Origin of the sequence: Pseudoalteromonas sp. SW0106-04 (genome assembly GCF_001293805.1) — a bacterium.
GTDB classification, from domain to species: domain Bacteria; phylum Pseudomonadota; class Gammaproteobacteria; order Enterobacterales; family Alteromonadaceae; genus Pseudoalteromonas; species Pseudoalteromonas ruthenica.
In genome coordinates this window covers 173014-219576 of the sequence record NZ_BCAI01000006.1, presented here as the reverse complement: position 1 = coordinate 219576, position 46563 = coordinate 173014, and the positions used below count along the sequence as shown (strand labels likewise).

Genomic DNA, 46563 nt, shown 5'->3' with positions numbered 1-46563 from the left:
GTTTGATGTAGATGTATTTGAGTTCAATTTAATGCATGAGTGTATGTACTCTCCAAATGAGCTATTAGAGTTGCGAGAAATGCTCCCTGCTGGCTATTAGTAGGGAGTAACAAATGGACAAAACATATTTAAAGGATGCTTACATACTCTCGGTCTATGACTATAAAGACTTTGAAAAATCATTTCTTGGAGAGTTTTTGTCAGGGGTTGTTATTGACGATGAAACATTCAGATTTCGGCCATTTGAGCAAATGGTAACTTCAAAGATTGTTAGCAAATCTGCTGATGAGGATAAGTTAGAAATATACACACATAGTGAGAGTTGTTATGTGATTGATGCTGACCATAAGTTAATTGATATTTCGTTTGTTGAACTGGTTGTTATGAGGGCGGGAGCTTATTCGGTAGATCGAGTTTTAGAAATGAGAGAGCAACTTAAGTCTCAAAATAAAAGCCATTGAATAACGAAGATAAGAAGTCTGATGAGATTATTATTTGTCACTTACCTCTTTGAAAAAGTTGACGTTAGTCAAATATTCATAAATGTTTACATGACATCAATTTACTTATTCGAAAATTTGTATTAGCATTGACATGTATATTTTTATGAGAATTTTATGTCTAAAGCATTTTCAAAAGTCTTAGTAATGACGCTTATGCTGGTTGCCTTTGTAGGGCAAGCATTTGCGTATTCTGCTATGCCTTGCGAAATGTCATCAGGTTCTCACGAATCACACATGAACATGAACATGAATCATGGTGATATGAATAAAAGCAGTAATGGTCAATCAGAAGATTGTTGTGACGTTGAATGTATTTGTCCTGCAAATGCTTGCTCATCTACGACAGTCCTAAATTCCAGTATTGATTCGACAGATATTCAAATATTCAGTGAATCTGTAGCTGCTCTGCAATCTAAACAACCTCATTCAATTTCCACTTCCCTTTATCGTCCACCAATTTTTGCCTAATACAGGATTAGTGCGTCCAAATTTCTCGCACATGTAATTAATTTTTCTGTTAGTCAATATAGCGTCGTAGCGCTATAGATATTTTCCAGCGATGTCTGGGGGCAAAAATGATCAATAAGTATTTAAAAATAGCAGTAGTAATGCTGCTTTCACCTGCGTTTGCAAACGCCAACGAACATAACCATGCACACAATAACGACGTAACACCTTTGGAGTTAATCGTTTATAAAACCCCTACTTGTGGGTGTTGTAAAAAATGGATAACTCATATTGAAGACAAAGGGATCGTTGCGCATTCCAAAGATTTCCGAAACATCGGCAACATCAAAACTAAGTATGGTATCAAACCTAATTACCGTTCATGCCACACGGCAGTGAGTAGAAATGGATTTGCCTTTGAAGGTCATATACCTGCTAAATTTATTCAGCAGTTCTTATCAGAAGAACATCCCAATGCGATTGGGCTTTCAGTTCCAGCAATGCCAGTTGGCTCTCCCGGTATGGAAGTCGATGACCGCTTTATGCCATACAACGTGTTAATTCTATTTAAAGATGGAACGAGCAAAGTCTATGCAAAAGTTAAGACATACGAGGAGCAATTCTAATGAAATTGAACTCTTCAAACCTTACTTCACTTTCAACTGCATTAATACTCGGCTTATCTGTATTCTCAGCTCAAGCTGAGAAAGTAGTGTCGCTTGAACAAGCTATCACCTTAGCTCAGCAAAATGATCCTTGGCTTCATGGTAGCCGATTGAAACAAAGTGCAGTTGAAAATAGAAGTATTGCTTCAGGTACTTTGCCTGATCCGAAAGTATCGCTAGGGATAATGAATTTACCAACAGATACTTGGGATTTAGATCAGGAAGGAATGACTCAGCTAAAGGTTGGCGTCTCTCAAATGTTTCCGAGAGGCGACAGTCTAGAGATCAAGAAAGACCAGTTACAAATTGAGTCCACGAAATTTCCACTGTTACGAGAGGATCGTAAAGCTAAGTTGAAAAGCCAAGTGTCACAACTTTGGTTAGATGCTTACTTAGCCCAACAAACTATTAAATTGATTGAAGATGATTGGTCTCTCTTTGAGCAGATGGCGGAAGTGGCTAAAGCTAGCTATTCAAACGTTGTTGGTAAAACTAGACAGCAAGATGTTATTCGTGCTCAGTTGGAAATCGTGCAGTTAGATGACAGATTAACTTCGCAAAAGCAGAAACTAGAAACGACAATCGCTCGTCTCAATGAGTGGCTTCATATTTACGATGCGGATCGTTTGAATGAATCATTCAACTTTGACGCGCAACCATTAGAGTTTAGCGTCTCAAAAGAATTGCCTTCGATTCAATTGAATAATCCAACAGTCCTAAAAGCATCTAATTACTCAAGAAATCTATTGGCTCAGGAGCTTTCGAATCACCCAGCCATACTTGCGATTGATATAAAACGCAAAGCTTCAGAAAAAGGAATTGAGTTAGCCAAACAGCAATATGAGCCGCAATGGGGTGTTAATGCTAGTTATGCCTATCGCGACAATATGCCCTCTGGTGATAGCCGAGCTGATTTATTTTCTGTTGGGGTAACGTTTGATTTACCCTTGTTTACCGAGAACAGACAAGATAAGCAAGTTGCAGCTTCTATTGCAGATTCAGAGACTATTAAAACCGAGAAACTATTACTGACAAAGCAAATGATCAGTGTTTTAGAAAAAGAACTAAGACAGCTTAAACGCTTATCAGATAGACAATCTATCTATCAAGAACAACTCCTTAAACAAACTCATGACCAAGCAGAAGCGTCATTGACAGCCTACACAAATGATGATGGCGATTTTGCCGAAGTTGTTCGAGCAAGAATTGCCGAATTAAATACCAGAATATCAGCTTTAAGAATTGATGTTGACGCACTTAAAACAGTTGCTCGTATCAACTATTTCTTTGCGCATTCTCAATCTAACTCAAATGCTGAACATAAGTCGATGCAAACTTCACACAAAACTAATCAGCACTTATCCAGTCAGCAATTTGGAGAAAAATAATGTCAACGAATACAAAAACAATTATTGCCATCATCATTGGGGCAGCACTTGGTGCTGGAGCATTGAGTTTATATCAAGGTACTGGCTCAAACAGTAATAGTAATGAAGCAACATCAGGAGAAAAAAAGCCTCTGTATTGGGTTGCACCGATGGATTCTAATTACCGCCGGGACAAGCCCGGTAAGTCGCCTATGGGGATGGATCTAATTCCAGTGTATGAGGAAGGATCATCTGGTGATGACTTTGGCCCCGGAGCAGTAAAAATTGCGCCTCATGTAGTGAATAACCTTGGGGTTCGCACTGCACCTGTTGAACTGAAAAATATGCATACTGAAATCTCAACGGTAGGTTATGTTCAATATGATGAAGATAAGCTAATTCATATCCACCCACGGGTTGATGGCTGGATTGATAAACTTTACATCAAAGCAGCAGGTAACCCTGTAGAGAAAGGGCAGCCTCTTTATACACTATATTCTCCTCAGTTAGTTAATGCTCAGGAAGAGCTGTTAATAGCGTTAAAGCGCAACAATAGTTCTTTAATTTCAGCAGCCAAAGATCGCCTAAAAGCGTTACAGCTTTCAGCAGACTTTGTTCAAAAGCTAGAAAAGACACGAAAGGTTCAGCAAACAATTACCTTTTATTCACCACAAGCAGGTGTTGTCGATGGTTTGAAGGTTAGAGAAGGTTTTTATGTAAAGCCGGGAAACACCTTATTAAGCATTGGCCAGCTAGATCAAGTTTGGGTTGAAGCAGAAGTGTTTGAACGTGACGCAGCCTTAATTAAAAAAGGACTTCCTGTATCAATGACACTGGATTATTTACCCGGTGAGGACTGGGCTGGTGTCGTTGATTATGTTTATCCAACATTGAACAGTAAAACACGCACACTCCGAGTGAGATTGAAATTTGATAACACAGACTATCAATTAAAACCAAATATGTTTGCACAAGTCTCTATTCACGCTAATCAAGCTGATAGCACCATCCTCGTGCCTAAAGAAGCCGTTATTAGAACAGGTAAACAGGACAGAGTAGTACTTGCGTTAGGTGATGGGCAATTTAAATCTATTGAAGTGACTATTGGCCGGGTTGATATCGACAGCATCGAAATATTAGACGGCTTAAATGAAGATGACGTTGTGGTGACATCTGCCCAATTCTTGATTGATTCTGAATCAAGTAAAAGCTCTGACTTTAAACGAATGACTCATGATGAAGTGCCTAACTCTGTTTGGATGCAAGGGGATGTTAATAGTGTTATGGCAGGGCACCGCATGGTTAATATTTCACATGGCCCTGCTGAAGCTTGGGATTGGCCTGAAATGGTTATGGATTTTACTGTGGCTGAAAAAGTCGATATTGACTCATTAAAGTCAGGTCAATCTTTGCACTTTGAAGTGAGCAAAACCGAAGACGGTGGATATGAAATTACTGGAATTCATATCATGAGTGAGCCTGAAGTATCATCAGCAACAGTATCTGGTTTGATTAATGCGATTGATATTGATACACGGATTCTAAATATTAGCAGAGGCCCAATAGAGAAATGGGATAGACCTGCTGCGACGATGGATTTTATCGTCGCGGACAATATAGAAATGGTTGATTTCAATGTCGGTGATAATGTCACTTTCACTTTTGAGGTTAGAGATGACTTAGTTATCACTGACATTTCTCTTGAATCAGATGAACAACACGGCAAGGAAAATAAAGCTGCTGTTGATCATTCTAATCATTAAGTGGGAGAAAAATAATGATTGAATCAATTATTAGATGGTCTATCGGCAATCGTTTCTTTGTTTTGTTGATTACCTTAATTATCGCGTTTGGTGGTTTGTATTCATTACAAAAAACACCAGTAGATGCACTCCCCGATCTTTCTGATGTGCAGGTGATAATTAAGACGAGCTATCCGGGACAGGCACCACAAGTAGTGCAGGATCAAGTGACATTTCCTCTTACTACAGCGATGTTATCAGTGCCGGGGGCGCAAACTGTTCGTGGTTACTCATTTTTTGGTGATTCCTACGTCTACATTATTTTTGATGACGATACTGATTTGTATTGGGCTAGAAGCAGAGTACTTGAATACTTAAGCCAAGTAGCATCAAGCCTGCCTGATTCGGCAAAACCTCAATTAGGACCTGATGCAACAGGTGTGGGTTGGGTATACATTTACGCTTTAACAGATAAGTCTGGAAACCATGATCTAAGCCAATTAAGAAGCATTCAAGACTGGTTCTTAAAGTATGAACTACAAACTGTTCCGGGCGTGTCCGAAGTTGCCGCCGTTGGTGGTATGGTTAAGCAGTATCAAGTGCAAGTAGATCCTGATAAATTGAGAGCTTACGATATTCCTCTAAGTTTAATACAAATAGCCTTACAAAAAGGGAACAAAGAAACTGGCGCATCCGTTGTGGAAATGGCTGAAGCTGAATATATGGTTACCGCAACGGGGTATATTCAATCAGTTAGTGATATAGAGAAAATCCCACTTGGTATTAACGAACAAGGCACGCCATTGCGTATTGGTGATGTTGCTACCGTTAATTTAGGGCCTCAAATGCGCCGTGGTATCGCAGAGCTTAATGGTGAAGGCGAAGTTGTTGGTGGTGTTGTCGTTATGCGCTTTGGTGAAAACGCTCAACAAACCATAAACGGGGTAAAAGAAAAACTTGAATCGCTTAAATCTTCTCTACCAGAGGGGGTGGAGATTGTCCCTGTTTATGACAGATCGAAGTTAATAGATCGTGCTGTTGATAATCTTTGGAGCAAGTTGCTAGAGGAGCTTGCAGTCGTTGCTATTGTCTGTGTGGCTTTCCTATTTCATCTTCGCTCATCTATTGTGGCAGTTGTTACTCTGCCATTAGGTATCTTGGTGTCGTTCATTATCATGTATATGCAAGGCATCAATGCCAACATTATGTCTTTAGGCGGTATCGCTATTGCGATTGGTGCGATGACTGATGGTGCAATAGTGATGATTGAAAATATGCACAAGCATATGGAGAAAACACCACTAACAGATGAAAATCGCTGGCAAATTGTTGCTAAGGCTGCGAGTGAAGTAGGCCCTGCACTATTTTTTAGCTTACTGATCATTACAGTCTCATTCTTACCTGTATTTATCTTGGAAGCGCAAGAAGGAAGAATGTTCTCTCCGCTCGCCTATACAAAAACCTATGCAATGGCGGCATCAGCAGGTTTGGCGATCACATTGGTGCCTGTTTTGATGGGCTACTTTATTCGAGGCAAAGTTGTTTCTGAAAAGAAAAACCCGTTAAACCGATTATTGATTGCTATCTACATGCCTGTTTTAAAGCAAGTCATGAAGTTTCCAAAATCGACAATAGTAGCAGCAATATTAGTGACTATCGTTGGCTTTTGGCCTGTCGATAAAATTGGTAGTGAATTCATTCCGCCATTGGATGAAGGCGATCTCATGTATATGCCTACTACCTATCCCGGTATTTCAATTGGTAAAGCAAGGGAGTTATTGCAGCAAACAGACAAGCTTATTCGCACTGTGCCAGAAGTTGAAACTGTATTTGGTAAAGTAGGAAGAGCTGAAACTGCAACCGATCCTGCACCTTTAACCATGATTGAAACCTTTATTCAATTGAAGCCACGAGAGCAGTGGCGAGAGGGTGTGACTACTGAATCGTTAAAAGCTGAGTTTGATAAATTGGTTAAGTTTCCGGGCTTAACGAATGCTTGGGTTATGCCAATCAAGACCCGAATCGACATGTTAGCAACAGGCATAAAAACGCCTGTGGGTATTAAAGTCGCCGGACCAGAGCTTGATGTGATTCAGGAAATCGGCCAACAAATAGAGCAAATTTTACCCGAAGTTACAGGCACAGCATCAGTTTACTCAGAGCGAGTTGCAGGTGGACGATATATCAAGGTTGATATTTCACGCGATAAGGCAAGTCGCTTTGGGTTAAACATCGAAGATGTTCAACAAGTGGTTTCTACAGCTATTGGTGGTATGAACGTTACCCAAACGGTAGAAGGTCAAGAGCGTTACCCTGTTAACTTACGCTATCCGCAAGACTATCGAGACTCTCCTGAGCAGCTATCACGATTACCTGTTGTAACACCAAGTGGTCAACGCATTGCACTAGGTGATGTCGCAGATATTCGAGTTGAGAACGGTCCGCCGGGAATTAAGAGTGAAAATGCTCGTTTAAATGGCTGGACGTTTATCGATATAGACGGTGTTGACGTAGGTACTTATGTTGAAAGTGCAAAAATACACTTGGCTAATAATCTAAAACTACCAGCAGGTTATTCAATTACTTGGGCTGGGCAATACGAATATATGGAAAGAGCGAAAGAAAAGCTCACCTATGTATTGCCTTTAACACTCGCCATTATTGTTATTCTACTTTACTTAAACTTCAGAGCGTTTAGTGAGGTGGCTATCATTATCGTTACCTTGCCGATGGCGATGATTGGTGGCTTATGGTTGATGTATCTGGAAGGGTTTAACTTCTCTGTGGCTGTTGGCGTGGGCTTTATTGCTCTAGCTGGGGTAGCGGTTGAGATTGGTGTGATAATGTTGGTCTATCTCAATCAGGCACTTGCTGAGCTTAAGGAAAAAGCTGAAGAGCGAGCTGAACCTATCTCTGATGATGCATATCAAGATGCATTATTGCACAGTGCAGGCTTACGAGTTCGTCCAGTAATGATGACAGTTGCAACAATCATTATCGGCTTGATGCCCATTTTATATGGTACAGGAACAGGTTCGGAGATTATGAGTCGTATTGCTGCACCTATGGTAGGCGGAATGACAAGTGCTGTGCTACTCACTCTTATTGTGCTCCCAGTAATTTACTCAATCGTTAAAAAGCCAGAATTAAACGCCTTTAACAAGGAGCTTTCTAAGGCGGAGCTAAAAAGTAATGCTTAGCACGGCTAGAAAATATCACAAATGGCTAATGGCATTTGTCGGAATACAATTCCTCTTCTGGTCTATTACAGGCGTGTATATGGTGACTATGGATATTCACTATATACACGGCGAAACCTTGGCTAAGAGTGAGGAAGCCAAAATAGATTTAGCAAGTATGGATTACTCCATTGTAAAGCTAGCTGCGGATTATCCTAAAGCTAGCCAAGTTACACTTACTCAAAGTATGGGCCGTCCTTTGTATTCTTTTATTAATGGAGAAAATGGAAAAGTAGCAATAGATGCTAAAACTGGAGCTGTTCAGGCCCTTGTAGATGAAACCAAGGCTAAAGAAATCGCACAATACCATTATGCGCTGAATCATCAAATCGACAGCATAAGGTTGATTAAGTCAGCGACAAACTTGCCTGCTGAGTTGTCCCCAAGGCATTTACCTGTTTGGAGAGTGACGTTTGAGCAATTCTCCACACCGACATTTTATATAAGTCAACAAACAGGATCACTTGTTGCCAAGCGTCATGATTACTGGCGATTGTTTGATTGGATGTGGCGGTTCCACATTATGGATTACTATGATGGAGAAAACGTATCAAACTGGTTTTTGTTCTTGGTCGCAACTCTAGGTCTAATGGGAGCAATTACTGGCGCAGTATTGACTTATTACCGAGTGCTTTCCCCAAATAAAAAGGGAGTCATTTGATGCGACTATTTAAGTTAAATACAACGATACACAAGTGGCTTTCTTTATTTGTTGGTTTACAACTGCTTATTTGGTTGGGAACGGGCCTTTACTTCAATTTGATGGATCACAGTAAAGCCAGTGGTAATGAACTTAGAGTTCATTCTCATCATGAAGGTAGCATTACAGGCTTTGACCTATTCCCTATTAAAGACATTACTAGTAATGCTCCGCAGGAAGTAAACCTTATATGGGTTTTACATCAGCCTTACTATCATTTTGTGTTCGATAAGGGGCAGCATAGCTATCAAGAACGCCACTCAAAGCTATTTGATGCTGTAACAGGAAAGCCATTTAATTTGTCTGAAGAACAAGTACTAACTTTGGCAAAAAACTCCTACTCAGGACAGGGTAAGTTAACTACTCCAGTGTTATCTCAACCTCCGTTTTCTGATCACGTAAGGCAGCAAAATCCTATGTGGCAAGTTGCCGTTGAGGATGAGAACAATACAACTATTTATTTAGATAGTATTACAGGTCAAGTACTTCGCCATGCCAATGATGATTTCAGATTGAAAGATCTGATGATGAAGCTTCACTTTATGGACTATGGCAATTCTGGAGGATTTAACCATTGGTTGATCATTGCATTTGCTTTTGCAACGCTATTCCTTTCAATTACTGGTGTTACTTGGCTGATACAACAGTATCGAAGTGGTTTACTGAAGCTAGGTTGGGGCACTAACAGGCAAAAAGTGGCAGTGACGTTTTCCAATGAAAATACTATTACTGACATCTCAGCAGTTGGTCGCTCAACTGTACTAGAAGGGCTAGCTAGTTCACATGTATACCTTCCTTCAGGTTGCGGTGGTGGCGGTACTTGTGGCAAATGCGTGTTCTTAAGTTCAACTAAATTACCTATCACACTATCTGAACAGGAACATTTATCTCAGGAGCAACTTAAGGAAGGTTATCGGCTTGGATGTCAGCATAGGTTCTCTGAAATTAGTTCGATTGAAGTTAATACTGATCGCAATATTGAAAATCATGAGCTAGTTGTGGTTGCGACTAATTTCATTACTCCTTTTATCAAGGAAGTGAAATTTAAGCTGAAATCAGGCAAACAGTTGGCATTTAAAGCTGGTGCATATATGCAATTTGATGTGCCAGCAGGGATGAATAGCTTACGTCCAGATGATATGCCAGAGTGCTATGAAAAATACTGGGATAGCTACTATCATGGAAAATTTTCTCATAACGGTGTAACTCGCCACTACTCATTAGTTAACTTTGACGAGGAGTCTGATGAGTTAATGTTTAATATCCGTTGGCAGACCGCAAAGAATGGTTTTAAAGCAGGAATAGGTTCAAGTTATTTAGGTTCACTCCAAGTAGGTGAAACGATAACTGCAAAAGGCCCTTTTTCTGATTTTTATGCCACTTCAAATAAAAAAGTTAGTCGCGTGTTTATTGGTGCGGGTTCAGGACTTGCACCACTGAGGTCTATTATTTTTGAACAGTTGAAAAAGCATAAAGATAAAAGTGGTTTGACTCTTATCTATGGTGCGCGAACTGAAGATGACTTGCTATACCATAATGAATTGAAGTCACTGAGTGAGAAGCATAAAAACTTCTCTTATATTCCTACTCTTTCTAATCCTTCAGAAGAATGGCAAGGGCACTCAGGCTATGTTCAAAAAGTACTTCTGCCGTATATGAACCAAAAATCAGAACTGCTTTTGGCTGAGTTTTACTTGTGCGGTCCAGAAGCAATGATGAGTGAAGTGGAAAAAATAATTACAGATGCTGGGATTCCAAGTAATCAAATTTTCAAAGATAAATTTAGTCGTTAATCCATTAAATAAATAGAGGTATATATGAAAACATTAATTAAATTTTTAACCGTAATCAGTGTCGTTTTTAGTAGTGCGGTATTTGCGCATGTGCATCTTGAAAAAAGTGTGCCTGCTGATAATGCAATGCTAATGAATCCTCCAGAAGAGTTAACTTTGGTGTTCACCAAAGAGGTACGGGTTGTAAAAGTTTCATTGGCCAATAAACAAGGCGAAGAATTTAAATTTGGATTCGAGCCTTCTAAAGTCGCTACTAGCAAATTTACATGGAAACTACCTAAATTAGCTCCTGCAAACTATGCTGTGGATGTAACCTTCTTAGGTAACGATGGTCATAAAATGAAACATAGCTTCGGCTTTATGGTTCATTAGTAAGGCTGTGTGATTGATATGGAAATGTATATCTGGAATACAGTCATTGTACTGTCAAAAATTGTATTTTACGTCGGCTTTGCCTGTATTGCCGGCTATACATTTTTCAGACAAATTTTTGAGCATAATGAATCTCATAGTAATGCTGTAACAGCGAATTTAAAGTGGACAAGAACTTATATAGTTATGGCTTTGATCGCTAATATTACTTGGTTCTTTGCCAGTACTGGTGCAATGGCAGAAGAGGGAATTCAGGGGGCGATAGACGCTGATATATTGGCTATTATGTGGGACTCCTCTGTCGGCACTGGAGCTTTGCTTCGAGCGCTTGGGCTAGTTACCGCAATAATCGCTTTAGCTTTAAGGTTCAAACTCGCTGTGAACTCGTACTTAAAACAAAGCGCTTTAATGTTGAGTTTATTAATCCTTGCATACTCATTCACGTTACTGGGTCATATTTCTGAGTTAGGCACAATTGAAAAAGGCTTGCTTATTTTGCATGTGCTCGTTATGGCATGGTGGTTTGGGGCGTTATTGCCACTAAAACAGGCTTGCCATCAGCTAAGTTATGCAGAACTTCATTTGCTGATGGAAAGCTTTGGCAAACAAGCAAGTTTTACATTGAGCCTATTGTTGGTAGCAGGCCTCTGGCTCGTGATTCAATTGGTCGGAAGTCTTGATGCACTAATAAGCTCAAGTTACGGACAAACACTGTTGTTTAAATTGGCCCTTGTAGTGTCTATTTTGGCACTTGCTGCTAAACATAAACTAATACTCGTTCCACAACTTAAAAATAGTCAAGGCAGAGAGGCTTTATCTAAATCTATCTCGATAGAAATGGTAGTAGCTTTTGCCATTTTATCTGTAACGGCTGGGCTTACTAGTGTTGTTGGCCCTGCAAATTAAAACCTAAAAGAGAGAATGAAAATGAAAACAATAAATATATTACTCGTTTTATTAATGACGTTTAGTTTCGCAGCAAACGCTCATGGTGATAAGAACAAAGACAAAGGTTTGTTTAAAGGTATAGATACCCCTGCCGCAAAAGTTGTTTTGGCATTTCATCAAGCACTTGAAACTGGCAATCAAAAACAGGCTAGAGCGCAGTTAGCGGATGATGTCACCATTTTCGAGGGAGGCCGCGTTGAAAGGAGCGCTGATGAATATGCTCATCATCATATGTTGTCGGATATGAAGTATTTAGCAGCGATGAAGAGCGACACACTTGAACATCAAGTGACGATACTTGGAAATACAGCTATCTCTGCGTCGCGTAGTCAAACTACAGGTACTCATAAAGGTGTTGAACGCGATTATCAAGGCATGGAAACGATGGTGCTGGAAAAACAAAATGGTGAATGGAAGATTAAGCACATTCATTGGTCACACTAATTTATTGGTCAAACCTCGGAGAGTAAAATGAGAATTAAAGATCCATTACATCAAATTTCTACGCCACGTAGACGCTTTGTACAAGGTGTAATTGCTGGCGGTGTATTAGCTGCTTTTCCAAGTGTTCTTCATGCAGCTTCATCTTTGATTGCTGGAACTTCAACAGGTACTGCGCCCGAACTAAGTGGAGAAGTAATAGATTTAGTGATAGATGAGTCACCCGTAAACTTCACAGGTGTTGTAAGAATGGCTACAACAATCAATGGCTCAATACCAGCTCCTACCTTGCGCCTCAGAGAAGGTGATGACGTTACTATCAGGGTAACTAATAAATTATCAGTGCCGAGTTCAATTCATTGGCATGGGATCATTCTTCCGTATCAAATGGATGGCGTACCGGGTATTAGCTTTAAAGGTATAATGCCGGGTGAAACCTTTGTTTATAAATTTAAGCTGCAACAAAGCGGCACATATTGGTATCACTCACACAGTGGCTTTCAAGAAATGACAGGTATGTACGGCGCATTAATTATTGAGCCAAGAGAAAAGGATATTATTAGTGCTGACAATGAGCATGTCATCCAATTGTCTGATTGGACTGATGATGACCCAATGGATTTGTTTCGCAAGTTAAAAGTACAGAGCGATGTATTTAACTTTAATCAACCTACTGTTCCAGAGTTTTTTGATGACATTTCAAATAGCAGCGTTTCAAATGCGCTACAACGCCGGGAAATGTGGAATAAAATGAGAATGAACCCTACAGATCTTGCAGACTTATCAGCATCTGCAATGACTTTTTTAATGAATGGTTGTGCGCCTTTGACAAATTGGCGTGGAATGTTTAAAGCTGGCGAAAAGGTTAGGCTTAGATTTATTAACGGCTCTAGCAATACGTTTTTTGATGTAAGAATACCTGAGCTGAAGTTAACAGTTGTACAAGCTGATGGACAAAATGTTGAACCTGTGACAGTAGATGAATTTAGATTTGGTCCCGGTGAAACTTATGATGTACTTGTCGAGCCAAAAAATGATGCATATACGATTTTTGCACAAAGCATGGATCGCTCAGGTTATGCTAAAGGTACTTTATCAATGGCACCTAACGTTGATGCACCAGTACCTTCTTTAGACCCCGTTGAGTGGTTAACGATGACAGATATGATGGGCAATATGACCCATGATAGTGTGCATTCTACAATGGCTGATACGGCAGGTATGTCGGGCATGAATTCTAATAAAATGGATCATAGTGCAATGGGTCATGGAGCGATGGCAATGGATCATAGTAAACATGGAATGACTAAAAACCCATTAGCTGTTGCTAGCACTAAAGTGCGTCATGCAAAAACAGAGTATGGAGCTTCTGTTGATATGCGTGTTGATATGCCTAGAACAAACCTTGATGATCCCGGTATAGGTTTACGTAAAAATGGACGCCGTGTTTTAACACTTGCAGATTTACATTCTCTTGAGGGAATTACAAACCAGCAAGAGCCAGAGGCTGAAATTGAATTACATTTAACTGGAAACATGGAGCGTTATAGCTGGTCATTTGATGGTTTGGAATTTGGAAAAAGCACGCCAGTTCACATGAAGCATAATCAACGTTTAAGAGTTATTTTACAAAACGATACAATGATGACACATCCAATGCACCTGCATGGTATGTGGAGCGATTTGGAGAATGAAAAAGGTGATGTACAGGTTCGTCGCCATACTATCCCTGTACAACCAGCGCAAAGAATTAGTTTTTTAACAACACCTCATGACGTAGGTCGCTGGGCATGGCATTGCCATTTATTATTCCACATGGATGCAGGTATGTTTAGAGAGGTAGTTGTATCATGAGAAAATTAATACTAACCAATACGTTAAAACTATTATTAATAGGTTTGCCCCTTATAAGTGTATCTGTATCTGCAAAAGATGAGATGACTGAGATGGGTGATTCTAAAATGCAAGCACAAGGTGGAGATGCACCTAAAGATGCTAGAGACCCTCATGCTTATGCCGCAGGTACAACATTGACTGAAGGTCCTTATGCACTCAATAGCGACAAACGACTGACTTTGGCAGATGAGCATTCATTTTACGCGCTACTAGGGGATCGTCTTGAATATAATGAGCAAACAAACGCAGGTGTTTTTGACTTTCAGGCATGGTATGGCACTACTTTTGATAGATTAGTCATCAAAACTGAGGGAGATTTTAGCGAAGGTAATTTAGAGGAGAACCAAACAGATTTTCTATGGGGCCACGCAATATCTGCTTATTGGGATACACAAGTCGGTATTCGACTTGATTACAATAACGAAGGTGAAAACCGCAAATGGCTAGCTTTTGGTTTACAAGGTCTAGCCCCTTACTGGTTTGAAATTGATATGACTGCGTATTTAGGAGAGCAAGGTAATAGTGCATTTTCGATCGAAGCTGAGTATGAGCTATTACTTACTCAAAAGTTAATTGTTCAACCACGAGCAGAGTTGACGCTTTACGGTAAGGATGACGTCCAAAATAACCTTGGTAGTGGCTTATCTAGCAGTGCTATTGGTTTTCGGGTTCGTTATGAGTTTACCCGCCAGTTTGCTCCCTATGTTGGCGTTGAGTGGACAAATAAATTTGGTAATACAGCCGAATTTGCGAAGTTAAATGGGCAAAGTACTCGTGATACTGCTTTTGTTGCAGGTATCAAGTTCTGGCTCTGATGTGAAGAAATACTATATTGACTTGATGAGAGCTACCGCAACTATATTGATGGTAGCTTTTGTTTTTTGGGATTTAAACCATTTTAGTTATGTTAGGAAAGGCCTAGCTAATAGTTTTTTTGGAAAGAACTAAGAGCAGTAATAGTAAGCTACTTCTTGTTTTCAGTCTGTGCCAGTCTGGTGTATACCTATCAAGGTGGAATATCAGCTAAGAAGTAAAGTTGGCGAATGGTAAAGGTTAAAGAGTCAAGCCAAAAAACATCGCCATTGAAAGACGTACAATAGACTATTTTATCACTTTTGATGAACGGGAATTGGGTGTGCTCGGGATAGAACCGATTGTTGCAAAGTACTGCGCTTAAAGCTGAACAATTGGAAAAATGATCCCTTACTCAATACCTAGTTATGAGCGTAGGGTTTTTATTTTTTTTATGGTGCTCATGCTTGGCTTCAATCTCATGAGTATAAATCAGACACCCCTTTTATACTTGTTAAGTTTAAGCTGTTTAAAAAAGTAAAAAGTTTAGGTTTTAGTTCAAAGGTTGATCAAGATCATAAAATTATTTTTATAAAGTGGCTAATATTGTAGGAGCTAAAGAAGGAATGATAATGTTTGGACTTTTCAGGTGGTTTAAAATAGTGATAATAACTGTGTTGCTTACGCAGCATAGTTTTGCTACAGCTAAGCCAATGAATTGTGAAGAACATCAAAATGGATCTTCCGACACGCATATTATGCAACGAAGCAAAAATATTCACCATCAATCAATGAATGACAATAGTCACTATCACACTGTAAACTCGCAAGACTCTAAACACCGTCATGGTGATGAAGTCTGTGAAAAATGTAAAGCTAGTGATTGTGTTTGTTGTGAGGGGGGATTTTGTTCAAGCTTTCATTTAAATCCCTATCTTGTGCAAGCGCAAGAGGAAGGTATTTGCAATATTTACTCTGAGCTATTTCTACAGCGTACACCTCTACCAAAATCTGGTATCCATCTCTTACTTTATCGTCCACCAATTATTGGCTAATCACGGGATCAGTGCGTCTTTTTTTCGCCACTCCCATCAAAAATAGAATGACTTATTCATTGATTTAAATAATCAATTGTTTTGAACGATTAGTACGATATTTTGAAGGCACTATGAAAATTCTCAAACTATTGCCATTTACAGTACTTAATGCTGTCGATTTTGGCCGAGATTTCTCTTTTACCAAAAAATTATTTTTTAGCTTATTCACTAGAATTAGTACTTGACCTGTGTCTTAGACACAGGTCTAAGCTGTAGGTGAGAGTACAAACTTAGGTGAAAAACTAAGGAGTAAATATGAAAGTAGCAGAACTGTCAAAAAGCCTTGGAACGACTGCTGATACGGTGCGCTATTACACGCGATTGGGACTGTTAAAACCTGCTAAGTCAGTGAACGGCTACAAGTCATACTCGAATAAAGAAGTATCGAGACTTAAGTTCATTTTAAGTGCCAGAAATCTTGGTTTTTCCGTTGCTGATATCAAGCAAATTCTTAATGAATCTGAAGATGGTACAAGTGCGTGCCCATTAGTCAGAAGCCTCATCAAAGAGCGGCTTGAAGAAACAGAAAAACAGTTTCAAGCAATGTTGGCACTTCGAGGGAAAATGTCTTCAGCGCTTTCTCAATGGGAAGAAATGGAAGACAAAGCACCGACTGCAAACATGGTTTGTCATCTCATCGAAAACTTTGAGCAAATTAAAAAGGCATAGGAGGAAAAATGGTAACTACTAATACAAATATAGAAACCGAATCAGGCTGTTGCTGTCAGGCAAAAACTCAATCCTCTTCGTGTAAAAGTAAGGAGAATACGTTGGAAAAAACATCACAAAGCCAACAGCTCATCATTGAAGGCGCTGGGTGTGCTAGCTGTGTAGGCAAAATTGAAGGGGCGTTAAAGGCAACTCATGGAGTCGTCAGTGCAGAAATGAATTTTGCTGATAGGACTGTAACAGTTTCTGGGACAGCTAAGACAGAAGAATTGATCAAAGCTGTTGAGTCAGTGGGGTATAACGCGAAGCCAATTGATGATAGCTCAGCAACAGATGCGCTTGACGAGAAAGAGGCGGCGGATTGGGCATATTACAAAAAGCTAATGCGCGATACGTTTATTGCCCTTTCACTCGGCGTTCCTTTGATGATCTACAGCATTGTAGTTGGAGAAATGACAGTTGAAACAAACCTTGAACGCATGTCTTGGCTGGTTGTCGGTATTTTAACTTTTGGTGTTATGTATTTTTCAGGTAAGCATTTTTATGTTGGCGCTTGGAAAAGCTTTAAAAACCACTCCGCTAATATGGACACACTAATAGCTTTGGGAACAGGTACAGCTTGGGTGTACTCAATGGTTGTTGTGTTTGCACCTGACGCCGTTCCATTGATGGCACGACATGTCTATTTTGAAGCTACCGCCATGATCATTGGCTTAATTGATTTAGGTCTAGCATTAGAAATAAAAGCCAGAGGTAAAACCTCTGAGGCCATTAAACGTCTTATCGGCTTGCAGGCCAAAACGGCAACTGTAGTTCGTGATAATAAAGAGGTTCAGATAGGTATCGAACAGGTTTTGCTTCATGATGTTGTGAAAGTAAAGCCGGGTGAAAAAATTCCCGTAGATGGCGTTGTATTGGAAGGACACACCTCTATTGATGAGTCCATGCTGACAGGCGAACCTATGCCTGTTGAAAAAGCCGAAGAAGATGAGGTTGTCGCTGGTACTTTGAACAAATCAGGCATGATTTTATTTAGAGCGACACGCGTTGGTAAAGACACGGCGCTTGCACAGATCATCAATATGGTGAAACGAGCGCAAAATTCAAAACCGCCGATTGGCCGCTTGGCCGATGTTATTTCCGCCTATTTCGTTCCTGTAGTCATGATCATCTCGGTGTTAAGTGCGTTAGCATGGCTTAACTTTGGCCCTGAGCCAGCAATTGCTTTTGCTATCGTATCAGCAACTACTGTGCTTATTATTGCCTGCCCGTGTGCTTTAGGCTTGGCAACGCCTATGTCTGTCATGGTGGGAGTAGGAAAAGCAGCAGAAGCCGGAGTACTTATTCGCAACGGTGAGGCACTGCAAACCGCCTCTAAAATCACTGCCATGATTTTAGATAAAACGGGCACTATTACTGAAGGGGCACCTAAGGTAACCGATATTGTTTTAGCAAAAGCTACTGACGAAAAAGACGTACTACAGCTTGCAGCAAGTTTAGAAAGCGGCTCAGAGCACCCTTTAGCGCAAGCGATTGTTGAAAGTGCTTTAGATAAGGATATTGAGTTACTAAAAATTGAATCGTTTAATGCTATTACGGGTTTTGGTGTAGAAGCAAACTGTAACAATAAAGTCCTGCTTTTTGGTAACGATAAACTAATGAAGTTAAAAGGCATAGACCTCACAGGCTTTGTTGGAAAAGCCCAGTCTTTAGCCAAAGAAGCCAAAACACCTATGTACTTTGCTGTAGATGGTGAACTTGCCGCAATCATTGCTGTCGCAGATCCCATTAAGTCAGACTCAATCTCTGCTATCAAACGGCTTCAGGCTAATGGTATACGCGTCATCATGTTAACGGGTGATAACAAGGAAACCGCTGCCGCCGTAGCTAAAAAAGCGGGTATTAGTGAGTTTCTTGCTGAAGTGCTGCCAGAAGATAAAGCCAACAAGGTGAAAGATCTACAAGAAGGCGGCGAAATTGTTGGTATGACAGGAGATGGCATCAACGATGCTCCTGCGCTAGCGTTAGCCGATGTTGGCTTCGCCATAGGCACAGGGACTGATGTAGCTATCGAAAGTGCTGACATTACCCTAATGCGTGGTTCACTTCATGGCCTTGCCGATGCCATAGCGGTAAGCAAAGCTACTTTACGAAATATCAAACAAAACTTGTTTGGCGCGTTTGTCTATAACGTAGCCGGGATTCCTTTTGCTGCGGGGGTTCTATATCCCTTCTTTGGCATTCTGCTTAGCCCTGTAATTGCAGGTGCTGCAATGGCGTTTTCGTCATTGACTGTAGTGTCAAATGCAAATCGACTTCGCTTTTTTAAAGCAAAAGAGCATTAAGGAGAATCACAATGATGGTTATTAACTTATTAGGCTTAATGTTAATCGCGCTGATTGTTTGGTGGTTTTGGCTATATAAACCCAATAAAACAATCGTTCAAGGTAATGAAGTACTCATTGAAGTGAGGGATGGCGTGTATTCCCCATCCTCAATTCAGGTGTCTGCTAGCCAACCTGTCACTCTGAAGTTTATGCGCAAAGATCAATCCCCCTGCGCTGAAACAATGCTTATTCCTTCATTGGATATAAGCGAACAGCTTAAATTAAATGAAATTACTCAAATTACCCTATTGAACTTATCACCGGGAGAGCATGAGTTTCACTGTCAGATGCAAATGTATCGCGGTGTCTTAAAAGTCGTTTAGGAGGGCAATATGAAAAATCAACACCCTAATTTTTGGTCAACACCTACAGGCTGGGCTGCACTGGCACTTATTGCCGCAGTGACCTACTTCTTAGTGCTTGAGCATGGTCAACATACGCTGCAATTTCTTCCCTACTTGATTTTATTGCTATGCCCCTTGATGCACGTATTTATGCATGGCAGTCATGGTAAACATGGTCACGATCATTCACATGCGCCTGATGAAAAAAAGGAAGAGAGCTTTCAAGAACTCACGGATAAAAATGCAGCCTATCGCGATGGCTACATACAAGGCTTAGAAAAGGCACGTAAGGAATCACATAAAAAGGAGAGCAGTGATGAATGAAACATATGATTATGGCTTATGGTCAATGGTGATACTGAACTCAGCAATTTTTATCTTTTTTGCCTTTAGTTTTGTCAAACCAAAAACATCAACTGATTGGAGAAGTCTAAGCGCGTTCTCTGCCTTTATTGTTGCCCTATTTACTGAAATGTATGGCTTTCCTTTAACTATCTATTTTCTGTCGGGGTGGCTGACGGAGACCTATCCAGAAGTAAATTTCTTTGCGCATGAAAATGGGCATTTATTACATACTTTCTTTGGATTTCAAGGTGATGCCCATTGGGACCCATTTCATATAGTGAGTATGGTGTTTATTGTTGCAGGTTTCTTTATGTTGTCTTCAGCATGGAATGTATTGCATCACGCGCAAAAACATCATCAATTGGCTACAACTGGATGGTATGCAAGATGTCGCCACCCACAGTATGTAGCTTTCATTCTAATCATGTTCGGCTTTTTATTGCAGTGGCCGACAATCCCAACACTTGCGATGTTTCCGATCTTAGTCGTTGTTTACGTCAAGCTAGCGAAACGCGAAGAAGCACAGGCGATTGCTGAATTTGGTTCGGAGTACCACAGGTATATGGAATCGACACCAAGTTGGATCCCAAGTTTTAATAAAAGTGTAGAAGGTAAAAATCATGAAAACGTTAACTAAATCAATTTTATTTATTGGTTCACTACTGATAACCACTAGCTCATTTGCCCAAAACAATGAGCATAAACATGAAGGTGCGAACAAAGCTGGTATGCATCAAGGCATGACAATACCACATGAGAACATGGGAGAAATGCATAAAAAGATGATGGAAATGAAAAAGGAAGTCCATGCCATTAAAACTGAAAAAGATCCTGACAAGCAACAGCAGATGATGGTTGAACATCACCGTTCAATGATGAAGATGATGCAATCCATGCACAAAAACATGGAAGAAATGCCAATGCATCAACAAATCAAGATGACTGAACATCATTTAGAAATGATGGAGAACATGATGCCGCAGATGAACCGGAAAATGGAAGAAATGAAAGATAGCAATCAACAGCATTCACACAAACATTAGGAGAAAAATTATGAGCGATTTAGATCATAGAGTTGGCGTTAGAGAGCAAAATTTAGTTGTTCGAAATCTAAAGCTTAGCAATGTCACAGAAGAAAGCTGTGACGAGTTAGTAAAAGAAATAGATCAGCTTTTTGGTATAGATGAAGTTAGTTACAACATCAAAGAAGGTGAAATACACCTTGCCTATGATGCCGCAAACGTAAGCCTTGATGGGATTGAGGAGGTAATCCGTAAGTATGGCGCAGATGTTCATGATGATTGGTGGACACATACTAAAGAAAGTTACTATAAATTTGTTGATCAGAACATCAAAGATAACTCTGTTCATAAGCCTTGGAGTTGTCATCAAGCACCTTCGGGGGCTGGCCGGAAAAACAAATGAATTCATAAAAAAGTGTATAGATAATTAGTTAGTCAAATGAGGTAACAGTGATGAAAACACCCTATATAAAAGCTCTTTTATTGCTTACATTCGGTTTATATTTAGTGGGTTGTTCCAATACCACTTTTTATCATAAATACATGATGAGAGGTCAGGTAGTAGAAAGTTCTGATAATCGAACTCTAATCTGTATTGGTGCTAAGCATGGCGCAGAGGTTGGGCAAAAATACAGTGTTATTAGATTCCATGAAAGAATAGTATTGAGTGAAGGTGAAGATCCCTACACTATCGAAAAGGTAGGAACGGTACAAATTACTAAAATTGTGAATGATCATTTCGCAACTGTAAAGCTAGTGTCTGGTGACATTGCAGCGAAAGATATGGTGGAACTTGAAAACTAATAAAGTGGTGGCGAAAGCCACCACAAGAGCATAACAATAAAACTTAATGAAAAAGCTTTAGTGTTATTTTGTACAACCTTTGAGATTGTTTGCTCAGTTCTGGTTATCTTGATGCCAGTACGACAGAAAAAATGTTACATATGGATTAGAAAGGTGTGGGCTGGCATCCTAGGTCTAATCTTAACAGTTAAGGGGCCGCCGAATAGAGCTATACCTTTACATCAGCAGCATAATCAATGCTCCCGCGATCATAAATAAGTTTTCAGATAGCGATACAAATCCAAGTGGCACACTGCTATCGCCGCCTACACAGGCACACTTTAACTGGCGTTTGTCAATGTAAACGGCTTTGAAAACTGAAATTGCTCCAACTGTGCCGATAAACAATGAAAATGGTGCCACTGCGAGAGGCTGTAGTTGGGCAACCATACCAATACCTGCATATGCTTCAATGAAGGGATAAATATAACCATATCTTATCCATCTCATCGCTAGTAAATCATAAGTAATAAACGAATTTGTGAAACTGTATAGGTCTTTCAGTTTTTGCACCGCTAAGAGCGTCATTGAAAAAGCTATAAATAGCATCAGTGTTCTGATGGAGATAAATGAGCCGGAAGCAAAATGTTGAGATGCGACAGCAAGAAGTGCAGCTATCGAGAAAATGGCTACAACTGGCGTGTAGGTTGTGCCGAGAGTGTAAAAATATCTGTGTAAGTGGCATTCTTAACCTGTTGAAAGGAAATGCAGAATGCCAATATCAGACAAACTTATCGATCAGCTTTTAGAAGGCTGTGATTCCCCCGAAGACATCCTCGGCGAAGCCGGATTACTTAAACAGCTCACCAAAAAGGTTGCCGAGCGAGCGTTGAACGCCGAGATGGAACAACATCTTGGTTACGCTAAAAATGCATCGGAAGGCAGGAATTCCGGCAACTCCAGAAACGGTAAATCCAGTAAAAAGGTGCGCTCCGTTCACGGCGAAATCGATCTGGATATCCCTCGTGACCGCAGCGGTAGTTTCGAACCCAAGCTTATTAAAAAGGGCGAGAAGCAGCTCAACGGTTTCGATGACCGGATTATCTCGTTGTATGCACGGGGCATGACAACCCGTGATATCCAGGCGCACTTCGAGGAATCTTATGGTGTGGAAGTATCACCAACCTTTATCTCTCAAGTTACCAATGAAGTGATGGATGAAGTAAAGCAGTGGCAGCAACGCCCACTGGACGCGCTTTATCCCGTCGTTTACCTTGATTGTTTGGTGGTACGTAGCCGCGATTCTGGTGCGGTACAGAACAAATCGGTTTACCTGGCGCTCGGTATCAACACTGATGGTGAAAAGGAGCTGTTAGGCTTGTGGATGGCTCAAACCGAAGGCGCTAAGTTCTGGTTGTCTGTGATGAACGAACTTAAGAACCGTGGAGTGCAGGATATCTTCATTGCTTGCTGCGATGGCCTGAAAGGCTTCCCTGAAGCCATCGAAGCGGTTTACCCGAAAACACAAGTGCAACTGTGTATCGTGCATCAAATTCGTCATTCTCTGCGCTATGTGAACTGGAAACAACGTAAGGTCATTGCCGCTGACCTGAAACGAATTTACGGTGCAGCCACACTGGCCGAAGCGGAACTGGCTTTGGCTGAGTTCGCTGAAAAATGGGATGACCAACATCCAACAATTAGCCTGTCCTGGCGCAATAACTGGGAACGCCTGAGCGTCTTCTTCGACTATCCGCCAGAAATCCGTAAGGTCATTTACACCACTAATGCTATCGAATCTCTAAATGCCAGCCTGCGAAAAATAACCAAGACCAGACGGTCGTTCCCGACTGACGACTCAGTGATGAAAATACTGTATCTGGCGCTTCACCAGATATCGAAGAAATGGACAATGCCAATTAGAGACTGGAAAGCGGCCATGAGTCAGTTTATGATTATGTACAGTGACCGTGTATCACTATGATTAACAGCCACTTACACAGAAGTTCTTACAGTCTCTATCTAGGTGAAAAGACAACCCTTTTCCAGCGTTGACTGATGTTTTTATTATTTTAGTTTTTGTTGTATTTAGCATTATCATTTTCGATCACCTCTGAACGACAGTATGTTTGTAAAAGCTTTTTGGTTCAAGTTTCTTTAGGGTATGATAGTATGGTAACAGTTCGAGGGTGTTGCTTGATGAGAGTCAGAATTTAACAGCCTCACAGTTGAAAACGATCATCACGCGCTGCGGGGCGGGCACTAAATTGATTTGTTCGGGGAATCTGGCGCAAATAGACAGTAACTATCTGACCCCAGTGACATCGGGTTTGACCTATATCGTTGAGCGCTTTAAGCATTTCGAGGGCAGTGCCACCGTAAATCTAAACGGTGTGGTGCGCAGTCGCCTTGCTTCATTTGCTGAAGAAAATCTCTAAGCATACAAGCTAATTCACTGTGTATGTGGCTAGGGTCTGTTGATCTTTGCTGTTCTATTTTTGTTCTGTTTGAGCGTGCTTTTATCGCGGCGCTCGATGTGTGGTCTAGTAATCTAAGCGAATATCGAGCAACAATGAGAAAAGTGCGCTCAAAAGAATCGTTCGGCAGCGCTTGATTGGCTTTTCTACTGTGTTATCGGCTGGCTCACATAGAATAACTATGCCACGCAGCCTCTGCCTTGTATAAAACCCAATCAAACTGCTGCAAAAACGAACTTGAAAGGTCAACAGACCCTAATTTCTGCCATATATTCAGTGAATTGTTAGGTATTTATGTCTAAACTGGGTAAATACGTTAAATAGCGGATTATACGTGATTAAAATCATACTTTATCATTGGTTTTGTGAGCGGTTTAGACAAACTAGGGCAAATAAATGAGGCCAGCGCGCATTCTTGTTGTCGATGATGACGAGTTAAGTAGAGTGATTTTGGAAAAAACACTGAGCCCCAAGCACAACGTAATTTGTGTAGAAAGTGCTGAGGCCATGTTTGAGTGGTTAGCGACTAACAGTGTTGATCTGATCTTGCTGGACATCGTCATGCCCGGTATGGATGGTTACGAAGCGCTGCGTAAGCTTAAGCATGATGAGCGCACACAGCCTATTCCTGTCATTATCATTTCCGCCAATGATTCTCTCGTTGATGAAGCTAAAGGCCTTGAGCTCGGAGCCATGGACTACATAACCAAACCCTTTGGTAGTGCCATAGTGCGCGCGCGCGTTAAAAACCAGCTGACTATCAAGCAAAAGAACGACCTGTTAGAGATGCTGGTCAGTATCGATGGCTTAACCGAAATCCCCAATCGCCGCTATTTTGATGAACAGCTCTCGCGGGAGTGGCGGCGTAGTGTCCGCGCTGGGCTGCCGTTGTCTGTGGTGCTCATCGATATTGACTTTTTTAAACGCTACAACGATCACTATGGCCACCAACGCGGTGATGAGTGTTTGAAGAAAGTGGCTTCAACCTTGGTGGCCAATTGTCAACGCGGTAGTGACTTCGTCGCTCGCTATGGCGGTGAAGAATTTGCTGCTGTGCTGCCAGGGAGTGAAGAGGGGACAGCCATGGCGTTGGCACAAAAGCTAAAACGCGTTATAGAAGAGCTTAACGTGGCGCATATAGACTCGCCTGTTGCTGACCATGTCACTCTCAGTATAGGGGTGTCCACCTATCCAGGTTTTGGTGACGCGCAATCGGAATCACAGCTTATTGAGCGCGCTGACAAGGGTCTTTATAAAGCGAAGCAACAAGGGCGTAACACCATTGTATTTTTCGCATAAAAAAGAGCCACCCCTGTGGGTGGCTGAACGTTTATAGCTTATTGATAAGCGCTTGGTAGGCGCTGTCACCTACACTGACTAAGGCGCCGTCAGCAAAAACCAAAGGAGTGCATTCGTCCTTTGAGATTTTGCCATCAGACTTTTTACTTTGCGTGGCGTAAAATAACACTTGGTAGTTGTCTTGTTGATGACGGAACGATTCACTGAAATCTGGCGTTCCCAAAGAATTTTTCACCAGCGCAAACCCCGTACCTAGCTGCAAGTCAGCAATATATGTGCGGTTGTCTTTTTGTTGCTGCTGCCAATCACTGCCAGCCCAACGAGCATCAGCATCGCCATCATTCACTGAAACAACACAGCCTCCCAGTAAAGGAAGGGCGACTAAAGCGGCAATAAGTGTTTTTTTCATTGTTATATCCGTTATTAAGTATTGTTAACACCTAGGTAAGATAACAAATTTAATGCCAATATTTATTTGTCTTTATTATCATTAGGTTATTAAATTATCAAGGTGTCTCTTAGGCCTAGAAACCCATAGTTTAGTGAATCTAACTAACCTGGTTGCGGATTTCACCATTGGCAAACCCAATAATATTTTTCGCCAATTGTTCAATGAGGCGGTCGCGGGCTTGGCGAGAGGCCCAAGCAATGTGTGGCGTTAACAATAAGTTATGGCCTTGATAGGCAATTAATGGATTATCTGCGGTGGCAGGCTCACGTGTAAGCACATCTAACGCCGCACCGGCTATATCACCTTGCTCTAGGGCCGCAACGAGCGCTTGTTCATCAATAATAGGGCCACGAGCTGTATTGATGAGCACTGCACTTGGTTTCATTAAAGCGAATGCGTCGGCGTTAAATAGGTGCTGAGTCTGTGGCGTTAAAGGGCTATGAATAGAGACCACATCAGCGTTTTGCAGTGCTTGTGCAAAGCTAACCCGTCCTTCTCGTACTGGCTGTCCTTTACGCTCCGCAACAATGACCTTCATAGCGAAGGCTTCTGCGACGCGCGCCACCGCCTGACCTAACTCGCCATAGCCGATGATAGCAAGGGTTTTATCGGCAAGCTCCTCAATGGCATAATCCAAGCGACAAAACATATCACTTTGTTGCCAAGCACCGTGATGGCAGTCATTAATGTAGCGATGAATGTTACCTAATAAGGCGTTGAGTAGGGCGAAGGTGTGTTGTACCACTGAGGCGGTAGAGTAGCCAGCAACATTACATACTGTGATGCCTTGCTTGGCAGCGGCTTGTAAGTCGATATTGTTGGTGCCGGTAGCAGCAACGCAAATCAATTTAAGCTTGGGTAGCGATTGCATGTGTTCAGCATTTATCACTACTTTGTTGCTAACAATAACCTCGGCATCTTGGCAACGAGTAACAACGGACTGTGGCTCAGTTAGCTCATGAGAATGGAAGTCTCCGAGTTGCTCCAGTGGGGCTAAGCTATTGTCACCTAAAGTTTTTGCATCAAGTAGTACTATGTTCATAACTCTCTTCTCTCGTTTCGCCAGTTAGACAAAGTAGGCGTTAAAATACGGTGGTTTAGCACTAGTCTTTCATGGTGACTTGGCGGACGCAAAAAAAATATTGACCTTGGAGTTAACACTAAGGTCTAAAATCAGTGACAGTTAAATAACTGCGAGAAAAACTAATGCGAATTTCAGAGTTAGCAAAAAAGGTGGACATGAGTCCCGATACGCTTCGTTACTACGAACAGCAAGGGCTATTACAGCCGCCTAATCGCACTGCAGCAGGATACCGGGATTATACGCACGCCCATTTAGCACAATTAAACTTTATTCGTCGCGCTAAAGACGTCGGCTTTAGTTTGCAAGAAATCTCTGAGTTATTGAAGATTAACTTTGAGAAACAGCAGCATAGCTGTCATGAAGTGAAGCAACTTACGCTGCGTAAAAAGGCACTTGTGGCAGAGCGTATCGCTGAGTTGCAACGCTTTTATGCCTCTCTTTCACAATTAGCCGAGCAGTGTTGTGGCACAGAATTACCGGCAGAGCATTGTTCAATTTTGACCGCATTGGAGGACGTTGATGGACTTACTCACTAATTTTTGGCAACTGTTTGTGCTATCTGCACCTTGGCTGATGCTGGGGCTGTTTTTAGCTGGGCTCATCAATGTATACCTTCCTGCTAACTTTTTGCAACGCCACCTTGGTAAAGAAGGCTTTTGGACAACTGTGAAAGCGGCTTTTATTGGCGCTCCCATGCCATTATGTTCTTGTGGCGTGATCCCTGCTGCCGTTGGGCTCAGACGGGCAGGCGCTTCGAAAAGTGCGACTACGTCCTTTTTAGTCTCCACGCCTGAAACTGGTGTCGACTCAGTGTCCGTATCCTACGTCTTACTGGGCCCTTTTATGGCTATTATTCGTCCTATTGCTGCAATTACCAGTGCCATTACCGCAGGTGTGCTAGTAGGTAAAGAGCCTAAGCCCGAGGCAACCCCAACACAGACATCGTCGCCGAGTTGCTGCGCCGAAAGAACGCCACAGCCGAGCACTTCATGTTGCACCAATAAGCAACAAGCGCCAGCATCCCAAGCTCCCACGCAGGCACAACAGGCTGATAATACAGCGCCGGCCTCATGCTGCAGTAGCCGCTCAAAAGCTACAAAAGAGCCCCGTTTCATGGCTAAGTTTAAGCAAGCGGTGCACTTTAGTACCACGAAACTGTTAAACGATACCGCCATGTGGTTAATGATTGGTCTGTTTTTCGCGGCGTTAGTGCAAACTTATGTGCCCGCTTCTTACTTAAGCCAGTGGGGCAGCGGATTATTGGCGATGACGGTGATGGTGCTTATCAGTATTCCAATGTACATTTGTGCCACGGCATCTACGCCAGTTGCTGCTGGACTGCTCATTGCTGGAGTATCGCCAGGCGCGGTATTGGTATTTATGCTAGCAGGACCTGCGACTAACATTGCCACGCTCGGTGTTGTTGGTAAGGAGTTAGGCAAGCGCGCGATTGTTGCCTATCTCAGTGCTGTCATTGGTGTAGCTTTAGCATTTGGGTATTTAACGGATTGGCTGGTGGCACGGTTCGACTTTGCAGTGAGCCCTTTAGTTGGGCATCAGCACGAGCTTATGGCACCGTGGTTATCGCAAAGCTTAGCCGTGATTTTACTGCTGTTGTTATTACGCTTGGTATGGCTGAAATTGCGCGCCTGGCAAGCACCTGCGCAGCACCATGATAATGCATAAAGGGTTGTATCCCTTACTGGTAAGAGTTGATAAACTTAGCGAATACGTAAATGGCGCGATACAATAAGCGCCGTTTTTTTGCCTGTGGTAATAAGGTGTAATCGTGGATAAGTATGCAGACATAAGACCCTATAATGACGACGAAGTAGCAGATGCTGTTGCCCGGTTGGTAGCAGATAATGACTTTGTTGATTTGATAGCGAAGCATAATTTGCCCGGTTGGCTTGCCGGTATGCGCTTTCTATCTCGCCCGTTGGTGCGTGCGAGCCTGAAACGTAAGTGGGGCCAAGTAAACTCAGTGCGCCAGGTTCAGCTTGAAGTTGTGCATTATCTTGAGCGCATCATCCACAACACCACCTCAGAGGTCACCTATTCAGGGCTAGACAAGCTCGATAAAAACCAAGCATATCTATTTATCTCCAATCACCGTGATATTGTGCTTGATCCCGCGTTGGTGAATTTTGGCTTGCACCAACATGATATGAGTACCGTGCGTATTGCCATTGGAGATAATCTGCTACAGATCCCATACATCACTGAGCTGATGCGCTTAAACAAAAGTTTTATTGTAAAACGCTCGGCAAAAGCACCCAAAGAAATGCTTAAAGCGTTATCACAGCTCTCAGCCTATATTTATGACTCGTTGCAGGGTGGCCACAGTATTTGGATAGCCCAGCGCGAAGGGCGTACCAAAGACGGTTTTGATCAAACCGATCCGGCGTTATTAAAAATGTTGCAATTGAATGGGCGCAAGCAAAAGAAAGAGTTTGCTGAGTATGTACGTGAGCTAAAAATTGTGCCGGTGTCCATTTCTTATCAGTATGAACCGTGTGCGATATCCAAAGCGAAGGAGCTCTATCATAAAAAGCACCACGGCGAGTATATAAAATCTGCCGGTGAGGATATCAGCAGTATAGTGGAGGGCTTTACGACCAATAAAGGCCATGTCCACCTCGCTTTTGGTCAACCGGTGCAAAGTGGCTGTGATACTCCAGAGGATCTTGCAAAAACCATCGATAAGCAGATTGTTGAATCTTTTTATTTGCACCCAGGCAATTACATTGCCGCTAAGCACGGTGATGCGGTAGTTGATTCCGAGTCCGTCGATGTCAAAGAGTTTGATGAGCGTATGCGTGCGATTCCCGAAGAGCTACGGGATCTCGTTACGGCCTTGTATGCGCGCCCAGTACTGCGCAAGGAAGAAATGGATACCTAGGCTGGTAATTCAGAGTCTTTGGCATTAACGTTATACCTAGGGTTGGTTTTTAAAACACACCAAGGGTAATAAAGGCTAGGGTAGTCAATGCGCTCAGCGTTATGCGCTGCAAGCAGCATTGGGCCGTGGCCTAATCACACTGGGTAGAGCGTACATGCAGCAGCTGGAAATCTTTTCTATTGATAGCCCCTGCAAAGGGGTATGCCAGGTCAATAACCGTGGTTATTGCCTAGGCTGCTTTCGTTCTCGTGATGAGCGTTTTATGTGGAACCAACTCAGTGATGAGCAAAAACGTCACGTTAACCTACTTTGTCATCAGCGCTATAAGCGAGCAATGCAGCGTAAGCAACAACAGGGTGACATCAACACACCTGATGCGGGGCAGGGAGAGCTTGATTTATAAGCCGTGCTTTTGTTTCAGGTAGTCAACAACGCCATTTTGTTTAAGGGTGTTTAACACCTCAAGTAACTCAGGGATCAACGCCTCATGGCGTTTATGCACGTAGTGGTAGCTGTAGTAATCGTTAAGATGCTGGCGATGATAGCTGGGGTTGCTATGGCTGTCGAAAGCCTGTTTGAGGTGAAAGTCTAAGATGGCAATGCCATCAACTTGTCGTTGGGCTAAGAGATTTAATTGCGCCGACACGCTTTTTAGGCCGAGCCGCCGGCCTTGGTAATTTTGGCTGTCGAGGTATTGTTCCGCTACCGGGTAACCGCTGCGCAGCACCACGCTATTAAGATCGTTCAGCTGGCACTCGGCGCAGCGCGTAAGCATGATCAACTCAAACTTAAACAATGGAAAATCAACACGAACCAAATTAGCGTAACGAGATTCAATTGCAGCAATGCGCCCTAATTGCCCGTCTAAAGTTCCCTCATCGGCAGCGCGTAATGCTTGTGGCTGGTCAAACTCTATCAACTCAAGCTGATATCCAAGCTGATCATAGGCTAAATCCATAAGTTCAATAACATAGCGAGCTTGTGGCGTATCAACAGGCTTGTTAAAGGTCATGTTAGACGATGCATAGGCGCTAACAGATGCACTCAGCAGCCATAGCGAAGTAACATAGAGGATGGTGCGTTGTAACAAGGTTGAGTTAAGCATGCTATACCATAGTTTATGCGTGGCACTTCCTTGTTTCACAATTGGGCTTACTCCGTTACCCATGTAAAATACGTGTTAAATTTCGCCACTATTCTAGGGAAGTTAGATAGGTTTTTCTAGCACTTGTCGCAACTAATCAACAAACTATCTACTTTTGCCCTAGGTCGGATTTGGTATAGTATAGTCAGGATATGAACACCAACCTGAGTGTAACTGCGATGAGTTTCAATTTGTGCCTACTGCCTCGCGAAGAAAAGTACCGTATTCAGCTAGACTACGAGGCCTCATTTTGGGCTTACCAAATAGTGCGTGGTAAAAATGCCCGCGACAAAGTTTATGAGGCGATTAATATTCGTCCTGTCTCTGAGCAAAACTATCTCAAGCAACAGTTTGAACATTATTTGGCATTGATGAGTGCATCGCGATGAGCGACGTTGATGTGCAGCGCCTTGCTGACATCGCCACCCCATTAGTTAACAAGTTTTATCAGGCTTATGGGGCTCGAGGTCGTGCCTCTAAGGCAGACCAGGTCTGGGTAGCCAGGGCCGATAGTGGCATCATTGGTGCAGCTCGCTTATTGCACTTATCGGAAAACGTGCTACTCGTTGGCGTGTTTATTGCCCCACCGTGGCGGCAAAACGGGGTTGCTCGGGAGTTAATCAGTACTGTGTGCCAACACCAAAAGCAGCCCGTTTTTAGTTTTATTTACGCCCATTTAGCCGCTTTTTACCTCAGCTTAGGGTTTCAGCCAGAACCCGATTTGCCCGGCGAATTACAACAGCGATTTAATGCCTATCAGCGCCAAGGACGGAATATCTTGGCATATTGCCTGAATCGAGGAAACCATGCTTAGAGCTTTGCTAGTGTGTTGCTGCTTCTTAGCGTGTGCAGTGAGTGCCAAAGTACAACGACTGTCGCCAAATGAAGGGCTGTCGCAAAGCTATGTCAGTAATATGTTGATCGATAAATACGGCTATTTGTGGTTGGGCACCGAAAGCGGTCTGAATCGCTATGATGGTTATCAGGTCATTGCTGTGGCCGGAGACAATGGCGAGCTTGATGAGGCGATGATCGACGCACTCTATCAAGACCAACAAGGTCATATTTGGATAGCCTCATTACTCGCTGGCTTACATCGCTTTGACCCTGATACCGGGCGTACTGAGCAAGTACTGGGGCCGCCACAGAGCGACGACGTTACGTTCGCTAAAGCGGTATTTACTATGCTGGCTATTGGTCCCAATGAGCTTTGGCTTGGTCGTGGTGAGGATGTGGCGAGCCTGAATATAGAGACCGGCGAAGTTACCTCATTGTTCACGCTGGAGAGTAAAGATGAGCGCTCTTTAGTAAGGCAGATGTTTAAATTCGGCGAGCAGGTCTATGTCGGTACTAGCTCGGGTGCCTATATCTATGATTTGCAGACTAAGAAAGTCCGTTCTTTGGCACACCTTCCCGCAGGCATCAGTGGTATTCACCGTAATAATGTGAAGTCTTTCGCGGTGATAGACGCTGAACATTTGTTGGTTGGCACGGTAAAGGGTCTGTATCAGCTTGATATTAACGCCGATGGCTCGCTCGCCGCTGATGCACATTCACCTGCTAGCGAAATGTTAATAGCTGACTTGAACATATGGCAAATGCAGGTGTTAGGCGAAGACACCGTACTGTTGGCCACTGATAAAGGCTTATTTGAATTTAATATTTCCACCCGAGCTCTGCGTAAACGTCGCCAACTTATCGACAGCGAGTACAGTTTGTCAGACGCCAGTATTATCGCTATGCAAGAGACGCCGCAAGGGGATTTGTGGGTGGGAACCAAAAGTGATGGCGCCTTCTTTTTACCGAAAAAGCATTTTCAATTTGATAATCTAACAGCACAGAATTTACGTGGCGAGGGCCTGTCGCACCACAATATTTGGGCATCCACTGTGGTCGATAATACCCTTTATTTGGGGACTCACAATGGCCTTACTATTGTCGATACACAGCACAATAGCAGCCAAATTTTGTACAAAAACTATTTGAGCGATCAGCTTGATAATGCCTTTAGTATTTACAGGCTCATTCCTTTTGCTGATCAGTTACTGTTAAATACTACACGAGGCTTATTCTATTTCGATATTGATAGTACTGAGCTACATCGTGTTATTGCTACCAACAATGATCAGCAACAGTATTTGCAAGGCTGGTTACATGGCCTATACAAAACCCCAGATAACCGCGTATATGGAGTGAACCAAGACCAAGGATTCTTCTATTTCGACTTAGATACGAAAGTGCTCACGCCGCTGCACGGCGACCTTGATGAGTTTGACCCCTTCCTAGCGCTCGGCTTCAACAAACCACTGCCTGATAAGCCGAACCAACCCTTATTTTACAGTGGTGGTCAGTTGTTACGCCTTGATAGCGAGCAGCAAAAATTACAGCTGCTCTACGAAGTACCTCAGTCCCATGAAAACTTGGCGGTGAATCTCAACAGCTATGTCGTCGACCATCAAAATGTTTTGTGGCTATCGTTTTCTAACTTTGGACTAGTGGCGCTGGATGCGCGCACATTCGAGCTGATTAAACGCATCGATTTACAGAAACTAGGACTGGGGACCTTAATGTATGATTTGGTGCTGGATGAGCATGGCATGATTTGGATGAGTAGCCACAAAGGTATTTGGCGTTTTAATCCATTGACTGAGCACTTTCAGCAATATACCACCGAAGAAGGGTTGGCCACGAATGAGTTTAATGGCGGCTCTTTTAGCCGTTTTGATGATGGTCGAGTGGTGTATGGTTCCGTTAAAGGTGCAACACTTTTTTACCCACAGCAGAACCAGCCGCAGCGAGCGTTACTTAAGCGCGTCAATATTACTTCCGCGCAGCTCGCCTATCGGGAGTTAGATAAACAACTTAGCCCGTTAGAGCAAGTGCATCTAGAGCATGATGATATCGGTTTAGAGGTGTCTTTTGCGGCAATGATATATAACTATCAAGACCGTATTATTTTTCAATATCAGCTTGGCGACAGTCCCAAAGCACATACCAAAGATAATAACCGGGTGGTATTTTCAAAGCTTAACCCAGGTTTACATACTCTCAAGGTGTGGGCACAGGACCCATTCACAGGCGAATTTACTGATCCCGCACAGCTGCAAATCAAGGTTGATTACCCACCTTGGAGCTCACCTTTTTACCTGACTTTATATGTACTGCTGGGGGCGACCCTGGTGGGCTTGTGGCTGTACCGCCGTAATCAGATTCAGCGCATGATTATTGCTGCCCACAATGAGAGTAAAGAATCAGAAGCTCGGCTAAAACTAGCTTTGGACGGCAGTCACTCTGGGGTATGGGATTGGCGACAAGAGGGTAGCCAAATATACCAACCGCGCCTGCGCGAAGAGCTTGGTTATGACTACGATAGTTGCCACTTAGATGACTATTTAGCGCTTATTCATCCTGATGAGCGGCAAAAGTTCCGTATTGAGTGGTTAGAGTTCTTGTCCACAGATAAGGGTTACTTCAACTGTGTGTATCGCCTGCGTCACAGCAACGGTTTATGGCGCTGGTATAAGGACTTTGGCAAAGTCATGGCGTGGCAAGACGATTTGCCTATGCAAGTTGCGGGTACCTATACCAATATGACCCGAGAGTTGGTATTTGAAGAAAATGCGCGGCTATTTGGTGCGGCGTTTGAGCAAACCAGTGATTGGGTGATTATTCTTGATCATAAATTGCGTATCCGAGCCACTAACCAAGCGTTACGGGAGCATTTTAACTATTCGCCAAGTACACGCTCAAGTCGGCACCTCACTCTTGGGTTGAGTAAAAATACCCGTATTAACTACTTACGTATCTTGAATGACCTCAATGTGGGTGAGCATTATCAGAGTGAGGAAGTTGTCATTATTAAAAGCGGTGAGCAGGTACCGGTACTATTGAAAATGAGTGCGGTGGCAGATGCTGAGCACCACCTCACCAGCTATATCATTATCCTTACCGATATCAGCGCGCCTAAAAACGCTCTCGCCAGTAAGCGTGAGCATGCCCATTACGATAGTTTAACGGGCTTGCCTAATCGGGCTCTTTTTATGGACCGAGTGGAACATGCGCTGGAGCAATCAGCGCGGCAACAAAACCAGTGTGCATTAGTGCTGATTAATATTGCCAATCTTAATAAAATCAATAGTGCGCGTGGCTTCGAAAGTGGTGATCAGCTGTTACTTAGCCTCGCTTATAGGCTACAGCGTACGGTACGTTCGCAAGACAGTCTAGGGCGTGTGAGTGGCGATGAATTTGCCTTGCTGTTGGAGAATATGGACGATGTCGAACATATCGTCACTGTGTGTAAAAAAGTACGCGATGTATTAACTCAGCCGTTCAAACAGCGGGTCATGGAACCGCTGGTTGAGGTTAGCCTTGGGATCGCGCTTTTTCCACAAGACGCGCAACGCAGTGACGAGTTATTAAAGTGTGCTGATTTGGCGATGTATCAGGCAAAGCGTCTAACCGGGAGCCATTGTCAGTTCTTTAAGCCGGAAATGAACGCTTATGTGCAACGGCGCATAGACACCGAAAAAGCAGTGGCATCTGCTTACGAGCAATGTGAGTTCGTCAATCAGTATCAAGCTATTTTTGCAGCGCAGAGTCAGCAAGTTATCGGCTTTGAGGTGTTATTACGCTGGCAAAAGCAGCAGCAATTGCTTGCTCCTGACGAATTTTTAGTTCATGTGCGCAAGCCCGAACTATGGTCTAAGTTATTTTTACAAACCCTGGAGCGAGCGATACTGGAGAGCCAGCTTTGGTTGCGCCAACGTCACGATCTGATTATAAACATGAACCTGTCCGGGCGCGAGTTTAGCCAGCCTGGGTGTACCGGCGATATCACTCACCTGCTGCGCAGTTTTAACTTTCCTCTCGCGCAGCTGATGTTGGAAATACATGTCAATGATTGGCTGCAGTTAGACGAGCAAGCCAAACAAGCATTGCAAATGCTTCAACAAGAGGGTGTAAAAATAGCTCTGCAGGTCAATCGTGGTGATGACTTTTGTGTCCCTGAACTGTGTGGTGATACGCTCAGCGCAGTGAAGTTGGGTCCGCAGTTAGTTGCTGAAATTTGTATGGATATGTCGGTGCAAGCTAAAGTCACTCGTTTTCTCAAGGTGGTTAACGCTCTGGAGCTTACCGTGATTGCCGTTGGTGTGGAAACTGAGCGCCAAGCACGGCTGATGCGCGACATCGGCTGTGCTGCGATACAAGGGTTTCATATGCAGCGCCCAGCCTTGGGCGACAGCATTGCTAGTTTGCTTAAGTAAGCGTACTAATTTAGATGATGCCCACAATGTGGGCAAAAGCGCTTTAAAGGATGCTTTTCTCGCACTTGTTGCTCTATTTGCGCGCACTCTTGCTTGCTAAGACCCAGCTCTACTCTTAATTCGTCGAGATGTTCACGATCATCAAGACAAATTACTCCGTCTTCCATCAGTTGGTAAGCTGTTTCGCTGTATCTATCACGACGTTGGCGCAGTTGGTCGGAAAAGCTAGATGCCAATAAACCGGTGGGAATGGCCACCATCCCCATACTTAAAATGGTAATGATGCCACCGAATACCTTGCCTAACCCGGTGATCGGCACGACATCGCCATACCCTACGGTCGTCAGGGTGATCAATGCCCACCACATAGCCTTGGGAATAGAGCCAAACTTATCGGGTTGGACATCATGCTCTAGTAAGTAAATGCCACTGGCGGCGACGATTAAAATCACCGCCATAATAGAGAAGGCCGCAAACAAAGAGCCACTTTCTTCTCGAATGGTTTGCAGCAGCAGCTGCATGGCCCGCGAGTAGCGTGTGAGTTTGAAGATACGCAGCAGTCGTAAAACCCGCAAAAAGCGCAAGTCGAAGGACACAAAGAACACTAGTAGAGAGGGCAGAATAGCCAATAAATCGATAATGGCCATGGGCGAGCAAAGGTAGCGCAGGCGCCGTTGCGTATCACTCAAAGTGCTGTTCTCAAAGCGCTCCAAATCAACACTGGTCCAAAGCCGAGCTAAATACTCAAGGGTAAAAATGCTCACCGATATAAGCTCAAAATAAGCGAAAAAGCCAATGTGCTGTTTAGCAACACTGGGCACCGACTCAATGACAATAGCAATGACATTAGCGAGGATCAGGGCCACTAAAATAGCGTCAAAGGCGTAGCCGTAACGACGTACCCGGCCTCGTGATTCAAATACTTGTGCTAAAGTGCTTCTTATTCTTATCATCGTTTCTCATTCATTATTCAGCGCCAAGATCATCTCTATCGTGCCTTCTTCAAAATCGCGACGCACAGTAAACCCGAGCTTGCGAGCCAGCTCAATCATCCCGGTGTTCTCCCACAAGGTGGTCCCTTGAACGCTGGCAACCCCTTGCTCTTTACAGTAATCAATGGCCGCTTGCAGGAGCAGGCGGCCTAGGCCCAAACCTTGATACTGTGAGCCAATGACAATGGCAAACTCCGCAATGGCATTATCTGGGTCCATAAGTACCCGTGATACACCTAAGGTGCAGTCTTTAGCATGGTGTTTACGGGTGACAATAAAGGCCATTTCCCTGTCGTAGTCTATCTGGGTCATTTTCGCTAATTGTTCATGACTAAAATGGGGCATTTCGCCAAAAAAACGGCGATAACGATCCTCTTTCGACAAAGATTCATCAAACTCACGGTGTGCTTGCTCATCTTCGGGGCGGATAGGGCGCAGTAAGGCTTGAGAGCCATCTTTGAGTGTCACCGAGCGCTCCCATTCTTTAGGGTAGGGGCGAATGGCCAAGCGCTTACGATGTGCCAGGCGTTGGTAGTGACAGATTTCAATACAAGCATCGAGCACCAAAAACTGGCCTTGTGTGGCAAGCAGTGGGTTTAGCTCCAAGTGATGAATATCCGGTTGATCGATTATCAGCTGTGATACCCGAGTGAGCAGTGCGCAGAGTCGATATTTATCCACTTTTTCTGGTAGCGTCCGCTCCTTGAGTACGCCCTTATCTTGGGCGCTGGCAATCAGGTACTTGGCCAAATTCATGTTTAACGGCGGCAGAGCGACTGCCGCTTGTGAAAAATCAAGGGCGCTCCCAGCCTCACCCAGCAGGATCACTGGCCCAAATTGGGGATCGGTTTTAATGGCAATGCGCAGCTCATGAGTACCGGCGCGCGGCACCATAGGTTGGATGGAAAAGCCATGAATATTTGCCTGTGGGTAGGTTTGCTTGATACGCAGCAAGATAGCAAACGCGGCTTGCTCTACCTCATGTGCATCATTGAGATTGAGCACCACGCCTCCGACCTCAGATTTGCTAGCAATGTCAGGGCTAATCAGCTTTAACACCACCGGAAAGCCACATTCGCTGGCCACCTCAGCAGCTTCGCTGGGAGTGGTGGCGATATGGGTAGTCACCGTATCAATACCATAATAGGCCAACAAAGGTGCCGCTTGATGAGTACTGAGGTAGGTTTCACTGCGACTTAAATGAGCATCAATAGCACTTTGGGTATCTTGGGCGTTAATTGCTAACTCATCAACGATGGATTCAGGGGTTTGCGTTAAGTGCTTTTGGTTACGGCGATAGTTAATTAGGTGCATATATGCGCCCACTGCGCCCTCTGGTGTGCGGTAGGTGGGAATGCCCCCTTGAGCGCATATCTTGCGCGCTTCATAGGCGGCATTTTCACCCATAAAATTGGTCATCACAAAAGGACGACGACGGCTATCGACTTGGGCCACGGTATCGACAATGATTTTCGCATACTCAGTACTCGGCGCCAGTGCAGAAGGAGTGTGAATAATTAATAAGTTCTCCACTTCTTTGGCTTCGAGCAATATTTTCAAGGCTTGTTGATAGCGTCCCGGGTCGGAGTCGCCGAAAATATCCACCGGGTTAGCGGCTGCTTCTGATTGTGGGATCACCGCATTGAGCGCTGCCAAGGTTTGGTCACTGAGCTCACAGAGTTTACCGGAGCTCTGTAGCAGGCTGTCCACAGCCATCACCGCCGGGCCGCCGCCATTGGTAAGAATACACAGCGGTTCGACTTTGAGCAGTTTAGGGTGCAGCGCCAGAGTTTGCGTGGCGGCAAATAGCTCGCGTAAATCAGCAACTCTGAGCATACCGGCGCGCTGAATAAGAGCATCGTATACCGCATCTGAGCTAGTGTTGCCGCCGGTGTGAGCGAAAGCAGCTTGGGCGCCGGCCTCGGTACGTCCGGTTTTGATAACAATCACCGGTTTACTAAAGGCAGCAGCACGCGCCGCAGAAATAAAGCCACGAATGTCTTTGAGGTTATCAATGTAAAGTAATACCGCTTTAGTGCGCGCGTCGCGACCGAGAAAATCAAGTAGCTCGCCAAAATCGATATCGAGGCAATCCCCGACAGAGACAAAGTAAGAAAAGCCAATATCTTTGTGTTCGGCCCAGTCTAAAATGGTTGAGCACACCGCTGCCGATTGGGAGATAAAAGCGAGCCTCCCCGGACGGGTGACAGTGTGTGAAAAGCTGGCGTTAACGCCTAAATGGGGGATCATCAACCCCAAGCAATTGGGCCCCAGTAAATTCATTCCCAGCGCCTTACAATGCTGCGTGAGGCTGTGTTTTTGCTCGCTGCTAAGCCCGGCGGCGATAACAATAACGTTGCGGCATTGGCGAGCGGCTAATTCACTAAGTAAGCCCGCAATGGTCTGTTTATTGGTGCAGATCACCGCGAGACTGGGTGTTTGTGGCAGACTGGCAATATCGGCATAGGCCAGTACCCCATGTACCGCTTCATATTTCGGTGTGACTGGCATTATGGGGCCATTGAAGCCCCCTTGTAGCAAGTTACGCATCACGATGTAACCAGGGCGCGAGGGGTTATTAGAGGCGCCAATAACGGCAATCGATTGGGGGTTGAAGAACTGACTAATGCGTTTTACGCTCATAGCTCACTCTTTTTGGTACACTGATCACTGAAATATACTCTCACACTTGCTGCAAAAGGAAAGCACCAATGCACAAAAGTATAACGCACATCAATATATTACCGGCATTTTTGTTGGCTTTGGGGCTGGCCTCAATTGGTTTTTTGCTACACAGCGCCATAGTGCAATTTAAAGCCATGGACAGAACGGTCACGGTTAAAGGTTTGGCCGAGCAGCAAGTGCCTGCAGATACCGCCATTTGGCCCATTGCCTTTACCGAGGCGGGGGATAAACTCGATGATGTGATGGCGGCGGTGGAGAAAAAGCAAGCTGCTGTGGTGGCCTTTTTAAAACTGCACGGTTTCAGTGATGAAGAAATATCCCTCGGCCAGGTTGCGGTGGTAGATAAGAAAGCTCAGCAATATGGTCCAGAGCAAGTGGGGTTAAGGTACTTGGTGACAGCGAATATGTCGGTGTACAGCCAAGACCCCGAAAAAGTTCGTCATGCGAGCAGTCAGATCAGTGAACTGGCAAAACAAGGAATTGCTGTCAGTGGCGATAGCTACAGCAATCGTATTGAGTATTTATTCACGAGCTTGAATGACTTAAAACCGCAGATGATTGAACAGGCAACTCATAATGCCCGTGAAGTGGCGACTAAATTTGCCCATGATTCGCAATCAACGCTCGGCAAAATTAAGTCGGCGCGCCAAGGCCAATTTAGCATTAGCAGCCGCGATTCCAACTCGCCGCATTTAAAAAAGGTCAGGGTGGTGAGCACCATTGAGTATTACTTGGTGGACTAGCTTCCAGGCTGCGGACTTTAGTGCGAACATAAAAAAGCCGTAACAAACATTTTGCTTGTTACGGCTACTGTTTCTCTTGCCTTATGCCTGCTTGCTAGCGACCCATTCGGCAACCATTTCTTCAAGTAGGTTCAGGGGTACTGGGCCATTCTTAAGCACGATATTGTGGTATTCACGAATATCGAATTTATCACCTAGCGCCTGTTTAGCTTGCTCGCGTAGCTCAACGATTTTCAGCATACCAATCTTATAAGCGGTGGCTTGTGATGGCATAACGATATGACGCTCAACCATTTTCACTGCGTCCGATGTCGCATTAGGGGTGTTATTGACGTAGTAGTCGATACCCTGTTGACGCGTCCAACGTTTAGCATGGATACCGGTATCTACAACCAAGCGGCATGCGCGCCAAAGTTCCATCGCTAAGCGGCCAAAGTCAGAGTAAGGGTCTTGATACAGCCCCATTTCTTTTGGCAACAGCTCTGAGTACAGTCCCCAGCCTTCGGTGTAAGCGGTAAAACGCCCGTATTTACGGAAGTTAGGCACGCCTTCGAGCTCTTGGGCAATGGCGATTTGCATGTGGTGGCCTGGGATCCCCTCGTGATAAGCCAAGGCTTCCAATTGATAGGTGGGCATGGCTTCCATGTCATACAAGTTAGCGTAGTAGACACCTGGGCGTGAGCCATCGGGAGCCGGCTGTTGATAGAAGGCTTTACCCGCTGACTTTTCGCGGAATGCTTCAACACGTTTTACTTTTAGTCCGGCTTTAGGTTTCACTAAGAACAGCTCATCGAGGCGTCCCTTCATGTCATCAATCACACGGATAGCTTCATTTAGGTATGCTTCGCGACCGGCTTCGGTATCAGGGTAATAGAACTGCTCATCGGTTTTCATAAACTCCATGAACGCTTTTAAATCGCCCTCGAAGCCCACTTTTTCTTTGATGGCGCGCATTTCATCATGAATACGCTGTACTTCCGCAAGGCCGATGGCGTGGATTTGTTCCGCACTTAAATCGGTGGTGGTGGTGCGCTCCAGCATGGTGTTATAAAAGGCTTTGCCATCAGGAAACTTCCAAGCACCGTCACGGTTATCGGCGCGTTTTTCAAGTTGCTGTAGGTAGCTGATTAAGCCGTTATATGCTGGCTTGACTGAGACTTGTAGCGCTTCGGTGGCTTCGGCAATTAAGGCGCTCTTATCGCCATTGTCGATATCTAGCTTGTCGACTTTGCGTTTAAAGTCGGCCAATAAGGTCGAGTCTTTATCACCACCGAAGGGGGCACCTTTAATGATGTTTTGGCTGGCTTCAATGACGTGTGGGAATACAAATTTCGGGGCAATGATGCCTTTGTCTGCGCGAGTTTGTAAATTGGTTTGTAGCTGTGTAAATAGCTTAGGCACCCCATTTAAACGAGCAATATAGGCTTTGGCATCCTCAACACTGCTGATTTGGTGTTGGTTGATAAGGAATGCTGCCACCATAGAGTGGGTGCCAAACATTTGGTTAACCGGGTAGTTATGGTAACGCCATTGGTAATCAGCGATGCTTTGCTCTAGGTTTTGTTGCATTAGGTCATAGCTGATCTGGGTATTTGCATCGAGCTTAGCGCGATCTATGGTCGCCAGCGTGGCGAGATCTTTTTTCGCTAACGCTAAATCCTCTTTAGCGCGTGCTTCGCTTTCATCGTCCCATTTGTCATAGTCTTTTTTAATGCCCATGTAGGTTTGATACACAGGGCTGCGCATCACATTACGGTTAAAGACTTCTTCGAAAAATGCATTGGCCTTTGCTACTTCCGATTGCACCACTTGCTGCTGTACTGGCGCACTGTTAGCAGTGCTGTTATTTGCTGGGGTGCCTTGGCAGCCAGCCAGTAGTGCGGCACTGACAGTGGCCGCGATTAGAGTGAGCTTACGCATAGTTAGATACCTATTTCACTTGTTGTTTTAATATTGCACATAGCGCCCAGTATCACAGTTGTTAGGCTAAATGCAGGACTGCGCTATTGGCTGCTATATCGCTAAAATGGATTCAGTGTATACCCTTGTTGTTGTAATTGTGCATGGGCGGTCATGGCAGAAAGGGCCATGCGGACCCCAGGCAACAACTGCTTAGCATTGATATTGTTGTGCTTTGCCGATTGGCCGCACACATACACTTGGGTATTATTTGCGAGCAGTTGGCGAATTAACGAAGCGTTGGCATTATCAGCGGCAAATCGCGCTTTATATTCACTGCTTTTGAGTACATCTTGGGTCGCATCGCCATGAACCACCAGTGCCAATGCGATATTTTTTGGATTCACGCCATGGGCCACATGCATATTTATAAACCGGGCTAATGAGTTGATGTGGTTATTTTGCTCACCAACCGGTGCCCCAGAGGCCACGTCAAAGGCAATTTTAAAGTGCACGTCCTGGCCAATAGGGTCACTCTCGGGCACCGGATAAAAGAGCCCAAAGTCTTTAATGATCGGCTCATTAGTGGCGCTGTGCGCCGTACCAGCCAACAGTGTTACTAGCAAAAACACCCACTTCATTGTGCTTATCCTTCTGTGTTTGTGGCTACTTTATAAGCCGAAGTTTAATCGTCAACAAAGAGCGCAAGTAACTCATTAAGGTAACGATGACCCTGAGCTGTGACTGTTAGTTGGGTATTATCTAATGCCATTAACCCTAGTTGCTGCGCTCGTTGTAGCTGCGGCTCAATATGCGATAACGCCAAGCCGGTCAGCTGGGCAAATTCAGCGATAGGGCAAGGTTCCATCAACCGCAAGCGGTTCATCATAAACTCAAATGGCCGCTCTTGTTCGCTGACTGACCAGTCGCGATACAAATATGGCTTGGTTAAATCCATATAGCCGCGCGGGTGCTTCACCTTCTCGGTGCGCACAATCTGCCCATCGGGCTTAGTTATTTTGCCATGAGCACCACAGCCTATGCCTAAATAATCGCCGAATCGCCAATAATTTAAGTTGTGTTGGCACTGATGTCCCGGCTTTGCATAGCCGGAAATTTCATACTGCTGGTAGCCCGCTTCGGCCAACAGTGTTTGCCCCCTTTCTTGGATTTGCCATAAGGTGTCGTCCTCTGGCAGGGTCGGGGGCTTGGAGTAAAATTGCGTGTTAGGCTCAATAGTAAGCTGATACCAAGAAATATGGGGGGGGTGCAGCGCGATGATTTGTGCTAAGTCTGCTAATGCATCATCAATAGACTGGCCGGGGAGGCCATGCATCAAATCGAGGTTAAAGCTGCGAAGGCCAACATCATGGGCTTGTTTTGCCGCATTGATGGCTTCTTCTTGGCTATGAATGCGGCCTAAGGCAGTCAGCTTATCTTGTTGCATTGATTGCACCCCGATAGAGATGCGATTGACGCCGGCTTGAACATACTCACTGAAACGCCCCGCCTCAACTGTGCCTGGGTTTGCCTCCAAGGTTACTTCGGCATTTTCCTGCAAGGGAATGAGCGCTCTTACACCGTCAAGCAACTGTTGCATGGCCTGACCGGAGAGCAAGCTTGGCGTACCACCGCCAATAAAAATACTGTGAATAGGGCGTCCGCAGGCGAGCGGCGCGTCATTGCGCAGGTCGCCAAGCAGATGCTGGACATATTCTTGCTCAGGGATTTGTTGGCCTTTTTGCGCATGGCTATTAAAGTCGCAATAAGGGCATTTTTGGACACACCATGGGATGTGAATATATAAGCTCAAAGGTGGAAGATGTTGCACTGCTTAGCCTTTTAACGCGCTGAGTAAGTGGCGAAGTGCTTGTCCACGATGGCTCAGACGATTTTTTTCTTCCTTGCTTAGCTCGGCGCTGGTTTTATTTAAACCGTTCACCTTGAATACCGGGTCATAGCCAAAACCTTGGGCACCGCTGCGCGCTGAGGTGATTTCTCCTTCCCAAGAGGCCTGGCAGATTAATGGCAATGGGTCGTGTTGGTGGCGCACCAGCACTAACACACAACAAAAGCGGGCACTGCGTTGTTTTTTACCTTGCATGGCCGCGAGTAATTTATCTATGTTGTCGTCATCGTTGGCACTCGCCCCAGCATAGCGAGCGCTATACACACCGGGAGCACCATCAAGGGCATCAACAATCAATCCGGAGTCATCGGCGATTGCAGGGAGACCCGTTTCGGCGCTGGCATGGCGAGCCTTAATAATGGCGTTTTCAACGAAAGTAGTGCCAGTTTCTGCAACATCGCTTACCTGGAACTCACTTTGTGGTCTTATTTCAATATTTAGCTCGCTTAACAGCGCACTGAGCTCAGCAACTTTGCCTTTGTTACCTGTGGCTAGCACCCAAGTGGTCATGTATTCTCTCTTAGTGTTCGTACAACTTTTGATGGAAACGCAGCACTTCAACTGTGTTTCCTTGCGTTAAGGTTATTTCAAAGCGATAAACTTCTTCGTTATCAAAGCGCATTTGGGCTATGTAATAGATGCTCTCGCCTTCTTTAATTTCTTTAAAGGTTAACTGTTCTGTTTGACCGATGAGGTTTTTGGCGCTGCCTTGAATGTCGACGGCTTGGGCTTGGTTATTTTGTAATACCGAAATATTGATCAAGGCTCTGTCGCCAGCCCGTTCTAAGTCATAGTTACGCGCAACTTCTGCGGGAACGGATGTTGAGGGAAAAGCAATATAGTGTACTTGCCAGTGACCCAAGTTTTTAAATTGACCCCCTTGAACTTCGGCTTGCTCGCCATAGCTGGGGGAGATGCTGAGTATGCATAACAGCAATGCAGTGAACAGGGTTTTCATAATATGACTCCTGTGGTTGGGCGTTGGCCTTAGCTCGACCAACGCACTCTTTACCCTTAAGTGTACCAGAGATCAGCAAAGCCGGGGCTTGCTGCGAGTTCAGGTTAGCCGATAAAGTCCATAAACAAAATTTGTAAGAACTGTAAGGCGATAATCAAGACAAGGATAGAAAGATCCAAGCCACCAAGAGGTGGGATCACCTTGCGTATCGGTCTTAGCATGGGTTCAGTAAGTTGATGGAAAATCGCTTCTATGGGGTTGTAACCTTGGCTGACCCAGCTCAAAATGGCGCGAATAATGAGTACCCAGAACAGTAAGTTAAGACCTTCTTTAACGACTGTTAGAGCGCCGGAGATAAGCACCGTAGGGGCACTCCAGCCGCCATGGAACATCATCAGAAGCACACTGACCTTGGCAAAGGCAACAATGAATGCCAGCACCAGTGAAGCGATATCCAAACCGCCAAAACCGGGGATGATTTTACGTAATGGGTTCACTGCAAAACTGGTGGCCTTCACCACAAATTGACTCAGCGGATTATAGAAATCCGCTCGCACAGCCTGCAGCCAAAAGCGCAACAGCACCACCATTAAAAATAGATCGAATACGATCCCAACAAGAAATTGCATGGCATTCATGAGCTTAGTCTCTTCGCAAGTTAAATTTCTTTTTCCATCTCTTGGGCACGGGCAATACAGGCATCCATGGCTCCGGCAACAGTCTGTACTAGGCCTTGGTCTTTTAAGTGCTCAACGGCAGCGTGGGTGGTACCGCCTTTGGAGGTGACGTTAGCGCGCAGTTGCGAAATGCTAATATCGTCCTGCGACAAGGCCATCTCCGCTGCACCCAAAGCTGTTTGTTGTACTAGTGCTCGAGCTTGTTGCTCATCAAAGCCCAGTGCCTTAGCTTTTTCTTCAATAGCTTCCATAAATAAGAAGAAGTATGCAGGTGAAGAGCCAGTAACAGCAATAATGTTGTTAATTTGCGTCTCTTCATCAACCCATACAGCGATACCGGTGCATTCAAATACACTTTGAATAAAGTCCCGTTCTTGCTCGTTGATACCTTCCGCATACAGGCCTGATACACCACGGCCCAATAATGAAGGCGTGTTTGGCATGCAGCGCACCATTTTCACTGGTTGGCCGAGCATTTCTTGTAAGCGCGCAACAGTAATGCCCGCCGCCACGGAAATAAACACTTT

Annotated in this window: 44 protein-coding genes and 2 pseudogenes (1 of these 46 only partly in view); 33 read left to right on the top strand and 13 right to left on the bottom strand. The window is 44.0% G+C overall.

Annotated elements, in window-relative coordinates; all coding sequences use genetic code 11:
* The first annotated feature begins 113 nt into the window (after positions 1–113).
* From W04_RS09350 to W04_RS09250, 22 genes are all read left to right on the top strand, one after another.
* Positions 114–461: a hypothetical protein gene (locus tag W04_RS09350; protein ID WP_045979609.1), complete on the top strand. Its 348-nt coding sequence runs from the start codon at positions 114–116 to the stop codon at positions 459–461.
* A gap of 156 nt (positions 462–617) precedes the next feature.
* Entirely contained in the window at positions 618–971 is a 354-nt protein-coding gene (locus tag W04_RS18720) for a hypothetical protein (RefSeq protein ID WP_082342199.1), read from the top strand.
* A gap of 107 nt (positions 972–1078) precedes the next feature.
* Entirely contained in the window at positions 1079–1576 is a 498-nt protein-coding gene (locus W04_RS09345; protein ID WP_004589252.1) for a DUF411 domain-containing protein, read from the top strand.
* Entirely contained in the window at positions 1576–3003 is a 1428-nt protein-coding gene (locus tag W04_RS09340; RefSeq protein ID WP_004589253.1) for a TolC family protein, read from the top strand. Before W04_RS09345 ends, W04_RS09340 begins: the two co-directional genes overlap by 1 nt.
* Positions 3003–4745, top strand: a complete 1743-nt coding sequence (locus tag W04_RS09335) for an efflux RND transporter periplasmic adaptor subunit (RefSeq protein WP_004589254.1) — start codon at positions 3003–3005, stop codon at positions 4743–4745. The genes W04_RS09340 and W04_RS09335 overlap by 1 nt, the downstream gene beginning before the upstream one ends.
* Before the next feature lie 14 nt (positions 4746–4759).
* Positions 4760–7924, top strand: a complete 3165-nt coding sequence (locus W04_RS09330; RefSeq protein WP_053910631.1) for an efflux RND transporter permease subunit — start codon at positions 4760–4762, stop codon at positions 7922–7924.
* Between the two features lie 79 nt (positions 7925–8003).
* Entirely contained in the window at positions 8004–8624 is a 621-nt protein-coding gene (locus W04_RS09325) for a PepSY domain-containing protein (protein WP_231658094.1), read from the top strand.
* Entirely contained in the window at positions 8624–10456 is a 1833-nt protein-coding gene (locus tag W04_RS09320) for a 2Fe-2S iron-sulfur cluster-binding protein (protein WP_024596190.1), read from the top strand. Before W04_RS09325 ends, W04_RS09320 begins: the two co-directional genes overlap by 1 nt.
* A 24-nt stretch (positions 10457–10480) precedes the next feature.
* Positions 10481–10828, top strand: a complete 348-nt coding sequence (locus W04_RS09315) for a copper resistance CopC family protein (RefSeq protein WP_004589258.1) — start codon at positions 10481–10483, stop codon at positions 10826–10828.
* Positions 10829–10846: 18 nt separating this feature from the next.
* The gene (locus tag W04_RS09310; protein WP_053910629.1) at positions 10847–11734 is read left to right on the top strand and encodes a copper resistance D family protein; all 888 of its coding nucleotides are present in this window, start codon (positions 10847–10849) and stop codon (positions 11732–11734) included.
* Positions 11735–11749: 15 nt separating this feature from the next.
* On the top strand, positions 11750–12220 hold the full coding sequence (locus tag W04_RS09305; RefSeq protein ID WP_008467847.1) for a DUF4440 domain-containing protein: 471 nt from the start codon (positions 11750–11752) through the stop codon (positions 12218–12220).
* A 27-nt stretch (positions 12221–12247) separates the two neighbouring features.
* Positions 12248–14071 carry a copper resistance system multicopper oxidase gene (locus W04_RS09300; RefSeq protein ID WP_053910628.1) on the top strand — a complete coding sequence of 608 codons (1824 nt, stop codon included), beginning with the start codon at positions 12248–12250 and terminating at the stop codon, positions 14069–14071.
* The gene (locus W04_RS09295) at positions 14068–14928 is read left to right on the top strand and encodes a copper resistance protein B (protein ID WP_045979601.1); all 861 of its coding nucleotides are present in this window, start codon (positions 14068–14070) and stop codon (positions 14926–14928) included. The genes W04_RS09300 and W04_RS09295 overlap by 4 nt, the downstream gene beginning before the upstream one ends.
* Before the next feature lie 609 nt (positions 14929–15537).
* Positions 15538–15960 (top strand): hypothetical protein, encoded by a 423-nt coding sequence (locus W04_RS09290; protein ID WP_045979600.1) that lies wholly within the window; start codon positions 15538–15540, stop codon positions 15958–15960.
* 297 nt (positions 15961–16257) lie between these two features.
* A complete protein-coding gene (locus W04_RS09285) occupies positions 16258–16671 on the top strand; it encodes a MerR family transcriptional regulator (protein WP_045979599.1) in 414 nt (137 codons plus the stop codon).
* 101 nt (positions 16672–16772) lie between these two features.
* A complete protein-coding gene (locus tag W04_RS09280; RefSeq protein WP_053910627.1) occupies positions 16773–19016 on the top strand; it encodes a heavy metal translocating P-type ATPase in 2244 nt (747 codons plus the stop codon).
* A gap of 11 nt (positions 19017–19027) precedes the next feature.
* A complete protein-coding gene (locus W04_RS09275; protein ID WP_004589267.1) occupies positions 19028–19381 on the top strand; it encodes a cupredoxin domain-containing protein in 354 nt (117 codons plus the stop codon).
* A gap of 9 nt (positions 19382–19390) precedes the next feature.
* Positions 19391–19726, top strand: coding sequence for a DUF2933 domain-containing protein (locus tag W04_RS09270; protein WP_016708242.1), 336 nt, complete (start codon positions 19391–19393; stop codon positions 19724–19726).
* Positions 19719–20384: an isoprenylcysteine carboxylmethyltransferase family protein gene (locus W04_RS09265; RefSeq protein ID WP_016708241.1), complete on the top strand. Its 666-nt coding sequence runs from the start codon at positions 19719–19721 to the stop codon at positions 20382–20384. Before W04_RS09270 ends, W04_RS09265 begins: the two co-directional genes overlap by 8 nt.
* On the top strand, positions 20368–20790 hold the full coding sequence (locus tag W04_RS09260) for a hypothetical protein (RefSeq protein WP_053910626.1): 423 nt from the start codon (positions 20368–20370) through the stop codon (positions 20788–20790). The genes W04_RS09265 and W04_RS09260 overlap by 17 nt, the downstream gene beginning before the upstream one ends.
* Positions 20791–20800: 10 nt before the next feature.
* Entirely contained in the window at positions 20801–21172 is a 372-nt protein-coding gene (locus tag W04_RS09255; RefSeq protein ID WP_019677951.1) for a hypothetical protein, read from the top strand.
* A 50-nt stretch (positions 21173–21222) separates the two neighbouring features.
* On the top strand, positions 21223–21573 hold the full coding sequence (locus tag W04_RS09250) for a hypothetical protein (RefSeq protein WP_004589646.1): 351 nt from the start codon (positions 21223–21225) through the stop codon (positions 21571–21573).
* Positions 21574–21789: 216 nt separating this feature from the next.
* Here W04_RS09250 and W04_RS09245 read toward each other — a convergent pair.
* Positions 21790–22266 (bottom strand): annotated as a pseudogene (locus W04_RS09245) (MauE/DoxX family redox-associated membrane protein); the annotation flags it as partial.
* 58 nt (positions 22267–22324) lie between these two features.
* Between W04_RS09245 and W04_RS09240 the strand changes: the two are divergent.
* The 3 genes and pseudogenes from W04_RS09240 (at position 22325) to W04_RS09230 (ending at position 25328) form a co-directional block, all read left to right on the top strand.
* Complete coding sequence (locus tag W04_RS09240; protein ID WP_053910625.1) at positions 22325–23536, top strand: IS256 family transposase; 1212 nt, start codon at positions 22325–22327, stop codon at positions 23534–23536.
* A 205-nt stretch (positions 23537–23741) separates the two neighbouring features.
* Positions 23742–23990 (top strand): annotated as a pseudogene (locus W04_RS09235) (PhoH family protein); the annotation flags it as partial.
* A 435-nt stretch (positions 23991–24425) separates the two neighbouring features.
* Complete coding sequence (locus W04_RS09230; protein ID WP_053910624.1) at positions 24426–25328, top strand: diguanylate cyclase; 903 nt, start codon at positions 24426–24428, stop codon at positions 25326–25328.
* A gap of 31 nt (positions 25329–25359) precedes the next feature.
* On the opposite strand, the gene W04_RS09225 is transcribed toward W04_RS09230, so the two are convergent.
* Positions 25360–25737 (bottom strand): DUF3192 domain-containing protein, encoded by a 378-nt coding sequence (locus tag W04_RS09225; protein ID WP_053910623.1) that lies wholly within the window; start codon positions 25735–25737, stop codon positions 25360–25362.
* Positions 25738–25876: 139 nt separating this feature from the next.
* Complete coding sequence (locus W04_RS09220) at positions 25877–26821, bottom strand: D-2-hydroxyacid dehydrogenase (protein WP_053910622.1); 945 nt, start codon at positions 26819–26821, stop codon at positions 25877–25879.
* Positions 26822–26985: 164 nt separating this feature from the next.
* On the opposite strand from W04_RS09220, the gene zntR reads away from it, so the two are divergent.
* The 4 genes from zntR (at position 26986) to W04_RS09200 (ending at position 30168) form a co-directional block, all read left to right on the top strand.
* Positions 26986–27399, top strand: coding sequence for a Zn(2+)-responsive transcriptional regulator (gene zntR, locus W04_RS09215; RefSeq protein ID WP_022946337.1), 414 nt, complete (start codon positions 26986–26988; stop codon positions 27397–27399).
* Complete coding sequence (locus W04_RS09210; protein ID WP_197275954.1) at positions 27383–28549, top strand: SO_0444 family Cu/Zn efflux transporter; 1167 nt, start codon at positions 27383–27385, stop codon at positions 28547–28549. Before zntR ends, W04_RS09210 begins: the two co-directional genes overlap by 17 nt.
* A 103-nt stretch (positions 28550–28652) precedes the next feature.
* The gene (locus tag W04_RS09205) at positions 28653–29765 is read left to right on the top strand and encodes a 1-acyl-sn-glycerol-3-phosphate acyltransferase (protein WP_053910620.1); all 1113 of its coding nucleotides are present in this window, start codon (positions 28653–28655) and stop codon (positions 29763–29765) included.
* Positions 29766–29919: 154 nt separating this feature from the next.
* Positions 29920–30168: a DUF1289 domain-containing protein gene (locus W04_RS09200; RefSeq protein ID WP_053910619.1), complete on the top strand. Its 249-nt coding sequence runs from the start codon at positions 29920–29922 to the stop codon at positions 30166–30168.
* Here the strand turns inward: W04_RS09200 and W04_RS09195 are convergent.
* The gene (locus W04_RS09195; RefSeq protein WP_053910618.1) at positions 30163–30870 is read right to left on the bottom strand and encodes a transporter substrate-binding domain-containing protein; all 708 of its coding nucleotides are present in this window, start codon (positions 30868–30870) and stop codon (positions 30163–30165) included. The two genes, W04_RS09200 and W04_RS09195, sit on opposite strands and share 6 nt — an antisense overlap.
* Before the next feature lie 218 nt (positions 30871–31088).
* Between W04_RS09195 and W04_RS09190 the strand changes: the two genes are divergently transcribed.
* Genes W04_RS09190 through W04_RS09180 form a run of 3 tightly spaced genes read left to right on the top strand, consistent with a single transcriptional unit; the run spans position 31089 to position 36173 of the window.
* Entirely contained in the window at positions 31089–31298 is a 210-nt protein-coding gene (locus W04_RS09190; protein ID WP_026111308.1) for a DUF3283 family protein, read from the top strand.
* Positions 31295–31723 carry a GNAT family N-acetyltransferase gene (locus W04_RS09185; protein WP_053910617.1) on the top strand — a complete coding sequence of 143 codons (429 nt, stop codon included), beginning with the start codon at positions 31295–31297 and terminating at the stop codon, positions 31721–31723. The genes W04_RS09190 and W04_RS09185 overlap by 4 nt, the downstream gene beginning before the upstream one ends.
* Positions 31716–36173: a diguanylate cyclase domain-containing protein gene (locus tag W04_RS09180; protein ID WP_053910616.1), complete on the top strand. Its 4458-nt coding sequence runs from the start codon at positions 31716–31718 to the stop codon at positions 36171–36173. The genes W04_RS09185 and W04_RS09180 overlap by 8 nt, the downstream gene beginning before the upstream one ends.
* A gap of 5 nt (positions 36174–36178) precedes the next feature.
* Here W04_RS09180 and W04_RS09175 read toward each other — a convergent pair whose 3' ends face one another.
* Both W04_RS09175 and W04_RS09170 read right to left on the bottom strand, forming a co-directional pair.
* The gene (locus tag W04_RS09175) at positions 36179–37126 is read right to left on the bottom strand and encodes an ion transporter (RefSeq protein WP_053910615.1); all 948 of its coding nucleotides are present in this window, start codon (positions 37124–37126) and stop codon (positions 36179–36181) included.
* A gap of 6 nt (positions 37127–37132) precedes the next feature.
* Complete coding sequence (locus W04_RS09170; RefSeq protein WP_053910614.1) at positions 37133–39808, bottom strand: bifunctional acetate--CoA ligase family protein/GNAT family N-acetyltransferase; 2676 nt, start codon at positions 39806–39808, stop codon at positions 37133–37135.
* 68 nt (positions 39809–39876) lie between these two features.
* On the opposite strand from W04_RS09170, the gene W04_RS09165 reads away from it, so the two are divergent.
* Positions 39877–40593, top strand: coding sequence for an SIMPL domain-containing protein (locus tag W04_RS09165; protein WP_045979577.1), 717 nt, complete (start codon positions 39877–39879; stop codon positions 40591–40593).
* Positions 40594–40674: 81 nt separating this feature from the next.
* Here the strand turns inward: W04_RS09165 and W04_RS09160 are convergent, their stop codons facing one another.
* The 7 genes from W04_RS09160 to proC form a co-directional block, all read right to left on the bottom strand.
* Positions 40675–42513, bottom strand: a complete 1839-nt coding sequence (locus W04_RS09160; protein WP_053910613.1) for a DUF885 family protein — start codon at positions 42511–42513, stop codon at positions 40675–40677.
* Positions 42514–42614: 101 nt separating this feature from the next.
* Positions 42615–43133 carry a DsrE family protein gene (locus W04_RS09155; RefSeq protein WP_053910612.1) on the bottom strand — a complete coding sequence of 173 codons (519 nt, stop codon included), beginning with the start codon at positions 43131–43133 and terminating at the stop codon, positions 42615–42617.
* 44 nt (positions 43134–43177) lie between these two features.
* Positions 43178–44323: a radical SAM family heme chaperone HemW gene (gene hemW / locus W04_RS09150; protein ID WP_053910611.1), complete on the bottom strand. Its 1146-nt coding sequence runs from the start codon at positions 44321–44323 to the stop codon at positions 43178–43180.
* 3 nt (positions 44324–44326) lie between these two features.
* Positions 44327–44911: an XTP/dITP diphosphatase gene (locus W04_RS09145; protein WP_053910610.1), complete on the bottom strand. Its 585-nt coding sequence runs from the start codon at positions 44909–44911 to the stop codon at positions 44327–44329.
* 10 nt (positions 44912–44921) lie between these two features.
* The gene (locus W04_RS09140) at positions 44922–45359 is read right to left on the bottom strand and encodes a DUF4426 domain-containing protein (RefSeq protein WP_053910609.1); all 438 of its coding nucleotides are present in this window, start codon (positions 45357–45359) and stop codon (positions 44922–44924) included.
* Positions 45360–45463: 104 nt separating this feature from the next.
* Positions 45464–45997 (bottom strand): YggT family protein, encoded by a 534-nt coding sequence (locus W04_RS09135; RefSeq protein WP_022946320.1) that lies wholly within the window; start codon positions 45995–45997, stop codon positions 45464–45466.
* 20 nt (positions 45998–46017) lie between these two features.
* Positions 46018–46563 carry the 3' portion of a pyrroline-5-carboxylate reductase gene (gene proC / locus W04_RS09130; RefSeq protein ID WP_053910608.1) on the bottom strand. It continues 276 nt past the right edge of the window, so only the last 546 of its 822 coding nucleotides appear in the window; the start codon falls outside the window, past its right edge; the stop codon is at positions 46018–46020.

What these genes read in the sequence shown, in the direction of transcription:
- W04_RS09350 (WP_045979609.1), top strand. Translation starts at nt 114, where the DNA reads ATGGACAAAACATATTTAAAGGATGCTTACATACTCTCGGTCTATGAC.
- W04_RS18720 (WP_082342199.1), top strand. Translation starts at nt 618, where the DNA reads ATGTCTAAAGCATTTTCAAAAGTCTTAGTAATGACGCTTATGCTGGTT.
- W04_RS09345 (WP_004589252.1), top strand. Translation starts at nt 1,079, where the DNA reads ATGATCAATAAGTATTTAAAAATAGCAGTAGTAATGCTGCTTTCACCT.
- W04_RS09340 (WP_004589253.1), top strand. Translation starts at nt 1,576, where the DNA reads ATGAAATTGAACTCTTCAAACCTTACTTCACTTTCAACTGCATTAATA.
- W04_RS09335 (WP_004589254.1), top strand. Translation starts at nt 3,003, where the DNA reads ATGTCAACGAATACAAAAACAATTATTGCCATCATCATTGGGGCAGCA.
- W04_RS09330 (WP_053910631.1), top strand. Translation starts at nt 4,760, where the DNA reads ATGATTGAATCAATTATTAGATGGTCTATCGGCAATCGTTTCTTTGTT.
- W04_RS09325 (WP_231658094.1), top strand. Translation starts at nt 8,004, where the DNA reads ATGGTGACTATGGATATTCACTATATACACGGCGAAACCTTGGCTAAG.
- W04_RS09320 (WP_024596190.1), top strand. Translation starts at nt 8,624, where the DNA reads ATGCGACTATTTAAGTTAAATACAACGATACACAAGTGGCTTTCTTTA.
- W04_RS09315 (WP_004589258.1), top strand. Translation starts at nt 10,481, where the DNA reads ATGAAAACATTAATTAAATTTTTAACCGTAATCAGTGTCGTTTTTAGT.
- W04_RS09310 (WP_053910629.1), top strand. Translation starts at nt 10,847, where the DNA reads ATGGAAATGTATATCTGGAATACAGTCATTGTACTGTCAAAAATTGTA.
- W04_RS09305 (WP_008467847.1), top strand. Translation starts at nt 11,750, where the DNA reads ATGAAAATGAAAACAATAAATATATTACTCGTTTTATTAATGACGTTT.
- W04_RS09300 (WP_053910628.1), top strand. Translation starts at nt 12,248, where the DNA reads ATGAGAATTAAAGATCCATTACATCAAATTTCTACGCCACGTAGACGC.
- W04_RS09295 (WP_045979601.1), top strand. Translation starts at nt 14,068, where the DNA reads ATGAGAAAATTAATACTAACCAATACGTTAAAACTATTATTAATAGGT.
- W04_RS09290 (WP_045979600.1), top strand. Translation starts at nt 15,538, where the DNA reads ATGTTTGGACTTTTCAGGTGGTTTAAAATAGTGATAATAACTGTGTTG.
- W04_RS09285 (WP_045979599.1), top strand. Translation starts at nt 16,258, where the DNA reads ATGAAAGTAGCAGAACTGTCAAAAAGCCTTGGAACGACTGCTGATACG.
- W04_RS09275 (WP_004589267.1), top strand. Translation starts at nt 19,028, where the DNA reads ATGATGGTTATTAACTTATTAGGCTTAATGTTAATCGCGCTGATTGTT.
- W04_RS09270 (WP_016708242.1), top strand. Translation starts at nt 19,391, where the DNA reads ATGAAAAATCAACACCCTAATTTTTGGTCAACACCTACAGGCTGGGCT.
- W04_RS09265 (WP_016708241.1), top strand. Translation starts at nt 19,719, where the DNA reads ATGAATGAAACATATGATTATGGCTTATGGTCAATGGTGATACTGAAC.
- W04_RS09260 (WP_053910626.1), top strand. Translation starts at nt 20,368, where the DNA reads ATGAAAACGTTAACTAAATCAATTTTATTTATTGGTTCACTACTGATA.
- W04_RS09255 (WP_019677951.1), top strand. Translation starts at nt 20,801, where the DNA reads ATGAGCGATTTAGATCATAGAGTTGGCGTTAGAGAGCAAAATTTAGTT.
- W04_RS09250 (WP_004589646.1), top strand. Translation starts at nt 21,223, where the DNA reads ATGAAAACACCCTATATAAAAGCTCTTTTATTGCTTACATTCGGTTTA.
- W04_RS09240 (WP_053910625.1), top strand. Translation starts at nt 22,325, where the DNA reads ATGCCAATATCAGACAAACTTATCGATCAGCTTTTAGAAGGCTGTGAT.
- W04_RS09230 (WP_053910624.1), top strand. Translation starts at nt 24,426, where the DNA reads ATGAGGCCAGCGCGCATTCTTGTTGTCGATGATGACGAGTTAAGTAGA.
- W04_RS09225 (WP_053910623.1), bottom strand. Translation starts at nt 25,737, where the DNA reads ATGAAAAAAACACTTATTGCCGCTTTAGTCGCCCTTCCTTTACTGGGA.
- W04_RS09220 (WP_053910622.1), bottom strand. Translation starts at nt 26,821, where the DNA reads ATGAACATAGTACTACTTGATGCAAAAACTTTAGGTGACAATAGCTTA.
- zntR (WP_022946337.1), top strand. Translation starts at nt 26,986, where the DNA reads ATGCGAATTTCAGAGTTAGCAAAAAAGGTGGACATGAGTCCCGATACG.
- W04_RS09210 (WP_197275954.1), top strand. Translation starts at nt 27,383, where the DNA reads ATGGACTTACTCACTAATTTTTGGCAACTGTTTGTGCTATCTGCACCT.
- W04_RS09200 (WP_053910619.1), top strand. Translation starts at nt 29,920, where the DNA reads ATGCAGCAGCTGGAAATCTTTTCTATTGATAGCCCCTGCAAAGGGGTA.
- W04_RS09195 (WP_053910618.1), bottom strand. Translation starts at nt 30,870, where the DNA reads ATGCTTAACTCAACCTTGTTACAACGCACCATCCTCTATGTTACTTCG.
- W04_RS09190 (WP_026111308.1), top strand. Translation starts at nt 31,089, where the DNA reads ATGAGTTTCAATTTGTGCCTACTGCCTCGCGAAGAAAAGTACCGTATT.
- W04_RS09185 (WP_053910617.1), top strand. Translation starts at nt 31,295, where the DNA reads ATGAGCGACGTTGATGTGCAGCGCCTTGCTGACATCGCCACCCCATTA.
- W04_RS09180 (WP_053910616.1), top strand. Translation starts at nt 31,716, where the DNA reads ATGCTTAGAGCTTTGCTAGTGTGTTGCTGCTTCTTAGCGTGTGCAGTG.
- W04_RS09175 (WP_053910615.1), bottom strand. Translation starts at nt 37,126, where the DNA reads ATGATAAGAATAAGAAGCACTTTAGCACAAGTATTTGAATCACGAGGC.
- W04_RS09170 (WP_053910614.1), bottom strand. Translation starts at nt 39,808, where the DNA reads ATGAGCGTAAAACGCATTAGTCAGTTCTTCAACCCCCAATCGATTGCC.
- W04_RS09165 (WP_045979577.1), top strand. Translation starts at nt 39,877, where the DNA reads ATGCACAAAAGTATAACGCACATCAATATATTACCGGCATTTTTGTTG.
- W04_RS09160 (WP_053910613.1), bottom strand. Translation starts at nt 42,513, where the DNA reads ATGCGTAAGCTCACTCTAATCGCGGCCACTGTCAGTGCCGCACTACTG.
- W04_RS09155 (WP_053910612.1), bottom strand. Translation starts at nt 43,133, where the DNA reads ATGAAGTGGGTGTTTTTGCTAGTAACACTGTTGGCTGGTACGGCGCAC.
- W04_RS09145 (WP_053910610.1), bottom strand. Translation starts at nt 44,911, where the DNA reads ATGACCACTTGGGTGCTAGCCACAGGTAACAAAGGCAAAGTTGCTGAG.
- W04_RS09140 (WP_053910609.1), bottom strand. Translation starts at nt 45,359, where the DNA reads ATGAAAACCCTGTTCACTGCATTGCTGTTATGCATACTCAGCATCTCC.
- W04_RS09135 (WP_022946320.1), bottom strand. Translation starts at nt 45,997, where the DNA reads ATGAATGCCATGCAATTTCTTGTTGGGATCGTATTCGATCTATTTTTA.